The sequence below is a fragment of the Paenibacillus sp. FSL H7-0442 genome, from assembly GCF_038593105.1.
GTDB classification, from domain to species: domain Bacteria; phylum Bacillota; class Bacilli; order Paenibacillales; family Paenibacillaceae; genus Paenibacillus; species Paenibacillus polymyxa_D.
On record NZ_CP151963.1, the window covers coordinates 300,343 to 358,013 of the forward strand.

Here is a 57,671-nt window from a genome sequence, read left to right on the forward strand (position 1 = left end):
GGAGGAGACATTGAGAATCCGGATAGTATATTTTGGTGGTCACCGCAATTCCGGGCTACGCTGGGCTTTAAGGATGAGCAAGATTTCCCAAGCAAGCTTAGCAGTTGGGCTTCAATTCTGTATCCTGAGGACGCCGAAATGGCGATTAAAGTTTTGAATGATCATTTAAATGATTATACAGGGCGCACACCTTATGAAATGGAATGTCGTTTGGTGCGTAAGAATGGTGAGCATCGCTGGTATTATTGCAGTGGAAAAACATTGCGCGATAGCAAGGGAGTGCCTATTCGGATTGCGGGTACCATTCGTGACATTACAATAGAAAAGGAAAAGCAGGCTATTGCGGATGAACTCACGCTCAAGATCCAGCATCTCTCCGATTCCATTACGGAAATGGTGAATGGTGTTAATTCGGTTAGTAACCAAGCGCAGGAGCTGGCTACGGCTCAGGAGCAATCGACAGACGCAGCGAATCAAGCCAAAGTCAGTGCAGAAGAGACACAAAACATTTCCAACTTCATTAAAGAGATTGCAAATCAAACGAATCTGCTGGGTCTGAATGCTGCCATTGAGGCATCGCGTGCGGGCGAGCAGGGGCGGGGTTTTGCGGTAGTCGCAGATGAAGTGAGAAAACTCGCTATTCACAGTGCTGATGCGACCGGAAATATCGAGACCAGTCTGGACGAAATGAAGACACTCATCGAGCGGATTTTGCACAATATCGGGAACATGTCTACGCTGACACAGACACAAGCCGCCCTAACTCAGCAAGTGAATGCATCTACGGACGAGATCAACAGCATGTCCAAAGCTTTGTTGGATTTCGCGAGAACGATGTAAGGCTTCATGTAGAAATGAGGCCGGGCCTAAGGTTCGGTCTCTTTACTGTTTTTGGAAGATGAACTATACTTTTTGAGGATCGATCTAAAAATCACCTTATAGTAACTTTATGTGGAAAAGAGGAACATACCTTGAGCTTACTTAGTTCAATATTGGTCGGAATTGTAGCTCTGGAACATGTGTACATTCTAATATTGGAAATGTTTCTGTGGACGACTCCGCGGGCGATGCGTACGTTCGGGACCTCGAAGGAGCTGGCGGAAGCAAGCAAATCCCTGGCAGCAAATCAGGGGCTGTATAACGGATTTCTGGCAGCTGGATTGGTGTGGGGCTTGTTCTATCCGGAACCTGTAATCGGGCGGCAAATCCAATTATTCTTTGTCATTTGTGTGGTAGTGGCTGCGGTATATGGTGCATTAACTGCCAACAAGTCTATTTTATTAAAGCAAGGTCTGCCTGCCATCCTGGCACTAATCAGTTTGTGGATATTCTGAAGACACTCTTAACGGGTGTCTTTTTTCTAGATTCAATCACATAATGTCTGGAATGCTAATGACAAGGGGAATAAACAGTTTTTGACCGATTGTAAATCCGACTATTCCGATTTATAATAAATTTATTACATACTAAGAGGACACGGGGGCTAGAGCGATGCGTCGTAATTTGACTGGTGTATTGGTATTCATTGTATTGATGTTGGTTGTAAGTGCATGCTCCGGCGGGAATTCTGGATCTACGTCTGAGACAAATGGGAATACACCCGGTACAGCTACCACAACAGCTGATAACGGACAGCCAAAAGACGGCGGCAGCCTGATCATTGGCGTACAAGCTGATCCAGTGGTGCTGAATCCGAACTATGCGGGTGATCGGGTAAGTCTGACGATAGACCAGGCGATATTCGCACCATTGTTTCAGGTGAACAATGGCAAAAAGACATTTTATTTAGCAGACAGTCTGACTCCTTCAGCAGACAAGCTGACTTATACACTAAAACTGAAAAAAGGTCTGACTTGGCATGATGGCGAGAAGCTGACAGCTGACGATGTTGTTTTCACCATTAACAAAATTTTGGATGAGAAGCAGCACAGCTTTTTGAGAAGTAATTTTATGGTTAATGGCAAACCGGTTCAGGCGAGCAAGGTTGATGATACAACGGTGGATTTCAAGCTTCCTCAGCCAGCTCCTGCTTTTGAGGCAGCACTGGTACAGGTATCCCCGATTCCGAAGCACATTTTCGAGAATGAAGCGGATATTGAGAAAAGTACAAAAAACAACTCTCCGGTTGGATCAGGTCCTTTCAAATTTAAAGAGTACAAAACCGGTGAGTACGTTACACTCGAACGGTTCGATAACTATGTTGGCGGAAAGCCGCATCTGGATTCAGTAACATACCGGATTGTTAAAGATTCAAATGCTGCGAATTTGGCCCTTCAAAATGGTGAGATCAATGTAAACTATCTCGATCCGCAAAATGTGGAGACCATTAAAGCAACAGATAAGTTTGACATTTTCCCTTACAGCGAAGGTCGCTTGGCTTATCTGATGTTTAATGAAAACAGTGATACGAAGCAGCTGAACAAAAAAGAAGTGCGTCAGGCGCTTTCTTATGCATTGAATCAGGATGAGTTGATTCAAGTTTCCTATGGCTCCAAGGATTATGCAGACACTGCAAAATCTGCTCTGACACAGGACGTACTGTATCACACGAACGACGTTGCATTTTTTAATAATGATGTGAACAAAGCAAAAGAGCTGCTGAAATCGGCTGGAGCTGAAGGACTGAAACTGCGCATTATCATTCCGGGCGGTAACAAGGTACAGGAAGCACAAGCACTCTATATCCAGCAGAAGTTAAAGGACATAGGCGTTCAGCTGGACGTGAACAGCATGGATTCATCGGCATGGTCGCAAAAGTTCGTCGATACGAGTGCCAAGGACTTTGATCTGGCGATCAGCGGCTACATCATGGGGTATGACCCTGACGCGTATCGTATTTTGTATAGCACCGGATCGTCCTCCAACTATTCGCATTATTCAAATAAAGAAGTGGATAAACTGCTGGAAGAGGGCGCGGGTGAGTCGGATACGAATAAACGTGGAGAAATTTATAAAAAGGTACAAGAGCTGCTGGCTGAGGATGCTGTCATCTATCCGATTGCTTACACCAAGACTATTGTAGCCTTCGACAAGCAGTATGGCGGTATTGATCAGGCTGTGCTGAAGCCGGTCGTGATTTTCGAGGATTTGTCCAAAATTTATCACAAATAAGACAGGGTTTTCAAAAATAAGCTGGGCTAACCAGCTTATTTTTTTCGAAAACAGCAAGGGGAAGGGAAACGTATGAGACAACTCATCGCCAGAAGGTTGCTGCAAGTTATACCGATGCTATTTTTTGTGTCCATCGTCTGCTTCGGCTTGATCAAGCTGGCCCCAGGTGATCCGGTTCTCTCTTTTGTTACACCGAATATGCATCTGGAAGACATTGAACGAATGAGGCATAGCTTGGGGCTGGACCAGCCGGCATACGTGCAGTACATATTATGGCTTAAAAAGAGTCTAACGGGTGATCTCGGCTACTCGCTAATTAATCACCAGCCCGTGCTGGATCAGATTCTCGACCGTCTCCCGGCTACAGCCGGGTTAATGGGCGCATCCATCATACTGGCTGTGCTGGTTGCCATCCCACTTGGTTTGACGGCTGCGGCGAATCGGAATCGCTGGATCGACAAGCTCATTAATCTGATGTCGTACATCGGGATTTCTGTTCCGCTGTTTTGGCTCGGTATTTTACTTATTTATTTGTTTGCGATTTATCTGCATTGGCTTCCGAGTACTGGGATGCGTACCATCGGTACGGACTCGGTGCTGGATGTGATCAAGCATGGGATTTTACCATGTTTTGTACTGGCCTTCGGTTTTCTGTCTGTGTATGTGAGGTACATCCGTTCCAGCACAATTACGCAGCTCAAGGAAGAGTACGTGCAGATTCAATACGCGTTCGGGTCTGGAAAAAGACTAGTTTTGTTTCGACATGTGCTCAAGCATGTGCTGCTGCCCATCATTACGCTGCTCGGAATGTCGGTTGCGGACTTGGTGGCTGGAGCCATTGTGACGGAGACGGTATTTTCCTGGCCGGGCATTGGCTCGCTGGGCATGACGTCGGTAAAAGGGATGGATTATCCTGTCATCATGGGGATTACTTTATTTTCCGCCCTGCTGCTGATCCTGGGTAATCTGCTTGCGGATATCTTGTACAGCATTGCGGACCCGAGAATTAAATCAACGAGGTGAATTCATGAATCGGAGCAAATGGCGCAACATCGGGATCGAGCTGATGACGAGCAAAATGGGCGCCGTCGCCCTCATACTATTGATCGTATTCTCGCTGGGGGCGATTTTCGCATTTTTATCGCCGCAGGACCCGAATAAATTGAATGTGCTGGAGCGTCTCCAACCACCGGGAGCGGCACACTGGTTTGGAACGGATGATTATGGGCGGGACTATTTTACAAGAGCACTGTACGGCGGACGTGTATCATTGCTGGTAGGCTTCGCGTCCATGATTATTGCGACCAGTATTGGTGCAGTGGTAGGTATTGTGAGCGGGTATATTGGAGGATGGATCGACAATCTGCTTATGCGGGTTTTGGAGCTGATCATGTCGATTCCGTCTTTCTTGGTTATTTTGCTGCTAAGTGTGTTTTTGAAGCCGGGCGTCGGCAATATCATTGTCATTATCGCCTTGCTCATGTGGATGAACATTGCCCGGGTGGTGCGGGCAGAGACAATGACGTTGCGTGAACGGGAGTATGTACTATACGCCAAAGCCTCGGGACAAAGTACGTTTGGTATTATTATGAAGCACATTGTACCGAATCTGATTCCGGTAATTATCGTAGGGGCGACGAACAATATCGCTTCAGCGATTATGATGGAATCGTCACTGAGCTTTCTCGGCTTTGGTGTTCAACTGCCGAACGCTACGTGGGGCAGTATGCTGAATAATGCCCAAGGATATATTGCACAGGCCCCATATATGGCATTATTCCCGGGTTTGCTTATTTTACTGACTGTGTTGAGCTTTAATGTTTTGGGAGATGTGCTGCGTGTAGGCTTTGAACCCAAATTAGTAAAACGATGATTTATAGTTTCATAGATTCATAGTACAGGCCCATTACAAATGGCTCCAGGAGCGACAGGAAGGAGCGAAAACACGATGACAGAACATCTACTGTCCGTCGAACAGCTGGAGGTCTCCTTTTTCACTCGTGAAGGGGAAAATCAGGCAGTTCGAGGGGTTAGTTTTCACATTGATGCTGGAGAAACGGTAGGAATCGTAGGAGAATCCGGCAGCGGCAAAAGTGTTACAGCGAAAGCGATCATGTCGATGATTGCCCCGCCGGGCAAGCGGCTGAACGGCGATATTCGTTATCGGGGACAAAGTCTGACCGCTCTGACGGAAAAGCAATGGCGCAAAATACGTGGAAACCAGATTGCGATGGTCTTTCAGGACCCGATGACCTCGCTGAATCCGGTCAAAAAGGTTGGCTATCACCTGATCGAGGTGATTCGCAGACATCGAGGACTGAGCAAGGAAGCGGCTACGCAAGCAGCTGTAGAACTGCTGCGACAAGTAGGCATTACCGAGCCGGAGCGCCGAATGAACCAATACCCGCATCAATTCAGCGGCGGGATGCGCCAGCGGGTGATGATTGCTATGGCGCTCTCGTGCAGCCCGGAGCTGCTGATTGCAGATGAGCCGACTACAGCGCTGGACGTGACGATTCAGGCGCAAATCTTGGAGCTGCTCAAGTCTTTAAAGCAGCAATCCGACATGTCGATTGCTCTAATCACCCATGATCTGGGCGTCGTCGCCCAGGTGTGCAGCCGTGTCATCGTGATGTACGGCGGCATGGTGATGGAGGAGGGACGCGTGGACGATATCTTTTATCGTCCGGGCCACCCGTATACGCAGGGCCTGCTGCGTTCTGTGCCCCAGCGTACGAACGGCTTCCGAGAGCGGCTGGTGCCGATTGAGGGCACGCCGCCGGACCTGCTGAACCCGCCATCGGGCTGTCCGTTCATGGAACGGTGCCCGCATGCGTTTGCCCGCTGTGTAGAGCGGCCGCCGATGGTGGAGCTGCGCCCGGACCAGCGAGCAGCCTGCTGGTTGAACGAGCCGGACGCCGTGCCTGCTGGAGTCTACGAGACGCCCGAAGCGGGCCATGCGGAAGGGGAGAATAGCGGTGAGTGAAGCAAAGAATGTATTGAGTGAGCATCAGCCCTTGGTAGAGGTACACCAGCTTAAGAAGCATTTTGTGACCGCAAAGGATTTGTTAGGGCGTAGCTCTGAGGTGCTCAAGGCGGTGAATGGCGTGAGCTTTCAAATCAAGCGTGGCGAGACGTTCGGACTGGTCGGTGAGTCAGGGAGTGGCAAATCGACGGTTGGACGCTGTCTGACGCGGTTATACGATTATACAGAAGGTACGGTACGCTTTGACGGCCAGGATATTTCCAAGCTGAACGATAAACAGCTCAAGCCGCTGCGTCGGCGCATTCAGAGCATTTTTCAGGACCCATATTCCTCTCTTAATCCGGGTATGAACGTGCTTGACCTGATCGGTGAGCCGATGGATATTCACAGATTGCATCAGGGGAGTGAGCGTAAGGATGCCGTAGTGGCTTTACTGGAGAAGGTAGGGCTGAAGCGAGAGCATCTGTACCGCTACTCGCACGAGTTCAGCGGCGGGCAGCGCCAGCGGATTTCCATCGCTCGTGCTCTGTCCGTGAACCCCGAGTTCATCGTCTGTGACGAGCCGATTTCGGCACTCGATGTGTCCATCCAGGCGCAGGTCATTAACACGCTGGAGGATCTCCAGCAGGAGTTCGGGCTGACGTACCTGTTCATCGCCCATGACTTGTCGATGGTGCGGCATATTTCAGACCGAATCGGTGTGATGTACCATGGCCGACTGGTAGAAGTAGCCGATGCAGATGAATTGTATGAGCAGCCCGCTCACCCTTATACGCAGGCGCTGCTGTCCTCCATCCCTGTGCCTGATCCGAGAGCAGTCGGAGAGCGGGAGGGACTGGGGGGAAGCTTGGCCCAACCAGACGGTTCATTAGTATGGGACAAGGATAACAACAGTGCAACCGAGCTGAGAGAAATCAGTCCCGGCCATTATGTAGCATATCCGGTTAACCGTTAGGGTTAAAAGCGGTTGTACGATGTGCATGACCCAAAGGAGGTAAAAAACGATGACTGAATCGACGAAAAGAGTACGTATTTCCCAATGGGACGCGCTCTTGTTGGAATCATTACGCTCTTTAGGCTGGTCCCAAGAGGAATTAATCCGTCGGGTGCAGCAAAATGAGCTACCAACAGATGGACCACTCGATTTTGATTACACAGAGCTTGTCACTGGGCTGGCGTCCCAAGAGCCGGAGGTGTTTGTCAGCGCGGTAGCGGACGGATATCAGATCAAGTACAATACGATCCGGGGCATTCGTTCGTGGATTGCCGTTGCGTTCAGACGGGAGCCTGAGCTGTCACTGGAGGAAGGAAGCGAAGCCGTTACATCCGAACTGACGAAGGCTGAGTATGATTGGCTAGAACGGGTACTTTCATTAGGCTGGGTCATCCAGGAAGTACGTCCCGCGGCTGGCGAGACTTCAGGATTATACCGAATTGTACCTGCTTCACAGACGCATTAAATCCTGGGGATGAAGTAATATACTTTACCAGAAATTGAAACGAGCTGACCGTGGAGGCCAGCTCATTTTTTAATGCAATCCTTCTTCATCTTTTTTATTCAGCATAACCAGACTATTGTGAATGATTCGTGTCATGCAGTAAAAGAAGGCCATTCTGGTGGTTTGCATAATAGCTCCCAACAACATGGACATCGATTCCATTTGGGAAAAATGTAAGATAAGAATCCGGTTAATAATTCCTTCACCAAACCAGACAAAATATAGCGGAACAATCATCTTTTGAATATAACGAGCTTTACGCTCCAATTCGGGGTGGAGCGCAAAGTACCTATAAATATGGGTGAATGTATTGGAGAATCCCCACAAGTTAATAAAAGGAATCATGCGAGCAATGGCTCCCACGGTACGAATCGGATAATCGGAATGTTTTTGCCGGATGGCTTTATGTACTTGAACTAGCCAGATCAGATAGGTTACAAAACACATGTAGTACAGAACAAAGCTAAAGACTGTAAATTTTTGCTCCAACTCGTATAGATGATCATAATAAAAATCATTTGCGTAAATATACACTAACGTAAAAATAAGGATAATAAATTCACCTATAGTGCCCACCGCTAGCAAGGCTTGGTGTACGCTGCCAGCTGTCTTGGATGGAAATGCTTTGGAATCTGATTCATTCAAGATGTACTTCCTCCCAGTCTAGTTGCTTCAAATACACGATAGCATCCTCCAGTGTTTCTACGGGGATAATGCGCAGTTTGAGTCCATGTTCCTTTTGGACTCGGGCAGCCTCTGCTTCGTTGCCTTCCTCCCCATACCATTCATAATCTGCCGGTACGAAAAATAGATCAACCTTTGCCGCCTCGGCTCCCAGCAGTTTTTGCTCCAGCCCACCGACCGATCCGACATCCCCGTATTCTTCCATCGTGCCAGTGCCTGCAATTTTGTGACGTCCGCCATCTGAAAAGTCGATGTTATTGGCTTCCTCATACAGTCCGATGCCTGTCATCAGACCCAAGGAATTCCCCGCAAGATCCTGCAAATGAGTCAATAGCTCCGCATAGCGAGCATCCTCCAATTTGCTAAGATTCGAGAAAGCTGTTGAATCACCACCTGTTTCGCTGTCTACACTTAATTCCGTCGCTGCATGTACAGCTTGCATAGCAGAATATTTTAGCGTGTCCGTCTCTGAAAGGTCCTTCAAATAAGAGTCCACTTCATCAGGGGCAATGGGTTCAAACTTAATCGCACCCCCGGATACATTTTCACTGGAGTATACATTCCAACGCTCCAGGAGATTGTTAGCAATACCCGTTTGAACAGACGCAAAAAACACGCTTCCCTGAACGCCAAGATCTTTGACCGGATGCATTTCTCCTTGCAAAATATACTGTGCAGGCATAGGCCGTGTTCCAATAAAGGCGGCGATAGCCGGGATCAGCAGCAGCGCGAAAATGAGTATACGTTCTTTGTTAATGCCAAATATCTTTTTGAGGAGATATGGATTACGGCTTAGCACCTCATTCACAACCTTTCCAACTGTTCTCATACGGATATCATCGGTTGAAAAGATTAGAAAGGTTACATTTTTCACCATAAATGACCGATAAGAGTATAGTAGTATACATATTTTTAACGCTCTGCCAGATCACCGACGCTCTTTTTTTATGCTATATTTTATACATAAGGAAAATTAGAGAGCTGAGGTGCAGCATGACATCAATGACTATTGTCGAATCATCCGTCAAACCAGGATTAATGGCTTTTCAGGCAAGCACTGAAGATCAGGAGCAGGTTCAGGAGTTAATTTTAAAGACGGCCAGGTGGCTGCACAGCAAAGGCTCTACGCAATGGGGACGCTTACTAAAAGGAAAAGATGATCACAACCTAGGCGGCGCTATTGCACGTGGAGAAGTGATTATTTTCCGAGCATCAGAGGATCAAGGCTTGGCAGGCGCAGTGATCTTGCAGCAGCAGCCCAGTGCATGGGACCGTAAGTTGTGGGGATTAGACGAAACGGATTCTGAGGGAGGAACCTCAGTATATCTGCATCGTTTGGTTGTGGATCGCGATAGCACCGGGAAGGGTCTAGGCCGTGAGCTGATGCAATGGATTGAACAAGGTATCCACTTCACAGGCAAGGACCGAATCCGTTTAGACTGTATTGCGGGCAATGACAAGCTTAGCGAGTTTTACAGACAATGCGGTTATACGTATATAGGCGAAACGAACGGCTATAATACTTTTGAAAAGATGCTAATAAAGATTTAGAAAACTGAATTATAGCTCAAGGAATACGAAAGAAGGAAGCAGGTGATCTGCATTCTTCTTTTTTTGTTGTGCAGCCTTTACTTTCCCTTGATCGCTGTCATATCAGAGTCCTCCAAAAGAGAAAATTTATATGAAAATGAAAATGGGGATATCGTGTCTCACCCTTCTACATATGATGATAGGGAAGTTTTGTAAGCGTTTTAAAATAGGAAGGCATACAACCAAGTGAAGCTACAGGAGGCGGTTAAAGTGGACGATTACATGAGCTGGATAAAGATTGGATTTTTCCTCATCGTTCTGTTTTTACTTGCAGCGGCATGCAGTACCTCTCCCAAAATAGAGAACACAGACGGGCAAAAAGTGCGGCTTACGATGCAGGTTTGGGGTAATCCTGCGGAGGTAAAGGTGTATCAGCGGGCACTCGATGCATTTGAAAAGGAAAACCCGAATATCGAGGTTAAGCTGGTGCCTGTACCGGGAGACCAATATGAGCAAAAGCTGTTGACACAGCTTCAGGGAAGTCGCGGACCGGATGTGTTTTATTCGTATGAACCGACGATTGCGCGTTTGATCGGGGCGAAGCAGGTACAGCCTTTGGGTGAGTTTTTAAAAAGTGATGCAAGTGATGTGAAGGCTGAGGATTTTCCAGAAGGATTGTGGGGACCGGCAAAGCGTGATGGGGAAATCTATGGGGTCACTCCCGACTCAAACCCGATGGTCATGTATTACAACAAAAAGGTATTCAAGGAAGCAGGCGTGAAGACGCCGCAAGAATACTATGACGAAGGCAAGTGGAACTGGGATGCCTTTGAGGAGGCTACTTCCAAGCTGAAGGCAGCCGGAAAACAGGGTTATATTGCGGAAAACTGGTGGGCTCACTGGTATTCATGGGTCTGGTCGAATGGCGGTCAGATTTTTGATGAACAAGGCAAATATGTGCTGGACCACAATGAAAAGGGCAAGGAAGCCTTCAGTTTTATGTACGATATGGTGAAAAGGGGAAATGCCGTATATCTCGGATCACTTCCCAAAGGGCAAGGGGCTGACGCGATGTTCATGTCCAATCAAGTCGGTATGCTGGCGGCGGGAAGATGGCTGGAGCCCTTGTTTAGTCAAAATAAAAGCCTCGACTTTGATTATATCTACTGGCCATCCAATACCGGAAAGAATGAGCCCGTTGCCATTCCGGTTGCCTATGTAGCTGTAAATAAAAATAGTCCGCATGTGCAAGAGGCCATGAAGCTGGCGGCATTCTACGTCTCTGTGAAGGGGCAGGAGGCGCGGCTGGTTGAAGGTGGGAATGCCATGGGTACGCTTGCTGCCGCAGATGAGAGCATTATGAAAAAGGCGACCATTGAGCATTCAAGCTATTTGACCGAGGGACGTAACATAGGGCATGCTCATGGATCTGCATTGGCCTATGATGCTCAGGTGCCGGGGTTGAACTCGGATATCACGGAGACCATCGACCTGATGTTCTTGGGCAAGCAGGATGCTGCGGCAACCATTGAAAAGTTGAATCAGATCATATCCAAGGCGGTCAAGTAGGCACGGGATGACCCGTGACCGGGGAGGAAGGTGACTAGATGCCGAAAAAGCATCAAGCGCTGTGGGGGCCTTATAAACAAGCAAGGAACGTCGATATTTTTAATGGTCATGAGATTACCAATCTTCCCATGAGCAGAAATTATATTAATAACCTGCTTGAGGTATACTCAGATGATGTATTGCCGTGAATATTATGAATCATCAGAGAGGCATGCCCAAATGAATGGAGGGTGCCGCGAAACAGCTAATTTACAGCTGATTTGCGACACCCTCTTTAGTTGTCCGGACGGAAATGTACTCGTATTTCATGCTGTTTACGTCATCAACATACTATCTACGCCAGTCCATTGAAATTTCTTCTGTACTATTTGATAATCTAGACACAACAAAAGAAACGATTGACTCATATTCAAAACTACGAAAGGAGAATGCGAGTGAAATAGACTTTTACGTTATGACGTCTTGGCAATCACTCAGGGCGAGGTGCGGCTGGCCCAAGCCCAATTGAGCAGAGCCAATTCAGCGCTACCTCATGCAGCACGTTGATGTTGTCTACCTGACAGTGTTCTAATCCGCCAAGTCGTCTATCCTCTATCGGGAAGAACGTCTTGTTTTTCGAACCCGCTTGCTCATAATTTTTCAAGGCTTGTGTCAGCGGATTTGGCTGAACCAATATCTCTTCCGCTCCGTGCATTACAAGAAGCGGACATTCTATCTGGTGGAGCACGCCCTCAAGATCATAGGCAAAACGCGGATTACCCGCAAAGTCCTCCAAGCTTTTTGCCCCCAGAATTCTCATGCCATGTGCGGCCAGACTCGGTGGCATCCATTTAAGCATTGCATCCCAATCAAAGGCGTGCGTACCGCCGTCGGAGATGACGGCAGCAATCCTGTGATCGAACGAAGCGAATCGCAAAGAGTCGTAAGCCGCAAAACTCTCACCGTGCACGATAATCTTATCGGGATCGACTTCCGGCCGCGTTAGAAGAAAGTCGATTGCTCGGGAATGGAAAGCCTCACTATCAGCTCGTCTTCCTTTTCCCTTTTCGTACAGCGAGAGGCCGGTGCCAGGCTGGTCATAGACCAGAAAGTTATATCCACACGAAATAAAAGCGGGACCTAGCCAGAAATAGTTTTCAATTGACCACTCGTCGCCACCGTTGAGAGCAAAAAGGGTCGGCTTCGGACCTTTTATCCAGGAAGGGGAGAAGAAGTAACCATCCAGCTTGACATCTTCGTAATCGACTTGGATCTTCTCCGGTTGGACATCGAAGTACTTTCCGGCAGCTTCGAAGAGTTCATTTACTTTCTTAAATACACGGATTTTCTCGGTGTCATCATCCATCACCGCATATTCCGCAATTCTGTAGTAATTGCAGGCACGAATGTAGCAGTTTCGTGCTGTATACCAGTTTCCAGCCGTTTCGGCCTCCTTGCCGTGTCTTTCCAATGCCTGAGCCGTTATGAGCCATTCCCTGTGCCACGTATCTTTGTCATCGGGGTCAATTTTTTTGCAGGCCTCGTAGATCTCGGTGACATCCGTAGCACCGAGGCTTGCCATACCTAAAGCTTTGGTGACTTGGTATGACATCATGTAGTGATTGGGCCAACGGCTGAACTCAATTGACATTGTAACATCCTCCTTTTCCAGTTCTATTGATTGTAGTTTTTTTACTACAAGTAATTTTTACAACACAAAGATAAAGCTTTTTTAAAAGAAAAATAAATGTTTGTAAAGAGAATATAAAAAATTATAAAACACTGAAAAAATAAAAAAGGCTGCTGCCTGGGTGTTCACACCTGGCAGTAGCCTTTAACTCCTGTAGTAAAAGAAAATGTGCACAAATAAAATCAGTGTTGTGCGGCCAAGGGAAGACTGAATCTTATCCCCAAACCGCCATATTCGGAAGGGTAGGCGCAAATTTCGCCCCTATGATGTTCAATAATGGATTTACAGCTTGCAAGCCCCAGCCCCAGTCCGCCCTTTTGGATTTGCCGCGATTTATCCACAGTGAAAAATTTGAGGAACAGAGAAGATATATCCTTTTCCGGCACTCCAATTCCATTATCCTCGATTTGAAAAAAGGCATACTGTCCTAGCGGGTATCCAGTCATATACACTTTCAGCTTATTTTTCCCTCCATATCTTACAGCATTGCTAAAGAGGTTGCCGAAAACCCGACGTATCATCGGTTCATTGACCATCAGCAATATATTTTCCGTAAATGAATGGCGGCAAGTAAGCTCGTTGTCAAGTCCTGCCAACTCATACTCATATTCAAGGGCAATGTTTTCAAATAATTTTGATGCTTTTACAGGTGTAGCTACCATAGATTCCAACTCCAGTTTTTCTTTGGTGAAGCTGGAAAAATCATTGATGAGTTCAACCATATATCCTGACTTCTTTTGAATCAAATCATAATATTCCTGCTTTTCAGTTTCTGGTAAATCCTTGTGCGTAGCCAGCAGTTCAGTAAAACCATTAATAGATGTCAAGGGTGTTTTCAAGTCGTGGGCAATTGCCGCGATCATCTCGATCTGCTCTTTGTGGGCGAGTTGAAGCCGGTGCTCCATCTTATTGAAGTGTTTATAAAGTTCTCCGATCTCGTCATTACTTCTCAGAGCTAGCGGAGGCAGTGGATGTACAATATTTACTTCTTCAAGCCTGGTATTCAGAAGCTGAATGGGTTTCTCTATGCAAAAATGAATATAGATAATCAGAATAATAAATATGAAACAGGCAATTGCAAATATGGGCAGGAGCAATGCTATATATCGCGAGTCCAGCAATGAACTGCGTATAGGGGAATATACTGCAAAGACAAGCTTCAGGTACATTCCAATCGAAAACATGAATATTATAAACATCAGCAGGAACAAAAGAGGAAGCTTTATTTTCAGTTTCATACTATTGCTCTCTTTCCGTGTATTTATATCCTATGCCCCATATTGTTTTAATAAAGTCATATTCAGGACCAAGTTTCTTACGGATATTTTTTATATGAACCGTTACGGTATTTATTTCTCCGTATTCGTCTCCCCAGACGTTTTCATATATCTGTTCACGAGTCAATACATTATTGGGGTGGCGCATGAGGATAGACAGAATCTGAAATTCCTTCGTTGATAAGTCGAGCTTCCTGCTATTCAGGAATGCTTCAAACGTCTTATCGTTCAAAATGAGCGGAGAATCCGCCTTTTCGTTACTGGGACTAAGTTCATCCCACTCTTTAAAAAGCCTGTCCACTTTTCTGAAGTGAGCCTTTATCCTGGAGACAAGCTCCTGAATACTGAAAGGTTTGGTCATGTAATCGTCTGCTCCTATTTCGAGCCCGACGATTTTATCAATGTCCTTATCACGCGCACTTAAAAACAAAATTGGAACATTATAAGAATTTCGGATACTTCTGCAGACATCAAGTCCATCCATATCAGGCATTACTATATCAAGAATGATGAAATCGATGTTATTTTCTTCCAATGCAGATAAGGCTTCTTCCCCAGAATATGCCGAAATTATTGCAAATTGCTCGTATCTTAAACTCTTTGTGATGAGTTTTACGATTTCTTCATCGTCGTCTACAACTAATATCGTTTTTAGCATATTTATACCTCCCAGCCGCTTTAAGTGGACTGAATTTATAAAACAAGAGCCGCATGATCCTCTCGCATTGAAAAAAGTAGCGTTCAAAGCGTCTCTGCGGTCGAGCTATGCACATATTCCAGCTTGAAGACCTGCATATAGCTTTTGACGTAATGTCCGGGAGTGTGTCTAATCAAAAGACGGTGTGAAAAGGCTGAAAACCATCACAAGTTTTGGTTTTCAGCCTTTTCCGATAAAGTCCATCCGAGCTACGCACTCCACGTGACTTTGATAGGACTCAAATGGGAAGATCATGAAACATGGTATACCTCAAATGGGTATTCCGCTCCAAATCCCTTACTGATTGAAATCAGTAAGGGATCATGGCTCTATAGTAACAGCTATTATCGTAATGTAAAGGGAGATGTAACGCACATTTTGGATTACACCGACCCTTCGGGTTTTAAAACTCCGAGAACCTTTGGAACAGGGGATGCCGATTTTTCGTATGGCTACTCCTTTTTATATTTTTTTCGGTACTGTAGCGGGGTGTGCCCGGTAAGATGCTTGAATACACGACCAAAGTGAGCGATGCTGTCAAAACCCGTTTTTTCAGCAATGGAAGTCACTTTCCAGTTTGTTTCTCTCAAATACGCACGAGCCTGCTGGACCCGCACATCTTGAAGATATTCTACTAAGGTAAAACCTGTTGTCTGCTTGAAAATACGGCACAAATACGTGCTGCTAATATAAAAATGCTCAGCCAGCTGATCTAGTGACAGGCTCTCGGCATAATGAGCATGCAGGTATGCGATGACTGAGTACACGCGTTGCTGCTTTTCGCTACGTTCCGGTGCAATGGTATCGGCAGTGGTCGATTGTATGCGCCGGATGCGGATAAGGAGCTGGAGTAGCAAGCTTTGGAGATATAGTTGGCGGTAGGTATGTTCTTGGTAGTATTCATCCAGCATTTGCTGGAATAGATGCTCCAGCTCGCATTGTTCTTCCGCGGAGGGGCGAAGCAGAAAGCTTTTTTCTGGCAGAAGAGGCTGGTTCTGATCGCTGGAGGGAGAGACAGTCATTGGCGAGGCTGCAAATTCTTCATCAAAGTTAATCAAAATCCGTTCATGGCTACCGCTACCCTTGTTACTTGTACGGTGAAAATCATGTTTGCTAATCCAAATCAGATCGCCCTTCTGGAGCGCGTATACCCGCTGATTAATGTAGTAGTAGCGCTCTCCTGCCAGCAAATAATAGATTTCGTGCGCTTGGTGGACATGGTCGGCGGACATGCTGAATGGCACCGTCCGTAGCGCTTGCTCAATGGCAAAGCGGGGTGTAGCGATCATATCGATAGTCTCCTTTAATGAAAGAATACATAAGGATAATATATGTATATTTTTTGGGAAAAATCATAATAAAAGCGAAGATTTCGCTCTTTCTTATACTATAAAATAAAAGCAATTCATGTAAAGGGTGTGAGCCAATTGGCTAAAATCAAATATGCGCTTGTGGGTACCGGAGGAAGAGCCGAATTTTTTTACGGTGAAGTTGTTACCGTTTTCAAAGATACCTCGGAGCTGATCGCGTTCTGTGACGTCAATCAGACGAGAATGGATTATGCCAATCAGCTGTTGCAGGAGAAATACGAGCATGAGCCGATTGCGACCTATAAAGCACACGAGTTTGATCGGATGATCGCGGAGACGAAGCCGGATATCGTCATTGTCACGACCATTGACCGGGTGCATCACCGGTATATTATCCGGGCGATGGAGCTGGGCTGTGATGTCATTTCTGAGAAGCCGATGACGGTGGATGAGGACAAATGCCAAGACATTCTGGATGCCATAGACCGCACGGGACGGAAGCTGCGCGTCACCTTTAACTACCGCTATGCGCCGCATAATACGAAAATCCGCGAGATTATTATGGACGGAACGCTCGGAGAGGTGCTGTCAGTCAATTTCGAGTGGTTGCTGAATACACAGCATGGCGCAGATTATTTCCGTCGGTGGCACCGTGACAAGCGCAATAGCGGTGGTCTGCTAGTGCATAAATCGACGCATCATTTTGATCTGATGAACTTCTGGCTTGGCTCGAAACCGGAGACGGTGTATGCGATGGGAGATCTGAAATTTTACGGCCGGGAAAATGCGGAGCAGCGTGGCGTGACGGAGTTTTATCAACGGGCTTACGGCAGCAAGGCAGCGGAGAATGACCCCTTTGCGCTACACCTGGACCGTAATGAGCATCTAAAAAGTATGTATCTGGATGCTGAGCATGAGGATGGCTATGTGCGGGATCAAAGCGTATTTGGCGACAATATCAGCATAGAAGACACGCTGAGTGTCATGGTGAAGTATCAGAACAAGACGGTGATGAACTATTCACTGAATGCTTATATGCCTTGGGAGGGCTTTATCATCGTATTTAATGGCACGAAGGGACGGATGGAGGTTCGGGTATCCGAGCAATCCTATGTTAATTCCGGTGGCAGCAAGGCAGATGAGGGTGCGCTCAAAGAGAAGACTATCACCATCTATCCCCACTTTGCAGCACCTTATGAGGTCGAGGTAGAAGAAGGCGTAGGTGGTCATGGCGGAGGAGATCCAGTTATGCTGCGGGATATTTTTGATAAGCCGGCAGAGGATCGGTTTCATCGTGCGGCCTCACATATCGACGGTGCATGGTCCATTTTAACTGGCATCGCCGCCAACCGCTCTATGCGTACAGGTCAGCCAGTGAAGGTGGAGGAACTGGTGCGCTTGTAATGAGTAGTAAATTTAATACCGAAAAGACCCCTCTAACTAGATTGAACAGAGGGGTCTTATTTTGGTATTCAAATATAGAATGCACCTTACATCTTACGGCACTTTATTTTATTATTTATCAGCAGTCAGTTCCCGGGTTCCCAGTTGTTGTACAGGACGATGGTTATCGGGGAAAATGGCAGCAAACTGGTTGATTTGGTCTGCGGACAATTCAATAGGCTGCTCCAGCACTGTCCAATTTACATGTTCTGTGCATGGCGGGGTAGTCAGCGATCCGTTGTAGCGAACGGAGTGCAGGTCTTTTGGCAGCAGCGCAGCGAGATTTATTTCTTCATCCAGAGCCGCTTCTTGGGAAATATCCTTCGGCAGTTTGGACCAAATGCGGTTGAAAGCCTTGTTTTCTTTGCCACTTTGGATAAGGACCCCTAAGACAGCTGTGCTTCCGTTGTCGCTTTGATGGACAAAATGAAGCTCCATTTCAGCATTTTTACCATCAATTTGATGTTCGCTCGGGTGGTGAAAGTGAAACTGCTTTAAAGTGAATTTAGTACCGTCCAGCATGATGTTATTGCTGGCATCGGCAACATTGATTTGCACAGTGTGCCCATTATTCAAAATGGATGCTTTCGTTTTAGTGTAATGAACTTGCAGCGGTTGCTGTGTTTGCGATGCTTCCAGATGGGTATGCTCTATATTGACAGGAGATTGTTCGTGGCCGTTACCACAAGCAACAAAATCTTTTTCCAGCTCTCCCCAATGTTCCGGTCCCTGATCTCCTTCATAGGACCAGTGTGGGCCTTTCTGAACAACTGCATGAGCGTTGTTAACTGATGAGGATGAAGTGCTAGTGGTACTAGAAATGGCGGGCTGTGAATTGCATCCTGTTACCGATACAGCCAAGATAATGGCAAATATGCTGAACAGGCAACCTTTCCAGTTTTTTTTCATGTTTCTTTATCCTTCTTCCAAAATAGAATATGTGAAACTTTTTACATTGTAAATTATTGTACAAAGTTCCTACAAGGGTCCAAGGACTTAGAAAGAAGCGTTTTTGGATTAAATAGTTTTAAGTTAGATTTATATTTGTCCTTTTTGGGCAAAAATTACTATAATAATGAGTGTACATTACAAAATAATTCCATATCTATTTAAAGGAGAGATCTACATGAAAGCAGCAATTGTTACAAAAGACAAGAAAGTCAGTATAGAAGAGAGACCTTTGCGTTCCTTGAAGCATGGAGAAGCGTTAGTCCAAGTTGAATACTGCGGAGTTTGCCACACAGATTTACATGTGAAAAATGCAGATTTCGGTGATGTCACAGGCAGAGTTCTAGGGCATGAAGGTATTGGAAAAGTCATTGAATTAGGTGAAGGAGTAACCAGTCTTAAAATTGGTGATCGCGTAAGTATTGCCTGGATGTTCGAAAGCTGCGGTCATTGTGAATATTGCCTAACTGGGCGGGAAACGCTGTGTCGTGAAGTTAAAAATGCCGGATATACGGTAGACGGTGCAATGGCAGAGCAATGTATTGTCACAGCTGACTACGCGGTCAAGGTACCAGATAGTCTTGATCCTGCCGCTGCAAGTAGTGTAACTTGTGCAGGGGTTACAACATATAAAGCAGTTAAAGTAAGTGAAATCAAACCAGGCCAATGGATCGGTATCTTCGGCATTGGCGGCTTGGGTAACCTGGCGGTGCAATATGCCAAAAATGTATTCAATGCTAAAGTTGTAGCCTTTGACATCAGTGATGAAAAACTAGAACTGGCCAAACAAATTGGTGCTGACTATATCGTTAACAGCATGAAAGAAGATCCGGTCGCTCGTGCCAAGGAATTAACAAACGGTGCTGGTCTGGATGCAACCGTGGTTACTGCTGTTGCCAAAACACCTTTCAACCAGGCCATCGACGTTGTAAAAGCTGGCGCGCGTGTTGTAGCTGTAGGTCTTCCAACCGATAAGATGGATCTGGACATTCCTCGTCTGGTTCTGGACGGCATTCAAGTTATTGGCTCCTTGGTCGGCACTCGTGAAGACCTTAAAGAAGCGTTCCAGTTCGCTGCAGAAGGTAAAGTCGTCCCTCTTGTACAAAAACGTCCGCTCGAAGACATTAATGAGATCTTCGAGGAAATGGAGCAGGGCAAAATCCAAGGACGTATGGTTATTGATTTCACAAAATAAAATGAAATCGAATTGGTAACCCTTGGAATTTAGAGAGAGGAAGCGCCTGCTGATGTATTGCAGGCGCTCTTTTTGGCTTTACAGCTTATTCAGAATGTTATCTTCCAAAACCGCAGATTTATCCCCATATTCTTTGATGATATGTCTTTCTCCCCAGGCACAAAGAGAATCTAAAATGCTTTTCAGACTACATCCATATTCACTAAGCTCGTACTCCACTTTGGGTGGAACCTGATTATAGCTAATCCGATTGACAATGCCGTCTTCCTCTAATTCACGAAGCTGCTGAGTCAGCATTTTTTGTGTTATGGAAGGCATCATCCGTTTTAATTCGCTTGTCCGCATCTTTCCATGTGTCAAATGACACAAAATCACGCATTTCCATTTCCCCCCGATCACCTCTAACGTCGCCTCAACAGAGATATTGTATTTTTTCTTCCCCAATGCCGATCCCTCCATGTGTATCGCTTTCTGTTATACATACCTTAACAGCCTGTTTTAATCAAAAAGAACTTTATTTAGGGTACTTTTTGGTACCTATATCACTAAAAAGTACGTACTGTTCATAATTGCTTGAATAACTCATAATAACATCTGTTGGTTGAAGATTTCTATAGATAGGGGGGAAAAACATGTCGCCAGAATCAAAAGGAAGTATATGGCCATTACTGGCTCTAGCCGTAAGCGCCTTTGCGATTGGGACAACTGAGTTCATCAGCGTGGGACTGCTTCCCCTCATTGCTGAAGACTTGCACATATCTGTAACGATGTCCGCACTAACTGTAACGCTGTATGCATTAGGAGTTACCATCGGGGCACCTGTCTTGACCTCATTAACATCAAGTGTTCCCCGTAAAACGTTGCTGTTGTGGATCATGATTATATTTATTGCAGGTAACAGCCTTGCTGCGGTCTCTAGTGGAATTGCCTTGCTGCTGATTGCACGTGTGATCTCGGCGTTCGCCCATGGGGTGTTCATGTCCATCGGTTCCACCATCGCGGCCGATCTTGTGCCGGATGATCGTCGAGCGAGTGCGATTTCCATTATGTTCTCCGGGTTGACCGTAGCCACAGTCACAGGTGTACCTTTGGGTACCTATATTGGGCAGCAATGGGGTTGGCGGGCTGCATTTATGGCGATTGTGGTCGTCGGTGTAGTGGCACTCATGGCCAATCTGATTCTGCTGCCATCTACACTGCGCAAAGGGAACAAGACTCCTTTCCGCGAGCAGGTCAAACTGGTTACCAATGGTCGCTTGCTACTTGCATTTATCATTACAGCTTTGGGGTATGGAGGCACATTTGTGGTGTTTACTTATTTATCTCCATTACTCCACGACATAACCGGATTTCAGCAAAGTACGGTAACGTTTATTCTTTTGCTGTATGGAATTGCGATTGCCATCGGGAATGTCATTGGCGGAAAAGCAGCAAACCGTAAGCCGCTTTCAGCTTTGTTTTACATGTTTCTGATTCAAGCAGTGATCCTTTTTCTCCTGTTGTTCACGGCACCTTTTAAAACGGCAGGACTGATTACGATCTTCTTTATGGGATTGCTTGCGTTTATGAACGTGCCCGGGTTACAGGTATATGTAGTCATGTTAGCCGAACGGTTTGCACCCAAAGCTGTCGATGTTGCCTCTGCTGTTAATATTGCTGCTTTCAACGCAGGGATAGCCATCGGAGCTTATGTAGGCGGGATTGTAACGGATTCACTCGGTCTCATTCATACAGCCTGGATCGGGAGCATTATGGTTTTCGTTGCGGTTCTGCTCACAGGCTGGAGTCGTATGCTCGAAAAAAGGGATACAACCACCATTGCAGGTTAAAGCTTTTAAAAAATAGAGAGGAAGATACAAAATGACACAAAACTTACAAAGCACAACATTGTTAAACAACGGAGTTCGTATGCCTTGGTTTGGCATCGGGGTATTTAAAGTGGAGGAAGGTTCGGAGCTGGTCGATGCTATAAAGGCTGCTGTAAAGCATGGCTACCGCAGTATAGATACAGCTGCAATCTATGCGAATGAAAGCAGTGTAGGGCAGGCTATTCAGGAAGCCCTTCAGGAAAATAATCTGTCCAGAGAAGAACTGTTCGTCACGTCCAAAGTGTGGAATGCAGATTTAGGCTATGAAGAGACACGAGCAGCTTATGAAGCCAGTCTGGATAAGCTGGGTCTGGAATACCTGGATCTATATCTGATTCATTGGCCAGTTCAGGGAAAGTATAAAGAAGCTTGGAGAGCGTTGGAATCCTTGTATAAAGAAGGACGGATTAAGGCAATTGGAGTCAGCAACTTCCAGATTCATCATTTGGAAGATCTCATGAAAGATGCTGAAATCAAGCCAATGATCAATCAGGTGGAGTTCCATCCACAATTAACCCAAACCGAGCTGTTGCAATTCTGTCAAAAGAACGACATTCAAATGGAAGCCTGGTCCCCGTTAATGCAAGGCCAATTGCTGGATCATCCGGTACTGCAAGACATAGCGACCAAGTATGGTAAATCGGTGGCGCAAGTGATTTTACGCTGGGATGTGCAGCAGGGAGTTGTCACCATTCCCAAGTCTACCAAGGCGCATCGGATCGTCGAAAATGCCGATATTTTTGACTTCGAACTGACGCGCGAGGATATGGATCGAATTCAGGCGTTAAATGCCGATCTTCGGGTAGGTCCAGATCCGGATAACTTTGATTTTTAAAATTACGTTCATCATGAGACGCCGTTTCCTTCTTCACTGAAGGGACGGCGTTTTGTGCATGATGGGTCTGGAGCCACAGCAATCCAATCCCGCCATATGGTATTATAGGGTTATGTGAAAAGAGACGTTTTGGAAGCTTGTGAATACGAAAAATCTCCGGGGGACTTCATGAATAAGACAATTGCAGATATAGCCCAAATGGCTGGTGTATCCAAGAGCACGGTATCCCGTTTTTTGAACGGCGGGTCTGTCAGCGTGGATACGAAACGAAAAATTGAAAAAGTGGTTAAAGCCACGGGCTATGTGCCCAATGCCTTTGCCCAGAGTCTTAAGGCGAAGCGGACCAACATTATCGGCACCGTTGTGCCGCGTCTGGATTCTTTTGCGACATCCCATACGCTGATGGGGATTGATGAGGAACTGCGTTCTCAGCATTATCAGATGCTGATCTCCAATACGAGCCAGGATGTACAGCGTGAAATCGAAGCCATTTATGAGCTGGGCCGACAAAAGATTTCGGGTATCATTTTGCTGGCTGCTCAAATTACAGACGACCATCTGACCGCGATTCGTGACATCGGTATTCCAGTGTTGCTGGTGGGCCAGCAGCACGAGCAGCTTCATAGCCTTATCCATGATGACTATCGTGCAGGATATGATATTGGCACGTACGTTTTGTCTCAGGGACACCGCGAAATTGCCTACGTTGGTGTTACTGAAAAGGATGTTGCCGTCGGTGTGCAGCGCAAGGAGGGCTTTAGGCAGGCTGTACGCGATGCATTGCCTACTGAGTCTCGTACGGACGATGCGATGCAAGCAGCAGGGTATGATATCAGATACTATGAGACCGGATTTAAAATGTCCGATGCACGAATTGCTGCATCCGCTATTTTGGACAATTTCAAGCCAACGTTAATGGTGTGTGCTACGGATAATATTGCGCTGGGCGTAATCAATGCGGCTTATTCCAGAGGGATTGTCATTCCGTCGGATTTGTCGGTAACTGGCTTTGGGGGATACGATATTACGGAGGTCATTCACCCTGCGCTGACAACCGTTCAATATCCGTATATGGATGCTGGACGTGTAGCAGCGCAAAATATTATGCGGCTGGTAGAACATAAATCGGTAGAAAAAGTGACGGTCATGAATTATTCCCTTATCGAAAGAGAAAGCGTTGACAAACGCTGAACAAGTGGATTATAATTTCTTCGAAACCGGTTCCATAGTATACGGACATAAATGGAATCGGTTGCAAATCCATGGATGAGCATTTTTTTAATCGTATGGGAACCGGTTCCGAAAGAATATTTTTTTCACTAATTTGGAACCGGTTCCTGAGGCGAAGTTTTAATAAAAATGAGGTACAACTATGAAAATGACAAGAGAACAAAAGTATCGAATGATCGAGCAGGCAGAGCCCGGTGAAATAGCCAGCTTGGAGGAGAAAGTGGAGCAATGTCACTGGCGGCAGGGGTTTCATATCCAGCCACCGACAGGTTTGCTCAATGACCCTAATGGCTTTTCGTATTACCAAGGTGAATACCACTTATTTTATCAGTGGTTTCCACTCGGAACGGATCATGGGATGAAATACTGGTATCATTTGAAATCCAGAGATTTGGCCACATGGAATAGTGCGGGTATTGGCATTGCACCTGGGGATTATTTTGATTCACATGGGGCTTACTCAGGCAGCGCACTGGAGCATGAGGGCAAATTATATATGCTGTATACGGGAAATGCACGAGATGAAGATTGGATCAGACATCCTTATCAATGCATGGCTGTTATGGACGAGAACGGTCGCATTACTAAATGGGAGCACCCCGTTATTTCCAATGTGCCAGAAGGGTATACAGACCATTTTCGTGATCCCAAGCTATGGAAAGACGGCGATAGCTTTTACTGTGTGATTGGTGCCCAAAGAACGAATTTAACAGGCTGCGCCGTCCTCTACCGATCAACCGACCTTCATTCATGGGAGTTTGAGGGAGAATTGTGCACAGGGCTGGAGTCGTTTGGCTACATGTGGGAATGTCCGGATTATTTTGAACTGAACGAAGCAGGTGTCTTGATCTTTTCTCCTCAGGGCTTGGAGCCTTCCGGGGATGAAAATCACAATATTTATCAATCGGGCTACGTAATCGGCAAGCCGTTAGATACCGGTACAAAAATACTGGAGCACGGCGCATTCCACGAGCTCGACAGAGGCTTTGACTTCTATGCGCCACAGACGATGATTGACCCGCAGGGGCGGCGTATTATGGTGGCATGGATGGGTCTGCCGGATATCGACTATCCCACAGATCCGAACGGATGGGCTCATTGTCTGACATTACCAAGGGAGCTTACGCTTCATGAGGGCAAACTCTTGCAGCGGCCAATTCCTGAGCTGACTACGCTACGCAGAAATCGTGAGGATCGGGTAGCTGACACGTTATTCTCAGAGAGCAAAACCTATGAAGGATTTACAGGTACGGCCTATGAGCTGATCTGTGAGGTAGATCTTTTAAGCGCTAAGATGTTTGGTATTGAATTCCGTGCGAGTGAGACTGAGAAAACGGTAATTAAATATGATGCCATCAGTCGCAAACTTGTATTGGATCGTTCGCAATCAGGTGAGCCTGTAGCCACTTCGTATGGTGAGATACGGCAGTGTTCATGGGATAAAGATCATATCAAACTTCATTTGTTTGTAGATACGTCTTCGGTTGAGATTTTCGTCAATGATGGGGAAGAGGTGTTCACCAGTCGTATTTTTCCGCATCCAGAGAGTGACGAAATACGCTTTTTTGCCGACAAGGGAGAGGCTCTCTTCCAGGCGGTGAAATGGGATTTTACATGAGTAGGCTAAAACATCAAGTGGATCGTTAATCATCAAACATAACGGAATCAACGAGAGGATGAACATCATGGCGGAGAACAGAGAAATAGCTAAAGAAGTGATCCAGGCAATCGGTGGGCAAGAAAATATTGCATCTTTTGCTCATTGCGCGACGCGCTTGCGGATTATGGTGCATGACAAGGAGAAAATTGATCAGAAAAAAGTTGAGGAGATCGACAAGGTCAAGGGTGCTTTCTTCAATTCCGGGCAATATCAGATTATTTTTGGTACAGGTACGGTAAATCGAATTTTCGAAGAGGTCGAAAAGCTTGGCGTGACTGGTTCATCTAAAGAAGAGGTGAAGAGTCAGGCGAAAAAGGAAGGGAACGTCTTCCAGCGCTCCATCCGTACCTTTGGTGATGTGTTTGTACCGATTATTCCTGTGCTGGTCGCTACAGGGCTGTTCATGGGGCTACGTGGCTTGCTCACTCAGCCGCAAATTCTCGCTCTACTTGGCATGACGCCACAGGACATTTCACCCAATTTTCTATTGTACACACAAGTATTAACAGATACGGCCTTTGCTTTTCTGCCAGCGTTAGTCGCATGGTCAGCCTTTAGAGTATTCGGTGGTAGTCCAGTGCTGGGTATCGTTCTCGGTCTGATGCTGGTAAATCCAGCCTTGCCCAACGCTTATAGTGTTGCGGACGGTTCAGCCCACCCGTTGACGATGTTCGGATTCATTCCTGTGGTGGGCTATCAAGGCTCGGTATTGCCAGCTTTCTTCGTGGGCTTGATCGGAGCCAAGCTGGAGCGGGCGCTGCGCAAACGGGTGCCTGAAGCGCTAGATTTGATTCTCACACCGTTTTTAACACTGTTGATCATGATCACTTTGGGATTGTTTGCCATCGGTCCGATTTTCCATTCACTCGAAGAATGGGTGCTGCACGGAACAACGTTTGTGCTGGATTTGCCTTTCGGTATTGCAGGGATTGTCATCGGTTTCTTGCATCAGATTATCGTTGTTACAGGTGTGCATCATATCTTTAATTTCTTGGAGATTCAACTGCTTGAAAAGAACGGCGCGAACGCCTTTAACGCCATCATTACCTGCGCTATGGCTGCTCAAGGTGCTGCCTGTCTGGCGGTTGGACTGAAAACGAAGAATAGCAAGCTAAAAGCGTTAGCACTTCCTTCCTCGTTGTCTGCTTTTCTGGGGATTACGGAACCGGCTATTTTCGGGGTCAACCTGAGATACATGAAGCCTTTTGTCATGGGGCTTATCGGTGGTGCGGTTGGCGGTTTTATCGCTTCACTCTTCCATTTGGCGGCTACAGGTATGGCAGTTACAGTCATTCCAGGCACGTTGCTCTACATGAACCATCAGCTTCCGCTTTACATTTTGGCGAACTTGGCTGCTATGGTTGTAGCCTTTGTCCTGACCTGGATGTTTGGCTATAACGATAAAATGCTGGAAGAGGTCAAAACAGCGGGTTCTTCAACTTAATATGATTTCGGAATAAGCACAGATTCGCATATAAATGAACTATAACGGTCGCCCTACTTTGGAGCGCTCTAGGCCCTTGTTGAAAAGGGATGCTAGAGAAGCTTCCAGGTGGGGAGACCGTTTTTTATAGACTTTATCATTACGTATCCGGATACGTAATTTGGCTTTGGCCAACAGTCGGCTCATAACGCAATGGTTTCAGAGCATCTCAATGAAATGGACTTCCCACCATATTCTTCAATTGCTAATTCGAATTCACTATTGAGCGGTTTGACGCCTGAAGAATATAATGAAGTTATCAAAAATGCGAAACCCATAGAATCAATTGCTGTTGAAAAAGAAAAGACTCAACTCGATCAAAAGATTTCTCCTATGTCATTGGGAGCATGGTCATTTAGTCACCATTCTCGAGACGATGGGGCTGTTTACTCTAATAAGTTTTCGGTTAATAACGCAGCTATCCTGAATTTCCATGTAGTACAATGGGCAGATGGTAGTTCTTGGTCCAGCCCTGAAGTAGGTTACCTGCTTGTGAACAAAAATTATTTGGGAGAGGTTTTTGCCGTTTATGGAAGATATACAGATGAAAATAGGGATTTTCAAATTAAAGCTCCAGGTTTTGGAGAATATCAGGTAATGGTACTTAACCTCAATGATTATACGATTTCAGGAAATGGATACGTTACGTTTTAATACTATTTTATTTAACGATTATTATGTTTTTTATGAACTCGTTATAATACTAATATTTTCTAAAATACGTAATACATCTTTTGAGAAGGGAGGTGTGTGCGTGTGAACAAGCGATTAAGAACAAGTGTTGTTGTCTTAGGTCTAACTGTTCTTATCGGAGGGGTTATAACCGTCATTCAAAGCCAAACTTTTGCTAATGAAATTAAAACTGAGGTTAAGGTAACCGGCGATTCTAAAACCAGTGTAACCAAAACTGAGACTAAGGCAACCGATGATTCTAACCAGCTCTCACCAGAGAGAAAGAAAGAACTAACTCATCTAGCTGAATCTAAACAACCCCATGTCCTGTTAACTGAGCACGGAGATTTTTATCCCGTTAAGGTTCCAAACAAGTACCAAAGCGATCAGGTTGCAAATTTGGATAATAAGGGAGAAGAAATAACTTCTAAAACAAAACAGGTCATTTTAAGAAATTTCACCTACGAAAAAAAAGAGGAAGAAAACTGATTTTCCCAGGAACGCTCAAAAAAATGAGCGTTCTTTTTTCTAGCTTCAAATTCAAAATTGCTTCGTATCATCTTCCCATAGTCCTATTTCTGTAGTTCTAAACGATGGAGGAACGTTCATCCAGAAATTCGGACGGCGAGCAGCCTGTTAACCGTTTGAAGATCCGATGAAAATAGGAAACATCACTATATCCCACATACTCCGAAATTTCACGAATCGTTAGCCGGGACTCGGTCAGCATGTAGATGGCGGTTTTAATACGTTGCGTATGTACATGCTCACTGATCGTTTGGCGTGTTACCTCACGCAGCAGCGTCGCGGCATAATTGGGGGTTTTACGGATGGCGTCGCCAAGCTCCTCCTTGGTCACCTTTTCCCGGTAGTGGTTCTGGATATACTGTTTCATATGTTCCACATGTCGCTCTCGATCGCAAGAAATGGCGCCTTTGTCCCATTCCTGATTCATATATATCATGGCCTCGGTCAGCAGACAGTCAGCCATCATGGTGTAGTAGCTTGGGTGTTCAGTCCATTGATAGTACATCGATTTGATCCGTTCATGCAGCATGTCGTAGCATCCGGGCTTGATCAACAACGGCTTGTCAGTATTCAGGATGGGAAGTGTGCTGTTCGTACATGTTTTGCGGCAATGTATCACATACTTGGTATGAAAAAGCGTAGGAATGCTCTTGCCATAGTAATCCAGATGACTGGGTAAAAGCAGTGTTTCACCTTTACCGAGAATGAATTTGCAATCGTTCACCCAATATACACATTTGCCAAAGGTGACCAAAATGAACAGTAAGTCATCGTTGTCGCTATTTGCACTAGCCTTTTCATACCAGTCCACTCCGTTGTCCTGCCGTATATCTACCAATGTAATCACGAAACTCACTCTCCGATGTCTTCAACATTCATTATACTGTAGTACATTCATCATACTATAGTTCATAGTCTTGGTGCACGGGTACAGGTAGAATAGAGCCATATAAGTTTAATGTAGATAGAGAAGCAAAGTGGAATAGAAAACCATACAGTAAAGACATTCAGGAGGATGACATTACTATGCTTAAAACGAAAATTATTTGTACTATGGGACCTGCCTGTGACTCCATTCATTTGTTAAAAGAAATGATCCAGGCTGGTATGACTGTAGCCCGCTTGAATATGGCTCACGGTGAGCTGGAAGATCACGTTAAACGTATCGAAAATGTGCGTCAGGCTGCGAAGGAAATGAATACCTTTATCCCTGTCATGATGGATATTAAAGGACCGGAAATACGGATTGGCAAGCTGAGAGAGGCATCTTGTCTGCTGAAGCCAGGTAGCCAGCTCATTCTGACCACAGAAGAGATTCTAGGGGACGAGCATCGTATTTCAGTGAATTACCCGGATATGCCGAAGGACATCAAACCAGGCGACCGCATTCTCATTGACGACGGTTTGGTTGATCTGACTGTAACCTCCATCGAAGGTACGGAAATGATTTGTAATATTGTAAGCGGCGGTATTTTGAAGCCGAGAAAAGGTGTAAACCTGCCAGGGATTCATACAACCCTTCCAGGCGTAACGGAGCGAGATGTGAGACACATCCAATTTGGGGTGGAGCAGCGCGTTGAGCTTATTGCGGCTTCTTTTGTGCGTAAAGGCGACGATATCCGCGAAATCCGTGAGATTTTGAAGGGCCATCATGCGGAGCATGTCCAAATTTATTCCAAAATTGAAAATGCTGAAGGCATGGAAAACCTGGATGATATTATCGAAGCTTCCGATGGCATTATGGTAGCCCGTGGCGATCTGGGCGTCGAGGTGCCGATTCAAGATGTGCCTGTGATGCAAAAAGAAATGATCGACAAGTGTAATCTGGTCGGCAAGCCCGTTATCGTAGCTACCCACATGCTGGAATCCATGCAGGTGAACCCGCGTCCGACGAGAGCTGAAGTTAGTGACGTGTTTAATGCCGTTATGCAAGGAGCCGATGTTGTTATGCTGTCAGGTGAATCTGCTGCAGGTAAATATCCTGTCGAGTCTGTACGGACCATGGCTGCGGTAGCTGCCAGTGCAGAATCACAATTGGATTATCAGGAGCAGTTCGATAAGCGCAGAGCACGTCAGAGCACCAACATTACCGAAGTGATTAGTCAGGGTGCGGTAAGTTCGTCTCTGGAGCTGGATGCCAAAGCGATTATTACCTCGACTGCCAGTGGATTCACGGCACGTATGGTATCCAAATATCGTCCGAAGGCGCCTATTATTGCGGTTACTCCGAATAATACGGTATTCGCTAAAATTTGCCTGTTATCCGGTGTTTTCCCGATCAAAGGGGATAAAGTAGCTACAACGGATGAAATGTTCGAATCCTCCATCCGTAACGCTCTGAATGCAGGATATATCCATAAAGGTGACACTGTAGTCCTGTCGGCGGGTGTTCCAGTCGCTGAGGCGGGCACCACTAACTTGATCCGAGTATACCAAGTGTAATTTACAACAAAATATAGACAGCAAAAAGGCGCCATCCCGTCGGGGGAGCGCCTTTTTGACATGAATTAAGAAGCACCTCTGAGGGTGTCATGAACTACGGCGTATAGCTGGCCACGTACGTCACTGACTTACAGCCCGAACACACTTTTAGCAACGACCTGTGTCAATTCTGCTTTATGGGCTTGATATTGCTCAGGCGTAATGCTCTTATTAGCCAGTCGTTGATCCAACTGCTCCGTTAACTGAGCTACTTGTAAATCAACGACAGCCTGTGCATCCTGATTATTGGTGTGTGCAATATCTGCCAAGGTTTGACCGTTATACAACGCTTCATATAATTGCTCATCCGAGGATGCGCCCAATGTTTTCAACAGTTCATCATCCTTGGAAGCTTCATTATCCTGTACCTGAGGGGCTCTCTCTGGAGCCAGTGTAGCAGCATTAGCCCGACTTCCCCAAGTAGAAGATTGCCCAATAGACAACGCCAGCAACAGTGTACAGATGACCAACATTCGTTTTCGATTCATAAGTGTAAAATCTCCTTTGTGTTTCATTCAATTTCTGACAGAGTGGAGCCTTATATGGATATCCAACGGGAGTAATGTTTATGCCTTTAGCCGATCCGGCTTATGTAGTTACCAGATTCTAATATACATCATACACACCCAATCTTAGTGCCAGCTTAATACTCGTTTAAAATAAACTAAAAGAGGAGAATGTAAACAGGTAAAGCTAAAAAAATTCATGGATGTGAATAATGGAAGTAATTTACCCTTTGGATTCTGCCGGATATGAAAAAAACCTCCTTCACAAAAGTGAAAGAGGTTTTAGACATCTGCAACCATTACAATTTAGGGTTTTTTCCATACTTATTGTCGCTAGGCTGACTGTCTTGGCAGAAGAATACAATCAAAATAATTGACCCTACGAGAGGGATCAGACTGATTAGAATCCACCATCCGCTTCTACCTGTGTCATGCAGTCTACGGGCCATAACGGCCAAGGATGGCAACAGGACAGCAAGAGAATAAATCAAAGTCAATACCGGTGATAAGCCTACAAGACTATCGATCAGGCTGACTACAAAGCTAGCGATTGCACTAAATAGTACAAACATCCAATACTCTGTACGTCTTGCTCTACCTTGGAATCCTACATAGTTTTTTAATCCATTTAAATACCATTGCATATATTTTCACCTCCTCATAAAATGTAAATATTTGTATTATAATCATCATAAAACAGTTGTTTTTAAATATATGGGCAGGTAACATATAGAATTTTACTTGTCAAATTATAACTTTAAACTAGGAATTAAAGCAATACATTTATTATAATTAATAATACAGTGAATAATTTATAAAAATATAAAATTACATATTGAATTTTCCATATCCATTGAATAATATAGAGGTACGGTTAACCGTCAGGTTTGAATAGGCCTTCTTAACAGAAGGTGCTTTTATTTTTCAAATCTATTGAAAGCGCTTTAAATTGGACAGGAGGGATAAGTAACTTTAAATTCGAGGGCGAAGAAGTTAATACAAACATAATCCTGACCGCTTTCCCAAAATTGTTTTATGTTATCAGGGATGTTCAAAACGAGAGGAGATTAATTTATGAAGCATTTATTTGTTCGTAAAGTAACGGCAGCTTCACTCGCAGGTGCGCTGTTGTTGCCTGCTTCTTTGGTAGGCGCCGAGCAAACACTCAATTTAGATACAGTTGAGGCTCAAAGTGTGGGTCAAACTTCCCTTCAGGCTCAAGATATGGGGAACCTTTCAATCCAAAGTAAAAAGGCCGTTTCCTTCAAGGAGACTTCCGTACATGATCCATCCATCCTGAAAGTGAAAGACACATTTTACATTTTTGGCTCCCATCTTGCGGCTGCCAAGTCCAAAGACCTCATGAATTGGGATACGATTGCTACAGGAGTGGCGAATGGTAATGCATTAATTCCCAACGTTAAAGAAGAATTAAAGGAAGCACTGGATTGGGCGCAGACAGACACGCTGTGGGCAGCTGATGTCATTCAACTGGCAGATGGCAAGTTCTATATGTATTATAACGCTTGTAAAGGTGATTCCCCGCGTTCAGCAATGGGCCTAGCAGTTGCTGATAAAATTGAAGGGCCGTATAAGAATAAAGGGATTTTTCTAAAATCCGGTATGTGGGACCAACCGAGTGAGGATGGGGCGATCTATGACGCAACCAAGCATCCGAACGCCGTGGACCCGGACACCTTTTACGATAAGAACGGCAAGCTGTGGATGGTATATGGCTCCTACTCAGGAGGCATCTTCATTATGCAGATGGATGAAAAAACAGGGAAGCCGCTCCCAGGTCAAGGCTACGGGAAAAAGCTGACAGGCGGCAACCATGCTCGTATGGAAGGGCCGTACATACAATACAGTCCGCAAACGGACTTCTATTACTTGTTCCTATCGTATGGTGGATTGTCAGCGGATGGCGGATACAACCTGCGGGTGGCTCGGTCCAAAACACCGGATGGTCCTTTCTACGATGCTGAAGGCAACGATATGATCAAGGTCAAGGCGAATCCGGACAAACCACTTTTTGATGACGCTTCCATTGAACCATACGGTGTCAAACTGATAGGTAATTACCTGATTCCAAGAGAAATTGGTGATCCGGGTACAGGACTGGGTGCAGGCTATGTGTCGCCCGGACACAACTCGGCTTATTATGATCCCAAGACGAAAAAGCATTTTGTCATTTTTCATTCACGTTTCCCTGGGAGAGGCGAACAGTTTGAAGTGCGGGTACATGAAATGTTCATGAACGCTGACGGTTGGCCTGTGGTTGCTCCTTATCGTTATTCGGGAGATGAGGATTCACTGAAAAGGCTGTCAGAAAAGGATGTCCTCGGTCAATACTCGTATGTAAATCATGGGAAGGATATTTCGGCAAATATTAAGCAAGCTGTTATCGTCAATCTGGATCGCGGTGGCAAACTGTCTGGTGGAATGAACGGTACATGGAAGTTGGGGGCAGACAATCAGTTGGAAATTACAGCAGAGGGCACGAAGTACAAAGGTGTATTCCTGCGGCACCGTGATCCAGACACAGGTGCCAAGACGCTTGCTTTTACCGCATTATCCTCCAAGGGTGTTGCGGTATGGGGTTCGCTAAAGCCTGACCTGAAGGCCAGCAAGATTGTAACTGCTGTGCAGAAGGACCTTAGTCTGGGCGATACGAGCAATGTTCTTTATAATCTGACGCTACCTACTCAAGCAGCACAAGATACCACTATTTCATGGGAGTCCACCCACCCGGAGAATATTTCTGTGACAGGTGATGTATACCGTCCAGAAGCCGGTTCTCAGCCTGTAACAGTTACATTGACGGCGACCATTAAAAAGGACAAAGCCACCGCTAAGAAAAGCTTTACAGCCATTGTTCCCGGGCAGGCCCAAGGTCCTCAGCTCGCACGCTATTCGTGGAGTGAAGATCAAGGAACTACGGTTGTCGACAGCACATACAATCAATTTGATGGTAAGACCTATGGTGGTGCTGCATGGGATAAAGACGGGAAGCTTGGCGGTGCGCTTGTCCTAAACGGTAAGGATGGTTACGTGCAACTACCAAATACAGTAACAGATGCGAAGGATTTTACCTTTTCCGCTTGGGTGAACTGGAAGGGCGGTGCAGCTTGGCAACGGATTTTTGACTTCGGCAACGGCCAAGCCCGGCATATGTTTCTTACCCCTTCCCAAGGTAGCGGTGTACTCCAGTTTACAATCCATGAAGGTACGGATCAAAGCTTGCTTTCCAAATCATCATTACCGCTAAACCAGTGGACACATGTAGCGGTTACACTGGAAGGGAATACAGGGAAATTGTATGTAAATGGTGAGGAAGTAGCTGTTAATGACGGTATTACCTTTAATCCCAATGAGTTGCTGACGAGCGAGGCTTATCTCGGCAAAAGCCGCTTTGCCGCCGATGCTTACTTCAATGGCAGCCTGGATGAAGTTCAATTGTATAACAAAGCGCTGACAGCAGAGGAAATTAAAGCACTGGCAGAATTGTAGTTCAAAATAAGCAAATAAACGCAGGAGATGGGCTTTCATTAAGAAGTTCGTCTCCTGCGCAATGTTTTGTATATTTATTTCTTGATTGCTGGTATAATAGGTAGCAACTGCGGATATAATGTTTTAAGTAGGCGTTAATGACTCGCTCCCGCCGAATGAACACAGCTTTGAAGCAGCAATAGAGAACATAAGCACTCTGCATAAATTAAATTCACCAGTGCTTGCGTTTTCAATACACTTATGGTAATATGAGTATATTGAGATTGTGACCTGAGATTCGCATATTGTAGAGGGCTATTGTTTTAGGTTGAAATAACCTTGTGCAATATGTGAATTTTTATTTGTAAAAAATAAAGGTCATATAAATACATTTTGGAGGTAATTCCATGCAAACAGGTACAGTTAAATGGTTTAACGCAGAAAAAGGTTTCGGTTTCATCGAGGTTGAAGGTGGAAGCGACGTATTCGTACATTTCTCCGCAATCCAAGGCGAAGGTTTCAAATCTTTGGACGAAGGCCAACGCGTAGAATTCAACGTAGTTGAAGGAAACCGTGGACCACAAGCTGAGAACGTTGTAAAACTGTAATTTTAAATTACAGCCTACTTCAGATGCCCCGAACATAGCGTTTGGGGCATTTGTTTTTATCTGTTCATAAGACCGTTTTTGAACTGATTACATCTTATCGCTTTATAAATCATGAAGAAAGAGGGATGTTTATGTACAATTCACGGAAAAAGCCAATGGATGAGATTCCTGAGGAAATTACAACTGTCTGGAATTGCGCCAGCGATACATGTAACGGCTGGATGCGAGATAACTTCGCTTTTTCTGTCGAGCCGACATGCCCCATTTGCGGTTCTGCCATGGTGAAGGGCGAGAAAAAGCTGGCTGTTTTAAATAATACGAGCTTCAACCATACCAAACAATCCTAAGCGGATAAATGTTTGTAGTGAAAGATGCCCCATAGCCATTAACGGCGCTGAGGCGTCTTTTTTGTTTTTTATAAATATAAATTATACATAAGGATGAACAGGTTTTCAATTATGTGCGGAGGATGGGGCTAGTATGCTCAGTAAGATAGAGTTAAATTCGGGTAGTGCTTCGTAAAACACACCGTGGCCGCTTCGTTCGAAAGGAATAAGTCTTGATCCGGCAATTCCTTTTTGAGTTTGGACAGCCAGGGGGAAAGGACAGACCCGATCCAGCTTGCCGTGTAGAATCCAGGTGGGCACGTGTATACATGGCAAATCAGGGCGCAAATCAGAGTCACGTAGTGAGTACAAAGTACAAGCCATGCTATGAACTGTTGCCGCAAAGCCCTGGTCACGTAACCAGTCGCGCAAGCTCTGGCTGACGGGATTGGCAAACAACATTTCGCCAAAAGAAGTTACCAGTTGTGGACGATCTGTATAGGCTTGTTTGATGAGTTTATCTACCTCTGTGACAGGAGTACCATAAGGAAAGTCGCTGGTTGGGGTGAATCGAGGCGTAGCTGCTCCGATCAGGATCAACTGACTGACGCCAAATCCCCGGTGTCTGCTCATGTAGCGTGTAACCACAGCTCCCCCCATGGAAAACCCGATCAGCCGTACCTGGTTTAACTGAAGTGCCTGCATCACAGCCAGCAGATCGTCTGCCAATCGATCATAATTGTATCCATGCCATGGTCGATCAGACTTGCCGAACCCCCTAAGGTCGACCTGAATACAGCGATACCCGTAAGCAGGCAACAAGGCGGCCTGGTATTCGTACATTCGGTGATCCAGCGGCCAGCCGTGCACCATCAGAACAGGGATGCCTTCTCCAATATCCTCGACATACAGCTTCACGCCGCGTCCCACCTCAATATAATATCCCATCGTGTTCACCCCTTTAGAAATCACGGAATTTCGTTCTCTCTCACATATATGTAGCCAGGGCTTAGCTCATTCGAGAAAGGGATGGGACTGTCACGATATAAGCATATAGTATGTTAAAAAATGTATGTCATCCTGTATAGGGATAGGATATAATTATGGAATGAAACAGCATCGGGAGAGTGGAACAATGACACCATCAAAAACATTAAAATGGATTACAGGCGGATTGGAGCTATTTTTAGCTATTCCCGTTTTGGGCGGGCTACTCGTCGTAAATTCCGCGTATACTATATTGTTCTTTATGCTGATTTTCCACATTGTTACGTTGGTACTATCGGTGACGAATAGAGAGTCTTATTATGGATCTATTTTAGGGATCGTGACCTCGGTTATTGGATGGATTCCGATTGTGGGCTGGTTGATGCATTTGCTCTCAGGCATATTTTTGATGATTACCGCAGCTCAGCAGCCGCGTGATCAGTATCGTAATCGCAATCCTTATGATGATTATCGCTACTAGGGTAAGTGATTGATACGAAGATGAAAGATCCTGTTGAACAGGGTCTTTTTTTATTTATGAAATCTCCCCATGATAATGGTGTTGTAGTATTTGCCATCTGAAAGAACCTTATCGTTTTTTAATAACCCTTCGATTTCAAAACCATGTTTTTTATAAAGCTCAATGGCTTTATCATTCGTTTCCAAAACTTGTAGAGTCATTTTCTTGATGCCATTGGATTCAGCCCAGGAAATAGATTTTTTTAAAAGATTCGTCCCGATCCCGTAACTCCAAAAATCCTTTAGTACACATACGCCGAATTCAACTTTATGAGAGAATCTGCTCAGAACATGGCCCTCACATCTTGAAAATCCGACGATTTTATCATGAACTACTGCAACTAAAAATAGGTTTCTGTTATTCTCTGTATCCGTTTCGATGAGCTGTTCAAAACCGGATGTACTTATAAATGCTTCTCCCTTCTCTCTATCTAAATTTTCAGTTTCTCCATCAATCAGCAAGCGGATTTCAGACAAATTCTTCGCATCTTGAATCATGGCAGATCTGACCGTATAGCGCATTCCTTGCACATCAAATTCCTGTTGACTTATTTTCATTACGTTCTCCTTTTTATGGATTAGAGTGAAAAATGAATTCTGGATCATGTTAGTCTACCATATTATCTTATTTACATGATAAATAAGCCTATCTCCTTATGTTGTATCGCAGCAGGGGACAGGCTTATTGTCGTCTCTATCCGTACAGGGAAGCCGGACGGAGATTTATTATACATGAGTGGATGTGCCCAAACGGGAGCTGTAGCTATTTCTGCTTAGTAGAGGCTTTAGCTGTATTGGTTTTAGCAGGAGCCTTGGCATCTCCTTGAGCAGGAGTTTTACCTGCATCCGCTTTACCGCCATCTACTGGTGGCTTGGATGGTTTCACGCCATTCACCATGTCTGTCATCATTTGTTTTAGATTAGAGACGCGTTGGTTATATTCAGTTGCCGTAATCTTGCCGTTTTGTTTTTCCGTAGCCAGTTTCGCTTTCATATTCGAAACCATCACATCAATAAGAGAATTTACACTTACGCCTTGTGCTTTGGCGATTGTAGCAAGGGATTTACCTGCTTTCAGCTGTGTATCCAATTGACTGGAGGATAATTTTAATAATTTCAGGAGAGCTTTGTTCTCAGCATAGTTTCCTCCTGCGATTTTAGGGCCGTTAGCATCGCCTGGGTTACCCTTAGGTGCCTGTGCTTTGTCTGCAAGGGGAGCCTTCTCAGGTGTAGTGGAAGCAGCATGAGCTGCGCTTGTGGAGTACAGTGCTCCGCCTCCTAAAAATGCTAACGCCATCGTTCCAGCTAAAATTGCTTTTTTGGTGCTCTTCATCTTCATTTTCCACCTTTCAGTAATGGGGTGTTTGGTACGTGGTACATCATAAGGGATCAACTTGAATGCTATCTGAGTGTAAGCTGAGCATTTACTGAATGAATTTGGAGAGCGTGACTAACTGACATTTTAGCTAATAGAGTACTTGTATTATGTGTATTAAGTGATATAATACACTACAGGCACGATAGATGCAGCCGATTAGGGGGAAACACCCATGGAAGAGCAACGGGTTGGCTCGTTCCGATTTTTAATTGATTTTAGCCAGCCATTATATGAACAAATATTAAATCAAGTACGAAGCTCCATTGCTAAAGGGGAGATCGAAATGGGAAGCAAAATGCCGTCTGTTCGTGATCTGGCGCAGGAATTACGCATGAATCCGAATACTGTGATGCGAGCGTATCAGGAGCTGGAGCGGGACGGATTGACTGAGAAACGGCGTGGTCTAGGCACTTATGTTACGTCATCCAGTGAGCGGATTGCCAGCTTTCGGGAACAACTGGCTATGACGTATATAGATCAGTTTCTCGGACAAATGAGCAGCCTGGGACTATCCTGGGGAGATGTTCAGCAGTATATACGAAGCAAACAGGACGGAAATGAGAAGGAAGGAGGCGATAAGGCATGACGGAGTCTGTTGTGGTTGCGAATCATCTGGTGAAGCAATATGGCAGTAAAAAAGCGTTGGATCAATTGGATGTTGTCATTCCGGCAGGACGCATAGTAGGCGTGCTTGGACCCAATGGCTGTGGGAAGTCCAGCTTCTTTCGAGCGATCACTGGATTGATTCAGCCAGATGGGGGCGAGCTTCAGGTGTTGGGCCGACAGCCTGGTTGGGAAACCAACCGGGATATATCCTATCTTCCTGACCGGGCACGCTGGTACCCTAATCATACAGTTCAGCAGACGCTGGAATGGGGGAAGTCCTTTTTGCCTGGCTTCAATATAAAAGATGCCTATAAACTTGCTGATCATATGGACGTGGAGTTGGAGCTGAAAATGGCCGGGTTGAGTCGCGGACAGGAGGCGCGTGTGCTACTGATTTTATGTTTGGCACGTGAGGTTCCACTCATGATTCTGGATGAACCGTTCGCAGGTATTGATGTCCTCTCCAGAGAGGCGATTGTGGCCGGGATTATTGATTATTTGGAGGGTCGGCAGCAATCTATACTCATTAGCACGCATGATATTCAGGAAGTGGAAGGCTTGTTTGACTACACGGTCATGATGGGCCGCGGACGGATCCTATGGTCTGGTGATTCGGATGATCTGCGTGCAGAGCATGGCTCGCTGAATCAGGTGTTCCGCAATTTGTACAAAAAGGAGTGGAAGGCGTGAATTCATCAGGGCTGTTCAAAGATTTAATACGCCATGAATTTCGAAATAAAGGAAGCTGGAGAAAACAGAGCCGCAATCGACTACCGAGATCGTGGAGACTTGTGTATTTCTCACTATTTCTCATTGCGGCGTTCGCTATTTCCTTGTACTTCGCGCTTCACAACCAACTCGAATTGACAAGGCTGTGGTATGTGACCCTGGGCTTGCCGTACATGATCATTTTCATGGGTGTGGGAAGTTTGAGACGAGAATGGGAAAATGACACCTACGGATGGTGGCTGACCCTTCCCTATCCGCGCATGTGGCTGATTAGCGCCAAATGGATTGCGGCAATTCTACAAACCATTGTCGTGATATTGTTCCTGTTTGTGGTGGGTTCTCTGTACGCATTGTTCATCTCATCAACGATACAGCCTTATACGCTCGCGGATGCAGCGTGCTTTATTGTAGCTGGATTGAACTGGTTTGTGATGATTATCGCTTTCACACCTTTTGTTATTGCGCTGGGCCTTCTGACTGCCAGTACCAAATACAGTACCTTGCGGCCGCTTAGCCCGATACTGTGGATTCTTTTGATGGGTGGCGGGAGTGTCTTTTATTGGTCGGGCGATCATGGGCTTTATGAGCAGTTTGATCATGCTCAGACAGGACAGTGGTTTTCTTTTACCTGGCATTTCCCGGTTGCGGTGTTGATCAGTTGGATTGCTGCGTATATATTAATCCGCTTGAACGCTTATTTGTTGGACAAAAAGCTGTCGATTTAGACTAGCGTATCCATATGATCTATGAGGAAGGAGTTACACCATGACGACGATATTCATATATGCATTGGTAGCTGTTCTGGTGGGCCTGATGATCTGGTTAAGAACCAAGAGACGAAGGGGGCCGATAAAGGGAAACGGAACACGGATTCTCCTCCCCTTGTTTATCGTATTCCCGCTTATGATGATGTCTGTGTACCAATTAATGCATATTCCCGGTCAAACGTACGCGCCCCCCGCCTTTTGGGAACTGCTGGCTGCCGGGCTATTAGGGGCTCTGTTTGGCTATGTTATTTTGCTGCATACAGCGTATGAAAGACGGTCTGACGGTCTGATTTATCCCAAGCCGAACCAATATTTTAAATATATTATTATCGCTATTATCCTGATTCGCGTTGTTTTGACCCAGTACCTTAGTAGTTTGGGTACGTCCGAAATTAGCATGCTGGCAATTACGATGGCGTTGGTGTATATCTCGATCTGGCGAATCGGGAGCTTTATCAAGTTTCGGAGAACGTTATCCGTATAACAATAGCAATGGGGTTAACAGCGGCTTACTATTCAAAAAGCGTTCATTCGCTTGCCGATAGGAGCCGCTTTTTTGAGTTTCGGCATTAGCAAGTTATCACACATTGTTATTGCTCCCCATATCCTTTATTCTAAGGCTTGTGGCTTGCATTGTAGCAGTACAAATATAAATTTTGAAAGGGGGGTTGTTGAGGTTTCAAAAGATTTAAATGGGGTTTAAAGTTAGGTATGCGGGGAAAAATTGCTTTTTCGTGATTAGGTGTAACTTTATTAGTTACATAAAAAGGAATTGTATTCATATTCTATTTTACAGGTTGAGAGGGGCTTACATTCATGAAAAAACATACGGTTACTGCTGCACTCGCTGGTTTGCTTGTTCTGTCTTCTGCTGTACCGGCTTTAGCGGCCGAGGTAAAACCTGCTACGGGTATTCAGGTTTGGGTAGATGGCAAGAAGGAGGCTTACAAAATTGCACCTATCGTGAGAAATAAGCAGGTCTTAATTCCCCTGAGACAATTGGCCTTCAGTTTGGGAATTCCATTGGATGCCAAGCATATTACATTCAATACGGCGCGACAAAGCACGACCATCCGATATGATCAGGCGACGGTTGTACTGGTGTCTGGCAGTCCGGAAGCGCAAATCAACGGGATTAAAGTGCCACTGTCCACCTCGACCATCTTGACCAAGCAAGGGGTAACCTATGTACCGGTTGATGTCGTCAAAGAAGCGTGGGGCAAGCAAGTGATTTGGGACCCGGCCAGTCAGACCTTGCAAATCGGGGTGAACAATAAGGATAAGGTTGTAGAGATTCTGAAGAGCTTTGAAACGGGCGATATGAAAGCAGCTGAAGCTTGGATCAGCAAGGATCAGTACATTCAGCATAATCCGAGCTTTGCTAGCGGGAGAGATGCCTTTTTGCAAGGGATTAGCCAATCAAAGGGAGCCAATGTGCTTGTTGAAATCCAGCGGGTTATTCAGGATGGCAATGTTGTAGCAGTACATTATAAAAAGTCCATCGCAGGGAAAACAAGCATTGCTTTTGATATTTTCCGCTTCGATAGCAATGGTAAAATTGTTGAGCATTGGGACAACGTGCAAGACTCGGCTCCAGCCAATCCAAGCGGACACACCATGATTGATGGAGCAACACAAATCGCGGATTTCAACCAAACGGAGACCAACAAAGCGCTAATCCGCAAGTTTGTGGATGATGTCCTAGTTGGCAAAAATCGTGCTGCATTGGAAAGTTATTATAATGGTGATCAGTACATTCAGCATAACCCTCTTTTTGGTGACGGTGTATCCAAATTGAAGCAAGCATTTTCCGCAGCGGGAAGCCAAGGAGCTTCTTTTGGATATGATCAGGTTCACATGGTCATCGGAGAAGGCAACTTCGTGCTGGTTGTGAGTGAGTTGACATCGCCTAAGGGAACTTCAGCCGCTGTCTATGATCTGTTCCGGGTAGAGAACGGCAAGGTAGCGGAACATTGGGACGTAGTTCAGGAGGTTCCAGCTAAAACAGAGTGGAAAAATACAAACGGCAAGTTTTAAAAAAGTGCGTTTGGAGTAAGGCCTGATTGGCATGCTTTCCTAATCGTCCTCTTCCTGTTAAAATGATGCAAACTTATAACAGGAGGTTGGACGATGGAAGGCTTGAAGCAACGTGTGGGCTGCATGCATGCACATCACTCGAACATAGCCTATGTGGAACGAGCTTTGGCTTCTTATGAGGTGGAGCTGATACATTTTGTGGACCCTGGGCTTATGCGCCGGATCTCGTCAGACCCGCATTTTTCTGCGGACGATGCCAGTCGCAAGGTAGAAGAGCAACTGAGATGGATTGCTCAAAGCGACATAGACGTTATTTTGATAACGTGCACGAATTATATTGTTTTGGCAGAAAAGGCTCAATTGCCCCTGTCTACACCAGTAATTGCGCTGGATGAGCCCTTTTTTCATGAGATATGCGATGATTTGCTGCCACGGACCTTGGTATTCACGAATCCGGCTACTGTAGAGGGAACGATGAAGCGTCTTTATCATACGGCTGCTCTGTTAGGCAAACCGGATATCTCTTCTTGGATAGAGGTCAAGGTGGTGGAGGACGCTTTTGAATTGATTATGCAGGGACGTGAAGACGAGTATAAGGAACTGCTGGTTCGTTCGCTGTATGAGCTAAGGGAGGCTGATCCAAGCAGAGGGCTGGCTGTAGCACAGTTGTCTATGGTTGATGCTGCGTTACAAGTGGAGCTGGAGACGGGGCAAACGGTTGGTAATCCCTTACGGTCGTTGTCGAATTCAATTGAGGATTTGTTAGGTTAAAAAGTATAACCAAAAGAACTTCCAACCCGTGTACTGGGACTGTGGAAGTTCTTTTTTTGGAGGTCGGCGAGCAGGTTACTTCTGCGTTGCTCATCACAGATTCTGTTGATCTTGGGTGATGAATACTGCGCCTGCTGATTCTCTTTGGACAAGCGTAACGTATAAACGTTCATGCTCCACGTCTTCCCCGGCAATGATTTTGAGAACTTGTTCGGCAGCTACAGCGCCCCATTTACGTTTGGAGTAGTCAATCGTTGTCAGACGGGGCTGAATATATTGCGCCAGCTCGATATTATCAAAGCCGACGATATGAATATCCTTGCCAATCATCAGCTCTGACTGAGCCATTCGATTGTAAAAGCCCACTGCCATTTCATCATTGAGGCAAAATACGGCTACAGGTTCCAAACCCGGGCCAACTTGTTGCTGCAAAATGATTTCCGCCGCCTGTTCGCCGCCCGATTTCTCAAAATCGCCGTAAATTTCAATCATTTCAGCGACGCCGCTACGCTCAATGGTCTGCTTGACCGCCTGCATTCGTTGCCATGAATCGTAAGAACCTTCTGGTCCGGTAACTACATATAGCCTACGGTGCCCCAATTCCAATAGATGTTCTATGGCGAGAGCGGCGCCTGCTTTGTTATCCAGCAGCACCTGGTTAATGTTAGGATGATTCAGTTCACGGTCCAACACGACAACTTTATGTCCTCGCTCGGCGTAGTTCAGTAGCTCCTGACTTTCAAACGTCTGATCCAGCACAATGGCGCCGTCAATCATACGTTCCGGCAGCATTCGGTGAGACTGCTTACCGCTACATACGATGAGATCATAGCCCTTGCGGTTCAAAATTTCCTTGATGCCGTACAGTAAATCTCCATAAACGTCTCCACGAAAATCAGTTAGGAAAACGCCAATAATTTTGGTCTGCCTTTTCTTGAGATTACGTGCGGCGGCATTGGGCACATAGTTAAGCTCTTTGGCAATGGCTAAAATACGTGCGCAAGTTTCTTCTGTTACCTTATCGCTACCATTCAAGGCATATGAAACGGTAGATATGGAAACGCCCGCCTGTTTGGCGATATCTTTAATGCTGACCACATCGTCACCTCCTTGTCGTCCGTCTTATCATTGCTATTGTATATTCATTATTAACCACATATCTATTCCAAATGTCGTAGTCCTACACCTAAGCAGCAAAGGGCGATCCCGCAAGATCGCCATCCCTTTGTTGCCTATACCAGATTAGCATCAAAAACTCTTTATAAAATAATCTCCAGACGATGTACACCATCATGCTCTGCTAACGTCTGCTCGAAAACCTCGCGTTTGATGCGTAAGGCACCGGAGCGGTAGCGATTATCGCCGGCTGGCTCGCTTTCCAGTGGTGTTCCATTCAATACTACACGGCCCTGCTCACCGCCAGTATGCTCTTGCAACATACGGTAGACGAAGGTGATCGGTTTCCCTGCAAAGGAAAACTTAAATTTCAATCCGTCGAGATGATCCGGCAGCACAGGGTCCAGGATCAGGTCTTCGCCTGACTGACGAACACCAAGGACATTCGATATCAGCTGATTCATATAGATTCCCGGACCGCTGGAATAGATTCTCCAACCGCCTTTGACGGGTACGGCTCCTTCACGCAGTTCACCAAACCGTTCCTGTGCTTCATAGCGGGTATTAAATTTACCGTCCGAGCTACTGAAATAGGCGTTGCTTTGGCGCCATTCGGCATTCGGTACGGACGCACGGATGCCGACCGGATTGATGAGCTTCAAGCTATGCCAAGCGTCATCCTTGCGTCCCAACTTGGCCATCGCTTCCGCAAAGCGGATATGGGCATGCACATATTGCAGCCCGACTTCACGTCCAAAGTTGGCAGCTTGCTCTGCGCGCTTGAAGTGCGAGCTCACACCGCCATCATACTGTGCAGGACGGTTCATCAGACGCACACCATCCGGGCAGAGGAACTGCTCACGGATGAGTTGCTCATGAGCCAATGCTTGCTCAGGCGTGAGCAGCTGGCTGATCATGCTGCGCGTCATCGGCAGCAAGCGGTAATGGATTCCCGTCTCAGTGTCAGACGGATGGAGCATCAGCTTAGGTTGACCGGGCTCTTCCATATACACGAAGCCCGGAATAATTCCGCTCTCCAGCATGTAGCGGTTGAAGTCTTTACGGATGCCATTGGCCATCTGATGTAGATCTTGTGCAATCTTGTCGGCTTCGCATACTACACCCGCGGGGGCCTGCTCCAAAGCTGCAGCAAAGTTACTAATAACTTGGTAGGTGAGTGCAACCGTCCAGCTGCTCGCCATGTATTGCTTCAGCTGTGCATTGGCTGGCTGGAGGGTATCGTCCCAATCGCCGTCGCCATAGGCCGACAAATACGTATCATGCAGGAAATTATCTCGAATGTATTCGATTTCCTTCAGGGCATGTTCCATGAGAGTCGCGGTCTGCTTGGTATAATCGAAAGTATGTCGATGGGTGTAAGGTACATTTTCTTCCAGAATACTGTAATCACGGGTAGCGGTCAAATAATCGCCCAGTACCTTGAGCGGCCAGACGATAATATCCCCATGGCTTTCTTCTTGCTGCACGTGAGTATAGTTGTCAAACATAAACCATTGCGGCCAGTTTCCGCTGTCCTCGTACTGATGGCTGAAGACAGTCAGCAGAATGGAACGAACCTCATCGAACTTTTGCACAGCTGAGAAATATTCCACAGGCCCCTGACACACATCGCGTGTTCCCCAGGCTGCACCGCCGTATTGCTCCAGACCGTGAGGTACAGAATAGTGAACGAGCATATTATGGGTGTACCACCAAGCCACTGCGTTCACACGGAACAGCTCGCTTGTTTCATGTTGACCCAGCGATAGATGGAAACCGTTCATAAGCTCGGCAAAATATGCCCGATAGTGCTCGCGCTCATCTTCAAAGGAAGCGTGACGCTCTTTGTGTGCTGATTCTTGCCCGGCTGAAAGTCCATTCAGCCAACCCTGCACGGTGCAGGTCCATTCGCTGCTGTCACCCAGCTCTAGCACAACCAGAGATGCATCAGGGGAAGCATTACCCTGTAGCAGTGCGTGAGCGTCGCTCACATGCTGTAATGGAGCGCCTTCTATGTGCATTCGGTACAGCAGGTCGGGATAGGCTTCGGCACTCAGGGAAGCAGAGTCTGCCCGGAAGAGTAAGGCGTCGCCTTCACGTTCCATATGAAACGGAAGCTCATATTCGTTCACATGCATAGACATTTGCTGAGTGATGAGGAACGGATAGGTTTTGCCACTTGCCGCACGCATGTGAAGCCGTACTTCTGGGCTATCGGCATTCGTATAGTTTGTAATAATGAATGTATCGTCAGCCGTTTTGTAGTACCAGCGCACATAATTAAAGCCAATCTCGAACAGGGAAGGCATCGTGAGCAGGCGGTATTTCCCTTGGATTCCGACATAAATGCGCTGACCGGATGTCTTGGGAATATTGAGCGCATTACGCGCGTTGGTAATCATTTTGTTGAAATTCGTATTGCCGATTACGAGCTGGGAATTGAACACTCCGTACATATAGGAGGTGGTTGTAATGGTTTCTTCCTTACCTCCTGAGTAATGCCCGCCCATTAAAATGTGCCCGTGGGGACGCTCTACACGAAGCTCTTTGGATTTGAGTACAACATGCTCATAGCTGTCCGTGAAAAAGGAAAGGAGTTTATTGCCATCCCGTTCTTCTTCCTGCCGTTTGGGGAAAAGTTGATTCACTTCGGCATCGGTGAAGTCCAGCGTACGCAGCGGCTCACCGATGGTTTGAGCTGGAGCCACACGCCCTGCCTGAAGATCACTTGCCGCGTGTGTCGGTATGCTGGTCTCAGAGGCGTCTGCTAGAACGGCAGTTACTTCGTCGCGTGCCTTTGTCACCAGTTCCTGATACTCCAGCTTTGTCACTGCGGCTGGATGATTGGGCTGGAAAAGACCGTAAAAAGTAAAGCGAGCTTCCCCGGCAAGTTCCACTCGCTCGGACTGCAATGCGGTATAGGCGAATTCGTATTGGTATACTTCATTGGCGAGCGAGTCGCGACGGAGTGCTTCCGGCTCATTCGTTTCCTTGTACGATAGTCCAAAGAACTGAAAACCGTCAGTCGAGTAACCAACAGTGCGGGTTAACGAGCCTTGTTGAATGTATGGGAATGTCTGACTTTGAGGCTGGTTTTGACGTGAGCAAACGGTATAGCCTCTTTGTTCATTATGGTAGACGGTGTGGTCAATATATTGAGACAAATAAGCTTCATTACTGCGTACAGCAGCGGTATCGGCAATGCCGATATCCTGACCGTACACGACATCTGCTTCCACGTCATCGCCCTGTAGGGTTACATCCCAGAACCATACTCCCAGGCGGCTTAGCGTGAAGGTCACCTGATAGCCTACACCAGCGGTGAAACCTTCCCAAATAATCTGCTGATCTGTTTGTCGAATTACTCCCGGTGAGCGAACTCCAAGCAGGGGAGTGATACTTACACCGGATGGACGGTACAATCTCAAGTACAGATTGTTCAGGGAACCATCGACTGAATTGGTCAACAGCTGGTTGATCATCGTTGAGCCATGGGCGATCTTATACACATCACCGCTGCTCAAGAAGGTAAAAGACAGGTCGCCGGCCCGCAGCAAAATATTTTGATCCAGACTTGTATTCATCAAAGGGAACGCCTCACTTTCTTGTTTATTTCACTAACCGAAAACGGCTTTCGCTGGTATCTCGGCTGTTAGGTCCTGTAAAGACGGCAAATTCACCGCTGTCACTGCTGAAGCTCAAATCTGCATGATGATAGCGCAGCTGAGGCTCGGTCAATGCAAATTCCACTTCCCGGCTTTCGCCTGGGGCAAGAAGGACTTTGCAGAAATCTTTCAGTTCTTTCATTGGGCGAACCGTATCACCGCTGATATCACGAACATAGAACTGGACGGTTTCTTCGACTGGACGTGTTCCTGTGTTCGTTACCTGCACTTTCACGGTCAGTTCCTGACCAGGTATAAGGGTATCGCCGGAAAGCTGTACGCTATCATAAGCGACATCGGTATAACTCAGTCCATAGCCAAACGGGAATAAAGGTTCGTTCGGTACGTCTAGATATTGAGACACATAACGTTCTTTTGTATTCGGATCTAACTGCGGGCGTCCTGTATTAAAATGATTGTAGTACACGGGCACCTGTCCGACCGATTGCGGGAATGACATGGTCAGGCGACCCGTAGGTTCGGCATCACCGTACAACAAGTCGGCAATCGCCGCGCCGCCTTCGCCACCAGGGAACCAGGCTTCCAGTACAGCGTCTGCTTCTTCAATAACACCGTGCAGATCCAACGGACGACCATTAAATAATACGGCTACCATAGGCTTGTTCAGCGTCTTCAGGCGCTTCACCAGTTCCAACTGGGCTTGTGGCAGGCGAATATTGGAACGGCTGCCTGCTTCACCACTCATATCCGAGCGCTCTCCAAGCGCCAACACGATAACCTCTGCTTGGCTGGCAACTTGCAGAGCTTCTGCATATTGCTCCTCAGTTATATTGTCGATAGAGCAACCTGTCGCAACCGTGAGCAGCGAGGAGGATATTTTCGATTGGAACCCGTCAACAACGCGAATAGCTTCCTCTTGCGAACCGCTCCACGACCAAGAGCCCAAGATATCACCACTCTCTGCAAAAGGCCCGATCAACGCAATATGTTGATTGCGATTCAATGGAAGAACGGAATCATTTTTGAGCAACACGCAAGATTTAATAGCTAATTCTTTGGCAACCGTACGGTGAGCTTCACAGAACACAACTTCACGTTCACGCTCAGGGTCTGCGCCGCGTAGCGGATTTTCGAACAAGCCCAGCTTTTGCTTGAGCTTCAATATACGCATTACTGCTTCATCAATGAGTGCTTCATCCAGCTGTCCGCTGCGAACCAGCTCAGGCAGATACCCGTTATAGCAAGAGGTCATCATTTCAATATCTACGCCAGCCAGCAGTGCTTTCTTCGCTGCCTCGCGCTCATCCTCGGCGATGCCGTGAGGGATAAGCTCCTTGATGGCGGCCCAATCCGAGATGAGTACACCATCAAAGCCCCATTCATCACGAAGCAAATCACGCATCAGGCGCTTATTGCCCGTTGCGGCTACGCCTTCTACGGTATTGAAGGACGTCATCACCATTTCGCAGCCTTCATCTAAGGCAGCTTTATAGGAGGGGAGATAATACTCTCGCAGCTGCCATGCGGATACATCTACAGTGTTGTAATCCCGTCCGCCTTCACCAGCTCCATATGCGGCAAAATGCTTCACGCATGCGGCCACCCGGTCGGTATCGTTCGTCAGATCTTTACCCTGAAATCCGCGCACAAACGCACGGGCAAATTGACTGTTGAGATGAGGGTCTTCCCCAGTAGATTCCATCACACGGCCCCAGCGCGGGTCACGCACCAGATCGACCATAGGGGCGAATGTGACGTGAACACCGGATACAGCCGCCTCGCGGGCAGCAATGGTAGCGCTCTCTTCTGCCAGCTGCATATCCCATGAGCAACCAATAGCCAGCGGTATAGGGAAAATCGTTTTGAAGCCATGTACAATATCTGCCATAATTAAAAGCGGAATACCCAGACGGTTTTTACTCAAATGAGCCTGCTGAACACGAATTGCTTCCTTGGCCCCTGCGATGCCAAGCACGGAACCGACGTTATGGACATTTTTCTCTGTGATGCCAAGAGAAGCCATAGGGCCGGTAATTTGACTATCTGTTCCCACTTCTTCAAAGAAGGCACCTACAAGCTGTAGCAGTTGATCAACTTTTTCTTCAAGCGTCATGCTTTCTAAATAGGAATTCAGGTGTTGTTCCATCATAATCCTCCATAAGCTGTATTGTTGGTGGACAGCTCTCTTTTTCAGATTCATGAGATTTTTTGGATAAAGATGATTCAAAAAAGTGCTAAAAAGGCTAATAGCTAGTATAGAAGCATAATGTTCTGTCGTATTATTAATCGAAACGTTTCTATTATTGAACTCAGTTGGATTATATACGCTTTCAAATACAGAGTCAAATCCAATTCAGGGTCTATTCATAGGTTAAATAACGTAATAAAGATGATATATATGAAAAAAAGTTGGTATTCTGAGCAAATAAAAAATAATATTCCTATTGAATACGGTTTCAATTTGTTTTATAATGACTATCGAAACGTTTCTATTGAGGGGTATAGTCCTTGTGCTTTGAACATAAGTGTTATAGCGGTATGCTTTAATCGCTAGGTATTTACATGCATCAGGATTTTACAAAATTCGATTCTTGTCGTTTCAAAGTGCAATATATGGACGAATTAAACCATTTCGTTCTATATAATGTTCATTGGAAGTTGCTTATTGAACTTTTGCAAAGTCCTCGTATTTGAATCCGTTATCATATTGCATGATCGGTAAACCGGTCATCTCGGGAGGAATTCGTATGATGAAAAGAACGTTAGGGATCATTTTGGCAAGTACCTTATTACTGGGGGGCGCGCTGGTGGGCTGCTCGTCCAAGGATGATTCGTCTGGCAAAGATGCGAGTGGCAAGACGACCATTACCTTATGGGGTATGGGAGCGGAAGGAAAGCTGCTGCCTGAAATTGTGAAAGGTTTTGAAAAGGAAAATCCGGATATTCATGTTGAGGTACAGGCGTTGCCTTGGGATAACGCTCACGATAAGCTGCTGACAGCAGTTGCTTCAAAATCCGGTCCGGACGTGGTTCAGTTAGGTACATCATGGGTTCCAGAACTTGCGTCTGCGGGTGCATTGACGGATATTACCCCTTATATCAGCAAGTATCCTGAGCTGGAATCGAAGAATTTCTTCGAGGGTGCTGTAGGTACGACAAAATTTGAAGGAAAACCGGTCGGTGTGCCTTGGTACACTGAAACGAGAGTTTTGTTCTACCGTTCTGACCTGCTGAAACAAGTCGGATATAATGAAGCACCTAAAACGTGGGAAGAGCTTTCCGATGCTGCCCAAAAGCTGGCGGCTCGGGGCAAAGGCAAATATGGTATCTCCTTTAGTGCAAAGGAGCAGTCTATGGGCTTTATGTTTGCTCTCCAGAACGGTTCCAAACTGGTTGACGAGCAGGGCAATCCGCTGTTCAACCAACCACCGTTTGTAGATGCTGTGAAGTATGTAAATACCTTTTTCCAAAATGGCTCTAACGCAGTGGATATTGGAATTGACTCCGTTCAAGGTTTGCAAGGTGAGGGGATCGTTCCAATGTTTATCAGCGGCCCTTTCATGATTAAAGAAATCAAGAGCAAGGCACCAGAACTGGAAGGTAAGTGGAATATAGCGGAGCTTCCTGGAAAAGTAAACAACCTGTCCGTTTTGGGTGGTGCCAACCTTTCAATTATGAAATTCAGCAAGCATCCAGAGGAGTCAGCCAAATTCCTGGCTTACATGAGCAAACCAGAAACGCAGCTGAAATGGATGGATCTGTCCAGTAACTTGCCTGCGACTACTAAATCGTGGGAAGATGCCAAACTGAAGAGTGATCCGATGCTTCGGACGATTCGCAAACAGCTAGATCATTCCGCAGCATTGCCGCAACTGGCTGCATGGGAAGAGGTTTCTCAACAATTTATCAAGAGCTTCGAGCGTATTTACCGCGGTCATGCCGATGTACAAAAGGAAATGGATGACTTTAATCAGCAGGCTGCAAGTATTATGAAAAAATAATGATCCATATCCGCCATTGTCAAAGGGAGTGAAGGCATGAAAGGAAGCTCGCAGAAGCTTGCGCCATACTTGTTTATCGGTCCCTCCATCATCCTGTTAACGCTGTTTTCGCTGTTGCCGATACTACTGGCGCTCGTGATCAGCTTCACGGATATGGATCTGTCCGGACTCGTTAATTATGATAGTATTCGCTTTATAGGTCTCGAAAATTATACAAACGTACTATTGGACCCTTCCTTTATAAAGTCCCTTGGTAATACCCTGTTCTTCGTCATCATAGGTGTTCCGTTGGTGCTGATATTTTCGCTTAGCATCGCGATTCTGATTAACATGGGTAAATCACGTGCTTTCAAAGTATTCCGCGTCGTGTTCTATCTACCGTCCGTAACGAATGTAGTTGCGGTCGCGGTCGTTTGGAGCTACTTGTATAATCCGACGCTTGGATTATTCAACTATGTACTTGGTTTGATGAATTTAGGTCCCGTCCCATGGTTGACCGATCCAACAGTTGCGAAAGTTTCGTTAATTGTGTTAGCAGTTTGGCGGGGCATCGGCTTAAACATGATTATCTTTATTGCGGCTATTAAAGGGATTCCGGGTTCTTATTATGAAGCGGCTCAGCTTGACGGTGCCAATACATGGCAGCAAATTCGTTATATTACGCTTCCGCAGCTTCGTTACGCTATTTTCTTCGTGTCCATCACAACGATGATCGGCTGGCTGCAATTTTTCGAGGAACCGTTTGTCATGACCAAAGGGAAACCGCTCGATGGCACACTGACGGCATCCCTGTTCATTTACAATAACGGCTTCCAATTTAGTAAATTCGGGTATGCCGCGGCGGGATCGTTCATTCTGTTCTTCGCAATCATTGCGGTGACGCTGATTCAGTTCCGTTTGCAAAATAAAGCGGAGTCCTGATAGAGAGAGGTGATGAACGTGAAAACAGCTGTTCAGCAAGCCCGCGCCAATACGCGCAGTGGTGAAAAAACATTTCAATGGTTCGTGGCGACTCTCCTGACCGTGGGAGGTCTGTTGATGGTGCTGCCTTTTGCGTGGATGATTTTATCCTCCTTTAAGACTGAGGGCGAGGTAACCCAAATTCCCCCGACCATCTGGCCGCAGCATTTTACACTGGATAATTTTAAATTACTATTCGATAGCATGGCTTTTGGAACCTATCTGACGAATACGCTGATCATTGTTTTAGCTTCTTTCTTCGGATTATTCCTGAATGCCATGGCGGGTTATGGCTTTGCCAAATTCCAATTTAAAGGCAAAGGGTTTCTGTTCTATCTGGTACTAGCAACGATGATGATTCCAGGTCAAGTGACGATGATTCCCGTCTATTTGATTCTGAACCAGATGGGATTGACCAATTCCATGCTGGGGATTGTCCTGCCTGGATTGGTAGGCGCGTTCGCGATCTTCCTGTTCCGGCAGTTCATGTCCGATATCCCGGAAGAACTGCTGGAGGCGACACGTCTGGATGGAGCAGGGGAATTCCGCACTTTTTTACAAATTGTGCTGCCCATTTCGACGCCAATTATCGCAGTACAGGCCATCCTGACCTTCATCGGCGGATGGAACAGCTTCTTGTGGCCACTCATTATTGCGAACGATGAGAAGCTGTACACCTTGTCCGTCGGACTGTCACTGCTCAAGGGACAGAACGAAAGCCAATTTGCCCTGCAAATGGCAGGTTCGACCTTCATGGTCGTTCCGATCATGATTATCTTCATTGTTTTCCAAAAGTATATTATTGAGAACTATACGATTTCGGGGATTAAGTAATAGTGTAGTGTGAATACAAATCATAGTCACAATACGAACAGCGGAGCTTCTCTTAGGAAGAGGGGCTCCGCTTTTTTGCTTTCATGGATAAATTTATATATGAGTTAGACAATATTGATGAGACAATGTACGAAGTTTTCTTTTCAGTCTATAGATTCGAGTCGTTGTAGCCGTAACCGAAATATTATATTTGACAGCAAGGAAGGGCACAGCCAGTTGTCGACAAAAGTAGTCTTCATAGAGCGTATATTCATTGTTGGAAAGCTGCATTAGTATATTAACGATAACCGTATCCACATCTCCCAATCTACGATTTTCCCACTCCTCCTCTACCGAATTTGAATAACTACAGATTTTCTCACATTCAAGCGTAGTTTCATGCTTTTTTTGTGTATAGTAGCACCTAAATGATTTATATATAAGATTTTTAGCCGTGAGGTACAGCCAACCTTTTACATTGGGGTGTTGTTTGAGCTTGACCAGTTGCTGTCTTGCCGCTACAAAAGTATCTTGTGTACATTCTTCTGCCATAAATGTAAAGCAAGACTGATTCTTGACTAAATGCATACAGAAACGGTATACCTCGCTCAGATAAAGTTCACAAATTTTTCTGTAAAAGCATCTGGAACTACCTCTGCACTGATCCTCTTTGCAACAGTCGATAACCATCGTGGTCGGCATTTGTTCAAGCCCCCTTTGGACGGATAAAAAAATAAGTGATTTTTGTATGTGCCAATCATATACATTAATTCCAATTTTCAAGAATGACATAAATCATATTTAATCTCGTAAATATGGAATTACTAGAACAGTTAAAAGATGTTTTAAGGTGATTTTGATTCTGATACGGAATTAGTTAATAGGGGGAGAAGGTACATCTGATGAAAGGGGGAAAAGGATGAAAGAATCCATAGTATATAAACGTCTGGCGGCAACATTTAGGCCTTATCTGAAGACGGTCACTATCATTTTGATATGTCTCATCCTATCAGCGGGCTTGAATATATTATTGCCTTTAACAAGCAAGGTTATTGTGGATCAAGGTCTTCTGAAAGGGAATATGCAGGCTGTAATCCTGTACACTTCTGCTGCGTTTTTAATCGTTTGCTTGGACAAGCTGCTGAATGTGTGTAAAGAAACCTTTCGGGCAGGTTTAAGCGCACAGGTTACCTTTTCTTTATTTGAAAAAGCGTATTTACATCTGACAAGAGTACGAATGAGCTATTTTAACCGAACTAATGAAGCGGAGTTGCTGAACCAAATTGGCACGGATGTAGGCAATGTATCAAGGATCACAGATAGTGGAGTATTTTTTGTAATTATGCAGGCGTTCAGCATGATTGGTGGTTTATGTGGTTTGCTGCTCATTAACTGGAAAATGACTGTAATCGTGCTGCTTTTTTTACCCATCAAATATGTTGTGGTGAAGTACTTTGTGAAGCGTAGAAAAAAACTGGTAGGGGATTTTATTGAAGGCAGTAGTGATTTTGCCCAGTGGTTTGGGGAATCTGTCGGGGGCATGAAGGAGCAGCGAATGTTTGGTCTTATTCCACATAAGCATCAGCAGTTCTCAACCAAGCAGCGTCGAATTGTAGATTCAGAACGGAAATTGTCACTTCTGGACGCCTGGAATATCGCTTCGGAATCTATTTTAATTCAGCTTCTAATGATGCTTGTGTACGTTGTGGGAGCTAATCTTATCTTTCGTTTACAGCTCACTGTAGGGGGGATTTTTGCCTTTGTTTCTTACAGTGCTTATGTTACCACTCCTGTTTTCGCTATTTTAAACATTGGCTACATGCTGGCTGAAGTCGTTCCCTCCGCCATTCGATATTATCAGTTCTTGGACTGGGCAGAGGAAGAGACATCTAATTCAGTCACCCCAGCGTCTATACTAACTGAGCCGCCATTCGAAGATCACATTGCATTTCATCATGTTTCTTTTTCTTATACCAAGGATGAACCCGTCCTATCCGACGTGAACTTTAGGATTGCCCGAGGGGAAAAGGTAGCTATCATTGGAGCAAATGGGGCAGGGAAGTCTACGCTGCTGGATTTGATGATGAGATTCAGCCAGCCTGATCAGGGGATAATCACCTATGACGGCATTGACATCCAAAGCTATGAAATAGATGAGTATCGAAGTCAAATAGCTTTGGTCAGTCAGCAGGTGTATTTATTTGATACTACTATTTTTGGCAACATCCGCATAGGCACAGAAGTCACTAATGATGCAATAGAGGCTATTATCGCGGAGATTGGCCTGGAAGAATTGGTTCAGAACTCGGCAGATGACTTCCTCATAGGCTCGAACGGCTCCAGATTGTCGGGTGGGCAAAGACAGAAAATTGCTATGGCCCGGGCATTGATCAGGGAAGCGTCATTGTTTATTCTCGACGAGGTGACCTCCAATCTGGACACAGAAGCTAGGCTAAATGTTCAGCGATTGTTGAAGACCCGATTGCGTGACAAGACCGTAATCATCGTTACACATCGCAGCGAGATATTAGCGCATGTCGATAGAGTTATTTTGTTGGAGAACGGCGAACCAGCCCAAATAGGATCACACTCCCATTTTATGACCTGTCATGCGGAATACAGAGGATGGGTATTAGAGAAAGAAGAGGTCCCCATAAAATGATGAAAAAAACAAACGCATTCATAGTGTGATTTAACACCATGTACGGAATTAGTATAGGTGAACACCTTTTTAAATCATATCATGAATGGGAGGAGTAGTTTAACATGCGTAAGCTTGTGAAAAGAAGCGCGAATGTAGGCGACACGATTGAGGCATTTGGCTGTGGTTGTTCCTGTTACTGTCCTTGCTCCTGTTATTGCGCAGGCAGTCTGACTCGAAGCTCCAATACATCGCGAGAAAGTGACGGTTCTTATCGCAGAGATAATGGAACTGGAATTGGTAATTATTAAGCTTATACCTGTATGGAGGAGCCTGGACATTCCAGGCTTCTGTCCACATCAAAACAGAGTAGGTGTGAATCATGAACATGTGCCAACCCTTTATATACACATTTCAAACGAGACTCCACCATTATGTATATGATGTAAATACTAATTTAATTTTGCGGATTAAAGAGGAGGCTTATCATTTTCTGAATTCGCATTCCAGCTTCAACCTGGATCAGATGGAGGCTACACCGGAATTGCAGCAGTATATCCGTGACTTGTTGGATAACGGATTTTTATCTTCACAGCGTCCGCAGATTATGAATCATCCCAAGACAAAGCACCTGGAGCATATGCTTCAGCATCAGCTGAAAACCCTCACCTTACAGGTAACTCAAAATTGTAATCTTAGATGCTCTTACTGCGTTTATTCAGGAGGATATGACAATCGAGGTCATACGAATCTGATGATGGATTTTGAGACAGCGCGCAAGTGTATTGATTTTGTCATTGATAGATCAGTAGACAGTGACCGTCTGGATTTCGGTTTTTATGGGGGAGAGCCGCTCATTAATTTCCCGTTGGTCAAGAAATGTGTCGAATATATCAAGGAGCAGGTGGCGTATAGAGATGTAGGTTTTCATTTGACGACCAACGGTACGCTACTTAATGACGATATTTTGGACTTTCTGGATGAGCATCGTTTTGTACTTACGATCAGTCTGGATGGAGATCAAGAGAATCATGATAGAAATAGACGATTTGCTGTTAACGGACGAGGCTCCTTTGATACCATTATTGCCAATGTAGATAAAATTAAGAGAAATTA

Annotated in this window: 55 protein-coding genes (2 of these 55 only partly in view); 37 read left to right on the forward strand and 18 right to left on the reverse strand. The window is 45.7% G+C overall.

Annotated elements, in window-relative coordinates; translation table 11 throughout:
• The 8 genes from MHH57_RS01280 to MHH57_RS01315 form a co-directional block, all read left to right on the forward strand.
• Positions 1–840: the 3' portion of a PAS domain-containing protein gene (locus tag MHH57_RS01280; RefSeq protein WP_029516892.1), read on the forward strand. Its footprint begins 672 nt before the window's first position; only the last 840 of its 1,512 coding nucleotides appear in the window; its start codon lies off the left edge, out of view; its stop codon occupies positions 838–840.
• Between the two features lie 131 nt (positions 841–971).
• Positions 972–1,334, forward strand: a complete 363-nt coding sequence (locus MHH57_RS01285; RefSeq protein WP_029516891.1) for a DUF1304 domain-containing protein — start codon at positions 972–974, stop codon at positions 1,332–1,334.
• Positions 1,335–1,491: 157 nt separating this feature from the next.
• On the forward strand, positions 1,492–3,111 hold the full coding sequence (locus MHH57_RS01290; protein ID WP_342434727.1) for an ABC transporter substrate-binding protein: 1,620 nt from the start codon (positions 1,492–1,494) through the stop codon (positions 3,109–3,111).
• A gap of 72 nt (positions 3,112–3,183) precedes the next feature.
• A complete protein-coding gene (locus MHH57_RS01295) occupies positions 3,184–4,134 on the forward strand; it encodes an ABC transporter permease (protein WP_342434728.1) in 951 nt (316 codons plus the stop codon).
• A gap of 4 nt (positions 4,135–4,138) precedes the next feature.
• Positions 4,139–4,984 (forward strand): ABC transporter permease, encoded by an 846-nt coding sequence (locus MHH57_RS01300; RefSeq protein ID WP_029516888.1) that lies wholly within the window; start codon positions 4,139–4,141, stop codon positions 4,982–4,984.
• Between the two features lie 75 nt (positions 4,985–5,059).
• Positions 5,060–6,097 (forward strand): ABC transporter ATP-binding protein, encoded by a 1,038-nt coding sequence (locus MHH57_RS01305; protein WP_342434729.1) that lies wholly within the window; start codon positions 5,060–5,062, stop codon positions 6,095–6,097.
• Positions 6,069–7,052 (forward strand): ATP-binding cassette domain-containing protein, encoded by a 984-nt coding sequence (locus MHH57_RS01310; protein ID WP_342434730.1) that lies wholly within the window; start codon positions 6,069–6,071, stop codon positions 7,050–7,052. The genes MHH57_RS01305 and MHH57_RS01310 overlap by 29 nt, the downstream gene beginning before the upstream one ends.
• 49 nt (positions 7,053–7,101) lie before the next feature.
• Entirely contained in the window at positions 7,102–7,557 is a 456-nt protein-coding gene (locus MHH57_RS01315; protein WP_341071517.1) for a hypothetical protein, read from the forward strand.
• Between the two features lie 69 nt (positions 7,558–7,626).
• Here the strand turns inward: MHH57_RS01315 and MHH57_RS01320 are convergent, their stop codons facing one another.
• Together MHH57_RS01320 and MHH57_RS01325 are read right to left on the reverse strand one after the other, a co-directional pair.
• On the reverse strand, positions 7,627–8,241 hold the full coding sequence (locus MHH57_RS01320; RefSeq protein WP_165149263.1) for a hypothetical protein: 615 nt from the start codon (positions 8,239–8,241) through the stop codon (positions 7,627–7,629).
• Positions 8,234–9,109, reverse strand: a complete 876-nt coding sequence (locus tag MHH57_RS01325; protein ID WP_342434731.1) for a S16 family serine protease — start codon at positions 9,107–9,109, stop codon at positions 8,234–8,236. Before MHH57_RS01325 ends, MHH57_RS01320 begins: the two co-directional genes overlap by 8 nt.
• Positions 9,110–9,273: 164 nt before the next feature.
• Here MHH57_RS01325 and MHH57_RS01330 point away from each other — a divergent pair, with 164 nt between their 5' ends.
• The 3 genes from MHH57_RS01330 (at position 9,274) to MHH57_RS01340 (ending at position 11,567) form a co-directional block, all read left to right on the forward strand.
• Positions 9,274–9,831, forward strand: a complete 558-nt coding sequence (locus MHH57_RS01330; protein WP_341038380.1) for a GNAT family N-acetyltransferase — start codon at positions 9,274–9,276, stop codon at positions 9,829–9,831.
• A gap of 249 nt (positions 9,832–10,080) precedes the next feature.
• The gene (locus MHH57_RS01335; protein ID WP_341071519.1) at positions 10,081–11,379 is read left to right on the forward strand and encodes a sugar ABC transporter substrate-binding protein; all 1,299 of its coding nucleotides are present in this window, start codon (positions 10,081–10,083) and stop codon (positions 11,377–11,379) included.
• A gap of 38 nt (positions 11,380–11,417) precedes the next feature.
• The gene (locus MHH57_RS01340) at positions 11,418–11,567 is read left to right on the forward strand and encodes a hypothetical protein (RefSeq protein ID WP_341071520.1); all 150 of its coding nucleotides are present in this window, start codon (positions 11,418–11,420) and stop codon (positions 11,565–11,567) included.
• A gap of 281 nt (positions 11,568–11,848) precedes the next feature.
• Here MHH57_RS01340 and MHH57_RS01345 read toward each other — a convergent pair whose 3' ends face one another.
• From MHH57_RS01345 to MHH57_RS01360, 4 genes are all read right to left on the reverse strand, one after another.
• Positions 11,849–13,009 carry an alpha/beta hydrolase gene (locus MHH57_RS01345; protein ID WP_165149242.1) on the reverse strand — a complete coding sequence of 387 codons (1,161 nt, stop codon included), beginning with the start codon at positions 13,007–13,009 and terminating at the stop codon, positions 11,849–11,851.
• A gap of 221 nt (positions 13,010–13,230) precedes the next feature.
• Positions 13,231–14,286: a HAMP domain-containing sensor histidine kinase gene (locus MHH57_RS01350; protein WP_029516879.1), complete on the reverse strand. Its 1,056-nt coding sequence runs from the start codon at positions 14,284–14,286 to the stop codon at positions 13,231–13,233.
• Position 14,287: 1 nt separating this feature from the next.
• The gene (locus MHH57_RS01355) at positions 14,288–14,983 is read right to left on the reverse strand and encodes a response regulator transcription factor (RefSeq protein WP_029516878.1); all 696 of its coding nucleotides are present in this window, start codon (positions 14,981–14,983) and stop codon (positions 14,288–14,290) included.
• A 491-nt stretch (positions 14,984–15,474) separates the two neighbouring features.
• On the reverse strand, positions 15,475–16,311 hold the full coding sequence (locus MHH57_RS01360) for an AraC family transcriptional regulator (protein WP_342434732.1): 837 nt from the start codon (positions 16,309–16,311) through the stop codon (positions 15,475–15,477).
• 138 nt (positions 16,312–16,449) lie between these two features.
• Here MHH57_RS01360 and MHH57_RS01365 point away from each other — a divergent pair, with 138 nt between their 5' ends.
• Positions 16,450–17,736, forward strand: coding sequence for a Gfo/Idh/MocA family oxidoreductase (locus MHH57_RS01365; protein WP_029516876.1), 1,287 nt, complete (start codon positions 16,450–16,452; stop codon positions 17,734–17,736).
• Positions 17,737–17,847: 111 nt separating this feature from the next.
• Here the strand turns inward: MHH57_RS01365 and MHH57_RS01370 are convergent, their stop codons facing one another.
• Entirely contained in the window at positions 17,848–18,684 is an 837-nt protein-coding gene (locus tag MHH57_RS01370) for a carbonic anhydrase (RefSeq protein WP_069010134.1), read from the reverse strand.
• 217 nt (positions 18,685–18,901) lie between these two features.
• Here MHH57_RS01370 and adhP point away from each other — a divergent pair, with 217 nt between their 5' ends.
• Complete coding sequence (gene adhP / locus MHH57_RS01375; protein WP_029516874.1) at positions 18,902–19,918, forward strand: alcohol dehydrogenase AdhP; 1,017 nt, start codon at positions 18,902–18,904, stop codon at positions 19,916–19,918.
• A 78-nt stretch (positions 19,919–19,996) separates the two neighbouring features.
• On the opposite strand, the gene MHH57_RS01380 is transcribed toward adhP, so the two are convergent.
• Positions 19,997–20,362, reverse strand: a complete 366-nt coding sequence (locus MHH57_RS01380) for a helix-turn-helix domain-containing protein (RefSeq protein WP_013368959.1) — start codon at positions 20,360–20,362, stop codon at positions 19,997–19,999.
• A gap of 188 nt (positions 20,363–20,550) precedes the next feature.
• Here MHH57_RS01380 and MHH57_RS01385 point away from each other — a divergent pair, with 188 nt between their 5' ends.
• The 7 genes from MHH57_RS01385 (at position 20,551) to MHH57_RS01415 (ending at position 28,155) form a co-directional block, all read left to right on the forward strand.
• Positions 20,551–21,747 (forward strand): MFS transporter, encoded by a 1,197-nt coding sequence (locus MHH57_RS01385; protein ID WP_340953823.1) that lies wholly within the window; start codon positions 20,551–20,553, stop codon positions 21,745–21,747.
• Positions 21,748–21,778: 31 nt separating this feature from the next.
• Positions 21,779–22,621, forward strand: a complete 843-nt coding sequence (locus MHH57_RS01390) for an aldo/keto reductase (protein WP_039274230.1) — start codon at positions 21,779–21,781, stop codon at positions 22,619–22,621.
• Positions 22,622–22,789: 168 nt separating this feature from the next.
• On the forward strand, positions 22,790–23,812 hold the full coding sequence (locus MHH57_RS01395; protein ID WP_165149230.1) for a LacI family DNA-binding transcriptional regulator: 1,023 nt from the start codon (positions 22,790–22,792) through the stop codon (positions 23,810–23,812).
• 181 nt (positions 23,813–23,993) lie between these two features.
• Complete coding sequence (locus MHH57_RS01400) at positions 23,994–25,469, forward strand: sucrose-6-phosphate hydrolase (RefSeq protein WP_165149228.1); 1,476 nt, start codon at positions 23,994–23,996, stop codon at positions 25,467–25,469.
• A 67-nt stretch (positions 25,470–25,536) separates the two neighbouring features.
• A complete protein-coding gene (locus MHH57_RS01405; RefSeq protein WP_029516869.1) occupies positions 25,537–26,955 on the forward strand; it encodes a sucrose-specific PTS transporter subunit IIBC in 1,419 nt (472 codons plus the stop codon).
• 192 nt (positions 26,956–27,147) lie between these two features.
• Positions 27,148–27,648 carry a hypothetical protein gene (locus tag MHH57_RS01410; protein WP_342434733.1) on the forward strand — a complete coding sequence of 167 codons (501 nt, stop codon included), beginning with the start codon at positions 27,148–27,150 and terminating at the stop codon, positions 27,646–27,648.
• Positions 27,649–27,750: 102 nt separating this feature from the next.
• Entirely contained in the window at positions 27,751–28,155 is a 405-nt protein-coding gene (locus MHH57_RS01415) for a hypothetical protein (protein ID WP_069010127.1), read from the forward strand.
• Between the two features lie 97 nt (positions 28,156–28,252).
• Here MHH57_RS01415 and MHH57_RS01420 read toward each other — a convergent pair whose 3' ends face one another.
• Positions 28,253–29,041, reverse strand: a complete 789-nt coding sequence (locus MHH57_RS01420; protein WP_029516864.1) for an AraC family transcriptional regulator — start codon at positions 29,039–29,041, stop codon at positions 28,253–28,255.
• Positions 29,042–29,220: 179 nt separating this feature from the next.
• Between MHH57_RS01420 and pyk the strand changes: the two genes are divergently transcribed.
• A complete protein-coding gene (gene pyk, locus MHH57_RS01425; protein WP_029516863.1) occupies positions 29,221–30,636 on the forward strand; it encodes a pyruvate kinase in 1,416 nt (471 codons plus the stop codon).
• Between the two features lie 128 nt (positions 30,637–30,764).
• Here the strand turns inward: pyk and MHH57_RS01430 are convergent, their stop codons facing one another.
• Both MHH57_RS01430 and MHH57_RS01435 read right to left on the reverse strand, forming a co-directional pair.
• The gene (locus MHH57_RS01430; protein WP_029516862.1) at positions 30,765–31,163 is read right to left on the reverse strand and encodes a hypothetical protein; all 399 of its coding nucleotides are present in this window, start codon (positions 31,161–31,163) and stop codon (positions 30,765–30,767) included.
• Positions 31,164–31,480: 317 nt separating this feature from the next.
• Complete coding sequence (locus tag MHH57_RS01435) at positions 31,481–31,825, reverse strand: DUF805 domain-containing protein (protein WP_029516861.1); 345 nt, start codon at positions 31,823–31,825, stop codon at positions 31,481–31,483.
• Positions 31,826–32,255: 430 nt separating this feature from the next.
• Here MHH57_RS01435 and MHH57_RS01440 point away from each other — a divergent pair, with 430 nt between their 5' ends.
• The 3 genes from MHH57_RS01440 to MHH57_RS01450 all read left to right on the forward strand — a co-directional run bounded on the left by MHH57_RS01440 (position 32,256) and on the right by MHH57_RS01450 (position 35,625).
• Positions 32,256–34,691, forward strand: coding sequence for a LamG-like jellyroll fold domain-containing protein (locus MHH57_RS01440; RefSeq protein ID WP_342434734.1), 2,436 nt, complete (start codon positions 32,256–32,258; stop codon positions 34,689–34,691).
• A gap of 386 nt (positions 34,692–35,077) precedes the next feature.
• Positions 35,078–35,278, forward strand: a complete 201-nt coding sequence (locus MHH57_RS01445) for a cold-shock protein (protein ID WP_007428290.1) — start codon at positions 35,078–35,080, stop codon at positions 35,276–35,278.
• A gap of 131 nt (positions 35,279–35,409) precedes the next feature.
• On the forward strand, positions 35,410–35,625 hold the full coding sequence (locus tag MHH57_RS01450) for a cold-shock protein (protein ID WP_013308357.1): 216 nt from the start codon (positions 35,410–35,412) through the stop codon (positions 35,623–35,625).
• A 105-nt stretch (positions 35,626–35,730) separates the two neighbouring features.
• Here the strand turns inward: MHH57_RS01450 and MHH57_RS01455 are convergent, their stop codons facing one another.
• The gene (locus MHH57_RS01455; protein WP_318628185.1) at positions 35,731–36,552 is read right to left on the reverse strand and encodes an alpha/beta hydrolase; all 822 of its coding nucleotides are present in this window, start codon (positions 36,550–36,552) and stop codon (positions 35,731–35,733) included.
• 187 nt (positions 36,553–36,739) lie between these two features.
• Here MHH57_RS01455 and MHH57_RS01460 point away from each other — a divergent pair, with 187 nt between their 5' ends.
• Complete coding sequence (locus tag MHH57_RS01460) at positions 36,740–37,072, forward strand: hypothetical protein (protein ID WP_029516858.1); 333 nt, start codon at positions 36,740–36,742, stop codon at positions 37,070–37,072.
• Positions 37,073–37,122: 50 nt separating this feature from the next.
• Here MHH57_RS01460 and MHH57_RS01465 read toward each other — a convergent pair whose 3' ends face one another.
• Positions 37,123–37,668, reverse strand: coding sequence for a GNAT family N-acetyltransferase (locus tag MHH57_RS01465; RefSeq protein WP_029516857.1), 546 nt, complete (start codon positions 37,666–37,668; stop codon positions 37,123–37,125).
• A 205-nt stretch (positions 37,669–37,873) separates the two neighbouring features.
• On the reverse strand, positions 37,874–38,443 hold the full coding sequence (locus MHH57_RS01470) for a hypothetical protein (RefSeq protein ID WP_342434735.1): 570 nt from the start codon (positions 38,441–38,443) through the stop codon (positions 37,874–37,876).
• Positions 38,444–38,660: 217 nt separating this feature from the next.
• Here MHH57_RS01470 and MHH57_RS01475 point away from each other — a divergent pair, with 217 nt between their 5' ends.
• The 6 genes from MHH57_RS01475 to MHH57_RS01500 all read left to right on the forward strand — a co-directional run bounded on the left by MHH57_RS01475 (position 38,661) and on the right by MHH57_RS01500 (position 43,398).
• On the forward strand, positions 38,661–39,074 hold the full coding sequence (locus MHH57_RS01475) for a GntR family transcriptional regulator (protein WP_029516855.1): 414 nt from the start codon (positions 38,661–38,663) through the stop codon (positions 39,072–39,074).
• Entirely contained in the window at positions 39,071–39,784 is a 714-nt protein-coding gene (locus MHH57_RS01480; protein WP_069010117.1) for an ABC transporter ATP-binding protein, read from the forward strand. Before MHH57_RS01475 ends, MHH57_RS01480 begins: the two co-directional genes overlap by 4 nt.
• Entirely contained in the window at positions 39,781–40,548 is a 768-nt protein-coding gene (locus MHH57_RS01485; protein ID WP_029516853.1) for an ABC-2 transporter permease, read from the forward strand. The genes MHH57_RS01480 and MHH57_RS01485 overlap by 4 nt, the downstream gene beginning before the upstream one ends.
• A 40-nt stretch (positions 40,549–40,588) precedes the next feature.
• Positions 40,589–41,074 carry a CcdC protein domain-containing protein gene (locus MHH57_RS01490; protein WP_342434736.1) on the forward strand — a complete coding sequence of 162 codons (486 nt, stop codon included), beginning with the start codon at positions 40,589–40,591 and terminating at the stop codon, positions 41,072–41,074.
• A gap of 332 nt (positions 41,075–41,406) precedes the next feature.
• Complete coding sequence (locus MHH57_RS01495; protein WP_342434737.1) at positions 41,407–42,627, forward strand: nuclear transport factor 2 family protein; 1,221 nt, start codon at positions 41,407–41,409, stop codon at positions 42,625–42,627.
• 93 nt (positions 42,628–42,720) lie between these two features.
• Entirely contained in the window at positions 42,721–43,398 is a 678-nt protein-coding gene (locus tag MHH57_RS01500) for a hypothetical protein (RefSeq protein WP_342434738.1), read from the forward strand.
• Positions 43,399–43,491: 93 nt separating this feature from the next.
• Here MHH57_RS01500 and MHH57_RS01505 read toward each other — a convergent pair whose 3' ends face one another.
• The 3 genes from MHH57_RS01505 to MHH57_RS01515 form a co-directional block, all read right to left on the reverse strand.
• On the reverse strand, positions 43,492–44,496 hold the full coding sequence (locus MHH57_RS01505; protein WP_342434739.1) for a LacI family DNA-binding transcriptional regulator: 1,005 nt from the start codon (positions 44,494–44,496) through the stop codon (positions 43,492–43,494).
• Positions 44,497–44,657: 161 nt separating this feature from the next.
• Positions 44,658–48,098, reverse strand: a complete 3,441-nt coding sequence (locus MHH57_RS01510) for a cellobiose phosphorylase (RefSeq protein ID WP_318628190.1) — start codon at positions 48,096–48,098, stop codon at positions 44,658–44,660.
• Between the two features lie 25 nt (positions 48,099–48,123).
• On the reverse strand, positions 48,124–50,286 hold the full coding sequence (locus MHH57_RS01515) for a glycoside hydrolase family 3 N-terminal domain-containing protein (RefSeq protein WP_342435156.1): 2,163 nt from the start codon (positions 50,284–50,286) through the stop codon (positions 48,124–48,126).
• Between the two features lie 601 nt (positions 50,287–50,887).
• Here MHH57_RS01515 and MHH57_RS01520 point away from each other — a divergent pair.
• From MHH57_RS01520 to MHH57_RS01530, 3 genes are read left to right on the forward strand one after another with little or no spacing between them, the layout of a single operon-like run.
• Positions 50,888–52,141, forward strand: coding sequence for a sugar ABC transporter substrate-binding protein (locus MHH57_RS01520; protein WP_029516846.1), 1,254 nt, complete (start codon positions 50,888–50,890; stop codon positions 52,139–52,141).
• A 36-nt stretch (positions 52,142–52,177) separates the two neighbouring features.
• On the forward strand, positions 52,178–53,062 hold the full coding sequence (locus MHH57_RS01525) for a sugar ABC transporter permease (RefSeq protein ID WP_013308374.1): 885 nt from the start codon (positions 52,178–52,180) through the stop codon (positions 53,060–53,062).
• 18 nt (positions 53,063–53,080) lie between these two features.
• Positions 53,081–53,935, forward strand: coding sequence for a carbohydrate ABC transporter permease (locus MHH57_RS01530; protein WP_069010182.1), 855 nt, complete (start codon positions 53,081–53,083; stop codon positions 53,933–53,935).
• A gap of 93 nt (positions 53,936–54,028) precedes the next feature.
• Here the strand turns inward: MHH57_RS01530 and MHH57_RS01535 are convergent, their stop codons facing one another.
• Positions 54,029–54,706, reverse strand: coding sequence for a sigma-70 family RNA polymerase sigma factor (locus MHH57_RS01535; RefSeq protein WP_318628192.1), 678 nt, complete (start codon positions 54,704–54,706; stop codon positions 54,029–54,031).
• A gap of 127 nt (positions 54,707–54,833) precedes the next feature.
• On the opposite strand from MHH57_RS01535, the gene MHH57_RS01540 reads away from it, so the two are divergent.
• From MHH57_RS01540 to ccpM, 3 genes are all read left to right on the forward strand, one after another.
• Positions 54,834–56,576, forward strand: coding sequence for an ABC transporter ATP-binding protein (locus tag MHH57_RS01540; protein ID WP_342434740.1), 1,743 nt, complete (start codon positions 54,834–54,836; stop codon positions 56,574–56,576).
• A 104-nt stretch (positions 56,577–56,680) separates the two neighbouring features.
• Positions 56,681–56,866, forward strand: a complete 186-nt coding sequence (locus tag MHH57_RS01545) for a CLI_3235 family bacteriocin precursor (protein ID WP_080710748.1) — start codon at positions 56,681–56,683, stop codon at positions 56,864–56,866.
• 71 nt (positions 56,867–56,937) lie between these two features.
• Positions 56,938–57,671: the 5' portion of a Cys-rich peptide radical SAM maturase CcpM gene (gene ccpM / locus MHH57_RS01550; protein WP_245231681.1), read on the forward strand. Its footprint extends 721 nt past the window's final position; only the first 734 of its 1,455 coding nucleotides appear in the window; its start codon is at positions 56,938–56,940; its stop codon lies off the right edge, out of view.

Excerpts from the sequence above, each read along its gene's own strand:
- MHH57_RS01290 (WP_342434727.1), top strand. The coding sequence starts at position 1,492 with ATGCGTCGTAATTTGACTGGTGTATTGGTATTCATTGTATTGATGTTG.
- MHH57_RS01295 (WP_342434728.1), top strand. The coding sequence starts at position 3,184 with ATGAGACAACTCATCGCCAGAAGGTTGCTGCAAGTTATACCGATGCTA.
- MHH57_RS01300 (WP_029516888.1), top strand. The coding sequence starts at position 4,139 with ATGAATCGGAGCAAATGGCGCAACATCGGGATCGAGCTGATGACGAGC.
- MHH57_RS01305 (WP_342434729.1), top strand. The coding sequence starts at position 5,060 with ATGACAGAACATCTACTGTCCGTCGAACAGCTGGAGGTCTCCTTTTTC.
- MHH57_RS01310 (WP_342434730.1), top strand. The coding sequence starts at position 6,069 with ATGCGGAAGGGGAGAATAGCGGTGAGTGAAGCAAAGAATGTATTGAGT.
- MHH57_RS01315 (WP_341071517.1), top strand. The coding sequence starts at position 7,102 with ATGACTGAATCGACGAAAAGAGTACGTATTTCCCAATGGGACGCGCTC.
- MHH57_RS01325 (WP_342434731.1), bottom strand. The coding sequence starts at position 9,109 with ATGAGAACAGTTGGAAAGGTTGTGAATGAGGTGCTAAGCCGTAATCCA.
- MHH57_RS01330 (WP_341038380.1), top strand. The coding sequence starts at position 9,274 with ATGACATCAATGACTATTGTCGAATCATCCGTCAAACCAGGATTAATG.
- MHH57_RS01340 (WP_341071520.1), top strand. The coding sequence starts at position 11,418 with ATGCCGAAAAAGCATCAAGCGCTGTGGGGGCCTTATAAACAAGCAAGG.
- MHH57_RS01345 (WP_165149242.1), bottom strand. The coding sequence starts at position 13,009 with ATGTCAATTGAGTTCAGCCGTTGGCCCAATCACTACATGATGTCATAC.
- MHH57_RS01350 (WP_029516879.1), bottom strand. The coding sequence starts at position 14,286 with ATGAAACTGAAAATAAAGCTTCCTCTTTTGTTCCTGCTGATGTTTATA.
- MHH57_RS01355 (WP_029516878.1), bottom strand. The coding sequence starts at position 14,983 with ATGCTAAAAACGATATTAGTTGTAGACGACGATGAAGAAATCGTAAAA.
- MHH57_RS01360 (WP_342434732.1), bottom strand. The coding sequence starts at position 16,311 with ATGATCGCTACACCCCGCTTTGCCATTGAGCAAGCGCTACGGACGGTG.
- MHH57_RS01370 (WP_069010134.1), bottom strand. The coding sequence starts at position 18,684 with ATGAAAAAAAACTGGAAAGGTTGCCTGTTCAGCATATTTGCCATTATC.
- adhP (WP_029516874.1), top strand. The coding sequence starts at position 18,902 with ATGAAAGCAGCAATTGTTACAAAAGACAAGAAAGTCAGTATAGAAGAG.
- MHH57_RS01385 (WP_340953823.1), top strand. The coding sequence starts at position 20,551 with ATGTCGCCAGAATCAAAAGGAAGTATATGGCCATTACTGGCTCTAGCC.
- MHH57_RS01390 (WP_039274230.1), top strand. The coding sequence starts at position 21,779 with ATGACACAAAACTTACAAAGCACAACATTGTTAAACAACGGAGTTCGT.
- MHH57_RS01395 (WP_165149230.1), top strand. The coding sequence starts at position 22,790 with ATGAATAAGACAATTGCAGATATAGCCCAAATGGCTGGTGTATCCAAG.
- MHH57_RS01400 (WP_165149228.1), top strand. The coding sequence starts at position 23,994 with ATGAAAATGACAAGAGAACAAAAGTATCGAATGATCGAGCAGGCAGAG.
- MHH57_RS01405 (WP_029516869.1), top strand. The coding sequence starts at position 25,537 with ATGGCGGAGAACAGAGAAATAGCTAAAGAAGTGATCCAGGCAATCGGT.
- MHH57_RS01410 (WP_342434733.1), top strand. The coding sequence starts at position 27,148 with ATGGTTTCAGAGCATCTCAATGAAATGGACTTCCCACCATATTCTTCA.
- pyk (WP_029516863.1), top strand. The coding sequence starts at position 29,221 with ATGCTTAAAACGAAAATTATTTGTACTATGGGACCTGCCTGTGACTCC.
- MHH57_RS01430 (WP_029516862.1), bottom strand. The coding sequence starts at position 31,163 with ATGAATCGAAAACGAATGTTGGTCATCTGTACACTGTTGCTGGCGTTG.
- MHH57_RS01435 (WP_029516861.1), bottom strand. The coding sequence starts at position 31,825 with ATGCAATGGTATTTAAATGGATTAAAAAACTATGTAGGATTCCAAGGT.
- MHH57_RS01440 (WP_342434734.1), top strand. The coding sequence starts at position 32,256 with ATGAAGCATTTATTTGTTCGTAAAGTAACGGCAGCTTCACTCGCAGGT.
- MHH57_RS01445 (WP_007428290.1), top strand. The coding sequence starts at position 35,078 with ATGCAAACAGGTACAGTTAAATGGTTTAACGCAGAAAAAGGTTTCGGT.
- MHH57_RS01450 (WP_013308357.1), top strand. The coding sequence starts at position 35,410 with ATGTACAATTCACGGAAAAAGCCAATGGATGAGATTCCTGAGGAAATT.
- MHH57_RS01455 (WP_318628185.1), bottom strand. The coding sequence starts at position 36,552 with ATGGGATATTATATTGAGGTGGGACGCGGCGTGAAGCTGTATGTCGAG.
- MHH57_RS01460 (WP_029516858.1), top strand. The coding sequence starts at position 36,740 with ATGACACCATCAAAAACATTAAAATGGATTACAGGCGGATTGGAGCTA.
- MHH57_RS01465 (WP_029516857.1), bottom strand. The coding sequence starts at position 37,668 with ATGAAAATAAGTCAACAGGAATTTGATGTGCAAGGAATGCGCTATACG.
- MHH57_RS01470 (WP_342434735.1), bottom strand. The coding sequence starts at position 38,443 with ATGAAGAGCACCAAAAAAGCAATTTTAGCTGGAACGATGGCGTTAGCA.
- MHH57_RS01475 (WP_029516855.1), top strand. The coding sequence starts at position 38,661 with ATGGAAGAGCAACGGGTTGGCTCGTTCCGATTTTTAATTGATTTTAGC.
- MHH57_RS01480 (WP_069010117.1), top strand. The coding sequence starts at position 39,071 with ATGACGGAGTCTGTTGTGGTTGCGAATCATCTGGTGAAGCAATATGGC.
- MHH57_RS01490 (WP_342434736.1), top strand. The coding sequence starts at position 40,589 with ATGACGACGATATTCATATATGCATTGGTAGCTGTTCTGGTGGGCCTG.
- MHH57_RS01495 (WP_342434737.1), top strand. The coding sequence starts at position 41,407 with ATGAAAAAACATACGGTTACTGCTGCACTCGCTGGTTTGCTTGTTCTG.
- MHH57_RS01500 (WP_342434738.1), top strand. The coding sequence starts at position 42,721 with ATGGAAGGCTTGAAGCAACGTGTGGGCTGCATGCATGCACATCACTCG.
- MHH57_RS01510 (WP_318628190.1), bottom strand. The coding sequence starts at position 48,098 with ATGAATACAAGTCTGGATCAAAATATTTTGCTGCGGGCCGGCGACCTG.
- MHH57_RS01515 (WP_342435156.1), bottom strand. The coding sequence starts at position 50,286 with ATGGAACAACACCTGAATTCCTATTTAGAAAGCATGACGCTTGAAGAA.
- MHH57_RS01520 (WP_029516846.1), top strand. The coding sequence starts at position 50,888 with ATGATGAAAAGAACGTTAGGGATCATTTTGGCAAGTACCTTATTACTG.
- MHH57_RS01525 (WP_013308374.1), top strand. The coding sequence starts at position 52,178 with ATGAAAGGAAGCTCGCAGAAGCTTGCGCCATACTTGTTTATCGGTCCC.
- MHH57_RS01535 (WP_318628192.1), bottom strand. The coding sequence starts at position 54,706 with ATGTCATTCTTGAAAATTGGAATTAATGTATATGATTGGCACATACAA.
- MHH57_RS01540 (WP_342434740.1), top strand. The coding sequence starts at position 54,834 with ATGAAAGAATCCATAGTATATAAACGTCTGGCGGCAACATTTAGGCCT.
- MHH57_RS01545 (WP_080710748.1), top strand. The coding sequence starts at position 56,681 with ATGCGTAAGCTTGTGAAAAGAAGCGCGAATGTAGGCGACACGATTGAG.